At 63.2% G+C, this 56241-nt stretch carries 52 protein-coding genes and 1 other RNA gene (1 of these 53 only partly in view); 29 read left to right on the top strand and 24 right to left on the bottom strand.

Annotated elements, in window-relative coordinates; all coding sequences use genetic code 11:
• Positions 1-48: 48 nt before the first annotated feature.
• From yidC to rpmH, 3 genes are all read right to left on the bottom strand, one after another.
• Entirely contained in the window at positions 49-1731 is a 1683-nt protein-coding gene (gene yidC / locus BLR92_RS09620; protein WP_089727916.1) for a membrane protein insertase YidC, read from the bottom strand.
• A 113-nt stretch (positions 1732-1844) separates the two neighbouring features.
• A complete protein-coding gene (gene rnpA / locus BLR92_RS09625; protein WP_089727918.1) occupies positions 1845-2228 on the bottom strand; it encodes a ribonuclease P protein component in 384 nt (127 codons plus the stop codon).
• Between the two features lie 13 nt (positions 2229-2241).
• Entirely contained in the window at positions 2242-2376 is a 135-nt protein-coding gene (rpmH, locus tag BLR92_RS09630) for a 50S ribosomal protein L34 (RefSeq protein ID WP_089727919.1), read from the bottom strand.
• Positions 2377-2940: 564 nt separating this feature from the next.
• Here rpmH and dnaA point away from each other — a divergent pair.
• From dnaA to gyrB, 4 genes are all read left to right on the top strand, one after another.
• Positions 2941-4404, top strand: coding sequence for a chromosomal replication initiator protein DnaA (dnaA, locus tag BLR92_RS09635; RefSeq protein WP_089727921.1), 1464 nt, complete (start codon positions 2941-2943; stop codon positions 4402-4404).
• 65 nt (positions 4405-4469) lie between these two features.
• Positions 4470-5573, top strand: coding sequence for a DNA polymerase III subunit beta (gene dnaN / locus BLR92_RS09640; RefSeq protein WP_089727923.1), 1104 nt, complete (start codon positions 4470-4472; stop codon positions 5571-5573).
• A 54-nt stretch (positions 5574-5627) separates the two neighbouring features.
• Positions 5628-6719 carry a DNA replication/repair protein RecF gene (gene recF / locus BLR92_RS09645; protein ID WP_089727925.1) on the top strand — a complete coding sequence of 364 codons (1092 nt, stop codon included), beginning with the start codon at positions 5628-5630 and terminating at the stop codon, positions 6717-6719.
• A 19-nt stretch (positions 6720-6738) separates the two neighbouring features.
• A complete protein-coding gene (gene gyrB / locus BLR92_RS09650; protein ID WP_089727927.1) occupies positions 6739-9156 on the top strand; it encodes a DNA topoisomerase (ATP-hydrolyzing) subunit B in 2418 nt (805 codons plus the stop codon).
• A gap of 267 nt (positions 9157-9423) precedes the next feature.
• Here the strand turns inward: gyrB and gmhB are convergent, their stop codons facing one another.
• The 3 genes from gmhB to glyQ all read right to left on the bottom strand — a co-directional run bounded on the left by gmhB (position 9424) and on the right by glyQ (position 13178).
• Complete coding sequence (gmhB, locus tag BLR92_RS09655; protein WP_089728078.1) at positions 9424-9978, bottom strand: D-glycero-beta-D-manno-heptose 1,7-bisphosphate 7-phosphatase; 555 nt, start codon at positions 9976-9978, stop codon at positions 9424-9426.
• 168 nt (positions 9979-10146) lie between these two features.
• Positions 10147-12213 carry a glycine--tRNA ligase subunit beta gene (glyS, locus tag BLR92_RS09660; protein ID WP_089727929.1) on the bottom strand — a complete coding sequence of 689 codons (2067 nt, stop codon included), beginning with the start codon at positions 12211-12213 and terminating at the stop codon, positions 10147-10149.
• Positions 12214-12215: 2 nt separating this feature from the next.
• Positions 12216-13178 (bottom strand): glycine--tRNA ligase subunit alpha, encoded by a 963-nt coding sequence (glyQ, locus tag BLR92_RS09665; RefSeq protein WP_089727931.1) that lies wholly within the window; start codon positions 13176-13178, stop codon positions 12216-12218.
• 125 nt (positions 13179-13303) lie between these two features.
• On the opposite strand from glyQ, the gene rfaD reads away from it, so the two are divergent.
• From rfaD to BLR92_RS09680, 3 genes are all read left to right on the top strand, one after another.
• Positions 13304-14260: an ADP-glyceromanno-heptose 6-epimerase gene (rfaD, locus tag BLR92_RS09670; protein WP_089727933.1), complete on the top strand. Its 957-nt coding sequence runs from the start codon at positions 13304-13306 to the stop codon at positions 14258-14260.
• Complete coding sequence (gene waaF / locus BLR92_RS09675; protein WP_089727935.1) at positions 14253-15269, top strand: lipopolysaccharide heptosyltransferase II; 1017 nt, start codon at positions 14253-14255, stop codon at positions 15267-15269. The genes rfaD and waaF overlap by 8 nt, the downstream gene beginning before the upstream one ends.
• Before the next feature lie 110 nt (positions 15270-15379).
• Positions 15380-16348, top strand: coding sequence for a hypothetical protein (locus tag BLR92_RS09680; RefSeq protein ID WP_175488769.1), 969 nt, complete (start codon positions 15380-15382; stop codon positions 16346-16348).
• On the opposite strand, the gene BLR92_RS09685 is transcribed toward BLR92_RS09680, so the two are convergent.
• From BLR92_RS09685 to BLR92_RS09705, 5 genes are all read right to left on the bottom strand, one after another.
• Complete coding sequence (locus tag BLR92_RS09685) at positions 16287-17867, bottom strand: sulfatase-like hydrolase/transferase (protein WP_340148218.1); 1581 nt, start codon at positions 17865-17867, stop codon at positions 16287-16289. The two genes, BLR92_RS09680 and BLR92_RS09685, sit on opposite strands and share 62 nt — an antisense overlap.
• Before the next feature lie 69 nt (positions 17868-17936).
• Positions 17937-19019: a glycosyltransferase family 4 protein gene (locus BLR92_RS09690; RefSeq protein WP_245704163.1), complete on the bottom strand. Its 1083-nt coding sequence runs from the start codon at positions 19017-19019 to the stop codon at positions 17937-17939.
• Entirely contained in the window at positions 19019-19804 is a 786-nt protein-coding gene (locus BLR92_RS09695) for a glycosyltransferase family 2 protein (RefSeq protein ID WP_089727941.1), read from the bottom strand. The genes BLR92_RS09690 and BLR92_RS09695 overlap by 1 nt, the downstream gene beginning before the upstream one ends.
• 54 nt (positions 19805-19858) lie before the next feature.
• Entirely contained in the window at positions 19859-21715 is a 1857-nt protein-coding gene (locus tag BLR92_RS09700) for a DUF3413 domain-containing protein (protein ID WP_089727943.1), read from the bottom strand.
• Between the two features lie 7 nt (positions 21716-21722).
• Positions 21723-22490 (bottom strand): 3-deoxy-D-manno-octulosonic acid kinase, encoded by a 768-nt coding sequence (locus BLR92_RS09705; protein WP_089727945.1) that lies wholly within the window; start codon positions 22488-22490, stop codon positions 21723-21725.
• Between BLR92_RS09705 and BLR92_RS09710 the strand changes: the two genes are divergently transcribed.
• The 4 genes from BLR92_RS09710 (at position 22489) to BLR92_RS09725 (ending at position 27333) form a co-directional block, all read left to right on the top strand.
• The gene (locus BLR92_RS09710) at positions 22489-23583 is read left to right on the top strand and encodes a glycosyltransferase family 9 protein (protein ID WP_089727947.1); all 1095 of its coding nucleotides are present in this window, start codon (positions 22489-22491) and stop codon (positions 23581-23583) included. The two genes, BLR92_RS09705 and BLR92_RS09710, sit on opposite strands and share 2 nt — an antisense overlap.
• Positions 23580-25010 carry a bifunctional D-glycero-beta-D-manno-heptose-7-phosphate kinase/D-glycero-beta-D-manno-heptose 1-phosphate adenylyltransferase HldE gene (hldE, locus tag BLR92_RS09715; RefSeq protein ID WP_089727949.1) on the top strand — a complete coding sequence of 477 codons (1431 nt, stop codon included), beginning with the start codon at positions 23580-23582 and terminating at the stop codon, positions 25008-25010. The genes BLR92_RS09710 and hldE overlap by 4 nt, the downstream gene beginning before the upstream one ends.
• 10 nt (positions 25011-25020) lie before the next feature.
• Positions 25021-26319, top strand: coding sequence for a lipid IV(A) 3-deoxy-D-manno-octulosonic acid transferase (waaA, locus tag BLR92_RS09720; protein WP_089728080.1), 1299 nt, complete (start codon positions 25021-25023; stop codon positions 26317-26319).
• Between the two features lie 72 nt (positions 26320-26391).
• Complete coding sequence (locus BLR92_RS09725; RefSeq protein WP_089727951.1) at positions 26392-27333, top strand: glycosyl transferase family 90; 942 nt, start codon at positions 26392-26394, stop codon at positions 27331-27333.
• A gap of 72 nt (positions 27334-27405) precedes the next feature.
• On the opposite strand, the gene rpiA is transcribed toward BLR92_RS09725, so the two are convergent.
• Entirely contained in the window at positions 27406-28077 is a 672-nt protein-coding gene (gene rpiA / locus BLR92_RS09730; RefSeq protein WP_089727953.1) for a ribose-5-phosphate isomerase RpiA, read from the bottom strand.
• Positions 28078-28259: 182 nt separating this feature from the next.
• Here rpiA and ilvA point away from each other — a divergent pair, with 182 nt between their 5' ends.
• Positions 28260-29774 (top strand): threonine ammonia-lyase, biosynthetic, encoded by a 1515-nt coding sequence (gene ilvA, locus BLR92_RS09735; protein ID WP_089727955.1) that lies wholly within the window; start codon positions 28260-28262, stop codon positions 29772-29774.
• A 392-nt stretch (positions 29775-30166) separates the two neighbouring features.
• On the opposite strand, the gene BLR92_RS09740 is transcribed toward ilvA, so the two are convergent.
• The 3 genes from BLR92_RS09740 to BLR92_RS09750 form a co-directional block, all read right to left on the bottom strand.
• Entirely contained in the window at positions 30167-30796 is a 630-nt protein-coding gene (locus BLR92_RS09740; protein WP_089727957.1) for a 5-formyltetrahydrofolate cyclo-ligase, read from the bottom strand.
• Between the two features lie 30 nt (positions 30797-30826).
• Positions 30827-31011: non-coding RNA, 6S RNA (gene ssrS / locus BLR92_RS09745), on the bottom strand.
• 68 nt (positions 31012-31079) lie between these two features.
• The gene (locus BLR92_RS09750; protein ID WP_089727959.1) at positions 31080-31379 is read right to left on the bottom strand and encodes a cell division protein ZapA; all 300 of its coding nucleotides are present in this window, start codon (positions 31377-31379) and stop codon (positions 31080-31082) included.
• A 131-nt stretch (positions 31380-31510) separates the two neighbouring features.
• Here BLR92_RS09750 and BLR92_RS09755 point away from each other — a divergent pair, with 131 nt between their 5' ends.
• The 3 genes from BLR92_RS09755 (at position 31511) to ubiH (ending at position 34878) form a co-directional block, all read left to right on the top strand.
• On the top strand, positions 31511-32098 hold the full coding sequence (locus BLR92_RS09755) for a UPF0149 family protein (RefSeq protein ID WP_089727961.1): 588 nt from the start codon (positions 31511-31513) through the stop codon (positions 32096-32098).
• A 147-nt stretch (positions 32099-32245) separates the two neighbouring features.
• A complete protein-coding gene (gene pepP / locus BLR92_RS09760) occupies positions 32246-33586 on the top strand; it encodes a Xaa-Pro aminopeptidase (RefSeq protein WP_089727963.1) in 1341 nt (446 codons plus the stop codon).
• An 89-nt stretch (positions 33587-33675) separates the two neighbouring features.
• Entirely contained in the window at positions 33676-34878 is a 1203-nt protein-coding gene (ubiH, locus tag BLR92_RS09765; protein WP_089727964.1) for a 2-octaprenyl-6-methoxyphenyl hydroxylase, read from the top strand.
• A gap of 76 nt (positions 34879-34954) precedes the next feature.
• Here ubiH and BLR92_RS09770 read toward each other — a convergent pair whose 3' ends face one another.
• Positions 34955-36472, bottom strand: a complete 1518-nt coding sequence (locus tag BLR92_RS09770; RefSeq protein ID WP_089727966.1) for a nucleobase:cation symporter-2 family protein — start codon at positions 36470-36472, stop codon at positions 34955-34957.
• A gap of 196 nt (positions 36473-36668) precedes the next feature.
• Here BLR92_RS09770 and BLR92_RS09775 point away from each other — a divergent pair, with 196 nt between their 5' ends.
• A complete protein-coding gene (locus BLR92_RS09775) occupies positions 36669-37904 on the top strand; it encodes a UbiH/UbiF/VisC/COQ6 family ubiquinone biosynthesis hydroxylase (protein ID WP_089727968.1) in 1236 nt (411 codons plus the stop codon).
• On the opposite strand, the gene BLR92_RS09780 is transcribed toward BLR92_RS09775, so the two are convergent.
• The 3 genes from BLR92_RS09780 to gpmI form a co-directional block, all read right to left on the bottom strand.
• Positions 37891-39198, bottom strand: coding sequence for a S41 family peptidase (locus BLR92_RS09780; protein WP_089727970.1), 1308 nt, complete (start codon positions 39196-39198; stop codon positions 37891-37893). The genes BLR92_RS09775 and BLR92_RS09780 overlap by 14 nt on opposite strands.
• A gap of 66 nt (positions 39199-39264) precedes the next feature.
• Positions 39265-40437 carry a murein hydrolase activator EnvC family protein gene (locus tag BLR92_RS09785; RefSeq protein ID WP_245704164.1) on the bottom strand — a complete coding sequence of 391 codons (1173 nt, stop codon included), beginning with the start codon at positions 40435-40437 and terminating at the stop codon, positions 39265-39267.
• 11 nt (positions 40438-40448) lie between these two features.
• Positions 40449-42023: a 2,3-bisphosphoglycerate-independent phosphoglycerate mutase gene (gene gpmI / locus BLR92_RS09790; RefSeq protein WP_089727975.1), complete on the bottom strand. Its 1575-nt coding sequence runs from the start codon at positions 42021-42023 to the stop codon at positions 40449-40451.
• 165 nt (positions 42024-42188) lie between these two features.
• Between gpmI and BLR92_RS09795 the strand changes: the two genes are divergently transcribed.
• The 8 genes from BLR92_RS09795 (at position 42189) to ruvX (ending at position 48056) form a co-directional block, all read left to right on the top strand.
• The gene (locus tag BLR92_RS09795; protein WP_089727977.1) at positions 42189-42608 is read left to right on the top strand and encodes a rhodanese-like domain-containing protein; all 420 of its coding nucleotides are present in this window, start codon (positions 42189-42191) and stop codon (positions 42606-42608) included.
• 42 nt (positions 42609-42650) lie between these two features.
• The gene (gene secB / locus BLR92_RS09800) at positions 42651-43139 is read left to right on the top strand and encodes a protein-export chaperone SecB (RefSeq protein WP_089727978.1); all 489 of its coding nucleotides are present in this window, start codon (positions 42651-42653) and stop codon (positions 43137-43139) included.
• Positions 43140-43160: 21 nt separating this feature from the next.
• Positions 43161-43886 carry a 16S rRNA (uracil(1498)-N(3))-methyltransferase gene (locus BLR92_RS09805; protein ID WP_089728082.1) on the top strand — a complete coding sequence of 242 codons (726 nt, stop codon included), beginning with the start codon at positions 43161-43163 and terminating at the stop codon, positions 43884-43886.
• A 234-nt stretch (positions 43887-44120) separates the two neighbouring features.
• On the top strand, positions 44121-44852 hold the full coding sequence (locus tag BLR92_RS09810) for a CvfB family protein (protein ID WP_089727980.1): 732 nt from the start codon (positions 44121-44123) through the stop codon (positions 44850-44852).
• 96 nt (positions 44853-44948) lie between these two features.
• Positions 44949-45920, top strand: coding sequence for a glutathione synthase (gene gshB, locus BLR92_RS09815; protein WP_089727982.1), 972 nt, complete (start codon positions 44949-44951; stop codon positions 45918-45920).
• A gap of 10 nt (positions 45921-45930) precedes the next feature.
• Positions 45931-46863 (top strand): energy transducer TonB, encoded by a 933-nt coding sequence (locus tag BLR92_RS09820; RefSeq protein WP_089727984.1) that lies wholly within the window; start codon positions 45931-45933, stop codon positions 46861-46863.
• 30 nt (positions 46864-46893) lie between these two features.
• Positions 46894-47451, top strand: a complete 558-nt coding sequence (locus tag BLR92_RS09825; RefSeq protein WP_089727986.1) for a YqgE/AlgH family protein — start codon at positions 46894-46896, stop codon at positions 47449-47451.
• Between the two features lie 152 nt (positions 47452-47603).
• Entirely contained in the window at positions 47604-48056 is a 453-nt protein-coding gene (ruvX, locus tag BLR92_RS09830; protein ID WP_089727987.1) for a Holliday junction resolvase RuvX, read from the top strand.
• An 18-nt stretch (positions 48057-48074) separates the two neighbouring features.
• Here the strand turns inward: ruvX and BLR92_RS09835 are convergent, their stop codons facing one another.
• Positions 48075-48719, bottom strand: coding sequence for a hypothetical protein (locus BLR92_RS09835; protein WP_089727989.1), 645 nt, complete (start codon positions 48717-48719; stop codon positions 48075-48077).
• A gap of 121 nt (positions 48720-48840) precedes the next feature.
• Entirely contained in the window at positions 48841-49881 is a 1041-nt protein-coding gene (locus BLR92_RS09840; RefSeq protein ID WP_089727991.1) for an aspartate carbamoyltransferase, read from the bottom strand.
• 196 nt (positions 49882-50077) lie between these two features.
• On the opposite strand from BLR92_RS09840, the gene BLR92_RS09845 reads away from it, so the two are divergent.
• Positions 50078-50932, top strand: a complete 855-nt coding sequence (locus BLR92_RS09845) for an SDR family oxidoreductase (RefSeq protein WP_089727993.1) — start codon at positions 50078-50080, stop codon at positions 50930-50932.
• Positions 50933-50935: 3 nt separating this feature from the next.
• Here the strand turns inward: BLR92_RS09845 and pdxR are convergent, their stop codons facing one another.
• On the bottom strand, positions 50936-52432 hold the full coding sequence (gene pdxR, locus BLR92_RS09850; RefSeq protein WP_089727996.1) for a MocR-like pyridoxine biosynthesis transcription factor PdxR: 1497 nt from the start codon (positions 52430-52432) through the stop codon (positions 50936-50938).
• A gap of 69 nt (positions 52433-52501) precedes the next feature.
• Here pdxR and BLR92_RS09855 point away from each other — a divergent pair, with 69 nt between their 5' ends.
• The gene (locus BLR92_RS09855; protein WP_089727999.1) at positions 52502-53215 is read left to right on the top strand and encodes a GNAT family N-acetyltransferase; all 714 of its coding nucleotides are present in this window, start codon (positions 52502-52504) and stop codon (positions 53213-53215) included.
• A gap of 13 nt (positions 53216-53228) precedes the next feature.
• Positions 53229-53675, top strand: a complete 447-nt coding sequence (locus tag BLR92_RS09860; RefSeq protein ID WP_340148219.1) for a GNAT family N-acetyltransferase — start codon at positions 53229-53231, stop codon at positions 53673-53675.
• Between the two features lie 10 nt (positions 53676-53685).
• On the opposite strand, the gene BLR92_RS09865 is transcribed toward BLR92_RS09860, so the two are convergent.
• Positions 53686-54519, bottom strand: a complete 834-nt coding sequence (locus tag BLR92_RS09865; RefSeq protein WP_089728085.1) for an IclR family transcriptional regulator — start codon at positions 54517-54519, stop codon at positions 53686-53688.
• A gap of 124 nt (positions 54520-54643) precedes the next feature.
• Positions 54644-55171: a 2-oxo-4-hydroxy-4-carboxy-5-ureidoimidazoline decarboxylase gene (uraD, locus tag BLR92_RS09870; RefSeq protein WP_089728003.1), complete on the bottom strand. Its 528-nt coding sequence runs from the start codon at positions 55169-55171 to the stop codon at positions 54644-54646.
• A 202-nt stretch (positions 55172-55373) separates the two neighbouring features.
• On the opposite strand from uraD, the gene uraH reads away from it, so the two are divergent.
• Both uraH and BLR92_RS09880 read left to right on the top strand, forming a co-directional pair.
• Positions 55374-55727 (top strand): hydroxyisourate hydrolase, encoded by a 354-nt coding sequence (uraH, locus tag BLR92_RS09875; RefSeq protein WP_089728005.1) that lies wholly within the window; start codon positions 55374-55376, stop codon positions 55725-55727.
• Between the two features lie 52 nt (positions 55728-55779).
• Positions 55780-56241, top strand: the beginning of a protein-coding gene (locus tag BLR92_RS09880) for a urate hydroxylase PuuD (RefSeq protein ID WP_089728007.1). 759 nt of this gene lie beyond the right edge of the window; only the first 462 of its 1221 coding nucleotides appear in the window; the start codon lies at positions 55780-55782; its stop codon lies beyond the right edge, outside the window.

Here is a 56241-nt window from a genome sequence, read left to right on the forward strand (position 1 = left end):
CCGCCGTGGGCGGGGGTCTGGGTGACAGGATGGCGGGAGCTGGTTGGCTTACTTGGCCCGACTGCCCTTGCCGGTAGTGGGGTCGCTCTCGATCTTGCGGGTAATCACCCACTGCTGAAGAATCGAAATGACGTTGTTGACCACCCAGTAAATGACCAGGCCAGCCGGGAACCACAGGAAGAAGAAGGTGAAGATGATCGGCAGCATCTTCATGATCTTGGCCTGCATCGGGTCCGGCGGTGTCGGGTTGAGCAGTTGCTGAACGAACATCGAGGCGCCCATCAGGATTGGCAGCACGAAGTATGGATCCTTCATCGACAGGTCGTCGATCCACAGGATGAACGGCGCATGGCGCAGCTCAACCGATTCCAGCAGCATCCAGTACAGGGCGATGAAGACGGGCATCTGCACCAGAATCGGCAGGCAGCCGCCCAGAGGGTTGATCTTCTCCTTCTGGTAGAACTTCATCATCTCGGAGGACATTTTCTGGCGATCGCTGCCGTACTGCTCCTTGATGCGCTGCATCTCGGGACCCAGCTTGCGCATCTTGGCCATCGACTTGTAAGCGGTGGCCGATAGCGGGAACAGCACGATCTTGACGATCACCGTCAGCACCACGATCGCAAAACCCCAGTTGCCGATCACGCTATGGATCTTGTCGAGCAGCCAGAACAGCGGGTTGGCGATGAACCATAGCCAGCCGAAATCGATGGTCAGTTCCAGGTACGGCGCGACGTCCTCGAGACGATCCTGGACCTTGGGCCCGATATACAGCGTCGCGTTCAGCTCGGCCTGGCTCTCGGGGGCGATATTGTGAGTCGGACCGGCGAAGGCAGCGACATTGCGGCCTTGTGAGTCGGTGGTGGCGTAGTACAGGTTCTGCTGGTCCTGGGGTGGCGCCCAGGCCGAGGTGAAGTAGTGCTGGATCATCGCGACCCAGCCGCCTTGCACGTCCCGATTGTTGAACTGGCCTTCCTGGATATCCTCGAAGCCGATCTTCTCGTAATGGCTTTCCGGCGAGGAATAGGCCGCGCCCAGGTAGGAGTTCATGCCCATCGACACGCCGCTCGAGGGGTCGGGACTGTTATCGCGGGCCAACTGGCCGATAAAGCGCGCGGTGACAGGCTCTTCGCGATGGTTGACGACGTGATAGCTGACGTCCACCGCATAGCTGTCGCGTTCGAAGGCAAAGCGCTTGACCACCTCGACGCCGTTGACGTTGGCGGTGAGATCGACGGTCAGGCTGTCTTCACCCTCATCGAGGGTATAGCGGGTCCGCTCGGGATCGAAGGCAATGCGACCCTCGTGCCCTTCGAGTTGCAGGCCCGATTTGGCGACGTAGCTGCGGGCCTGGCTGTCAGAGAGCAACACGAAGGCATGTTCGCCCTCCAGGCTCATCTTATGCTCGGGCAGGGCGGCATACACGATGTCGCCACCTTGCGGGTCGATGCGCACGTTCAGGACATCGGTTTCGACCGCAACCAGGCTACGCCGGCTATCTGTCCGAGGGGCTTCTGGCATGGCATCGGCGGCTGGCGCCGAAGTGGCATTGGAAGGTGCCGCCAGCCCCTGGTCGCTGCGTGTTTCGTTATCGCCGTCGCTGGGCGCCGCGCTGAAGCCGGGAGCCTCGGGTTCAACGGTGACCTGGCCGTAATCCTGGTTCCACTGGATGACCAGCAGGTAGGCGAGCACCGCAAGCGGAATCACGAGAAGGAGTCGTTTTACGTCCATGGGGGTTCTGCCCGGTGGGGTAATGGATCATTCTGGCGGCTTGTCTTCCGACCGCTACTCGCCAGCGGCGAGGCGGATCGGTACGACCTTGCTAATACGAAGCGCGAATCGGGTCAGGAAGACGCCGCCACGGTCGACTGTTTGCGAACGTCTTTTTCCAGGCGCCGCCACATGCCGTAGAGCTGGCGGTGCAAGGTCGCGTTATCCAGTTCGTTAGCGCCGCGACGCGCCAGGACGATGATGTCCACGGCGGGCAGACGATGTTGCTGGAGACGAATGGACTCGCGGACGAGACGCTTCAGACGATTGCGATCGACGGCACGGCGAACGTTTTTCTTGCTGAAGACCAGACCGATCCGTGGGTGGCCCAACGCGTTGTCGCTGGCCAACGCCAGCAACCCCTTGCCATGGACCTTGAACGGGGCATGGTCGAAGACGCGTCGATATTCCCCGGCAGTCAAGAGACGCAACTGCCGTGGGAAGTTCTGACATGACATTCGCGGCTCGAGTTTAAGCGCTCAGACGCTTGCGACCCTTGGCGCGGCGGCGCGCCAGAACCTGGCGACCACCCTTGGTGGCCATGCGCGCACGAAAGCCATGTACACGCTTGCGCTTGAGAACGCTCGGTTGAAAAGTGCGTTTCATAACTGCTGATTCCCACGTGGTTAAATTTGGACTGATGACAAGCCGATGTGCCTTGATACCCGCCAGGAGCCGGGCGGATTTGGCTCAAGGTCGGGCATTTTAGTGAATTCGCCAGCCGCGTGCAATTTTTCCGCGGATTTATCCGCGCGGGGCCAAGATTTTTTTAGTATTTTGCCGTCGTTGGCCAGTAAGTGGCCGAATGTCTATCCCCAGGGTCGGTGCAGTGACCTGCCAAGGCAATACAAACATTATATTAACTATCGATACCAGATAATGCTGTTATTAACATTGGGAATCAATTTTGTGGACAAGCAGTAAAATAAATTATTTTTCAATAAGTTAACCGAATATTGCTTTTGTGGAAAAACTGCGCGAAACGTTTAGCGGCATTAGGAGCAGCGTTTGAACGGCGGGATTATATTTGGGGGTTGCCGAGTCCGACGCGATTCGATGGCGGGCTCATTCACCGGTTGTCCACAGTTTTTTCACGGCCCTAATCGTGTGGATAACTCGCCCCACGAACGATATACTGGCCGGTCATTCGCTAACAGGATGTGAGGTCGCGTGTCGGTCGCTCTCTGGCAACAATGTCTGGATTACCTGCAGGATGAGCTGAGTTCCCAGCAGTTCAATACCTGGATTCGTCCGTTGCAGGCGGAAGAGGGTGGAGTCGACGAGCTCAGCCTGTTGGCACCCAACCGCTTCGTGCGGGACTGGGTCAGCGATAAGTATCTAAAGCGTATCAATGAGCTGCTACGTGAACTGGCGCCTGCCAAGCCGCCCAAGGTGGCCCTGGCGGTGGGCAGTCGGCGTGCCACGCCCAGCCCACAGCCACGTGAATTGGGCAACCCGGTATCTGCCAGCCGCTTCAAACAGCCTGGGCCACCTTCGGTGCATACGCCACCACGCAACGATTACGCTGATGAGCACGAGATCGAGCAGTTACGCGAGAAGAGCGCTCGTCGTTCGGGAGATCGCCAGGTTCAGGTCGAGGGCAGCCTCAAGCACCAAAGTAGCCTCAACCCCAATTTCACCTTCGACACCTTCGTTGAGGGTAAATCCAACCAGTTGGCGCGCGCGGCCTCGCGCCAGGTATCGGAAAACCCCGGCGGCGCCTATAACCCGTTGTTTCTGTACGGTGGCGTGGGCCTGGGCAAGACGCACCTGATGCACGCCGTAGGCAATCAACTGGCATTGCGGCGTGAGAACGCCACCGTGGTTTACCTGCATTCCGAGCGCTTCGTCGCCGATATGGTCAAGGCGCTTCAGCTCAATGCCATCAACGATTTCAAGCGCTTCTATCGCAGTGTCGATGCCTTGCTGATCGATGACATCCAGTTCTTCGCCGGCAAGGAGCGCTCGCAGGAGGAGTTCTTTCATACCTTCAACGCCTTGCTTGAAGGTGGCCAGCAAATGATTCTCACTTCTGACAGATATCCCAAGGAAATCAGTGGTGTAGAGGAGCGTCTCAAGTCACGTTTCGGGTGGGGGCTGACGGTGGCGATCGAACCGCCGGAGCTCGAGACGCGGGTTGCGATCTTGATGAAGAAGGCCGATCAGGCCAAGGTCGACTTGCCCCACGATGCCGCTTTCTTCATTGCCCAGAAGATCCGCTCCAACGTGCGTGAGCTGGAAGGCGCCTTGAAGAAGGTCATCGCCGACTCCCACTTCATGGGTAAGTCGATCACCCAGGACTTCATCCGCGAATCACTCAAGGACCTGCTGGCACTGCAGGACAAGCAGGTCGGTGTCGACAACATTCAGCGTACCGTCGCGGAATATTACAAGATCAAGATTGCCGACCTGCTCTCCAAGCGGCGTTCTCGTTCGGTGGCGCGGCCGCGTCAGGTGGCGATGGCGCTGGCCAAGGAATTGACCAATCATAGCTTGCCGGAGATCGGCGACGCCTTTGGCGGGCGCGACCATACTACGGTGCTGCACGCCTGCCGCAAGGTTAAGGCGCTACAGGAAGAAAGCGCGGATATCCGCGAGGATTACAAGAACCTGCTGCGGTTACTGACTAGCTGAAGATGAGCCCACTAGCCATGTTGGCGCATCGTTTGCCTTGAAACCAGGAGAAGAGTGGAGCCCTCATGAAATTTTCCATCTCCCGCGAAGCCCTGCTGCGGCCGTTGACGCTGGTCGCCGGCGTGGTCGAGCGTCGCCAGACGCTGCCGGTGCTGTCCAATGTGCTGATCGAGGTGCAGGACACGCAACTTTCATTGACCGGTACCGACCTTGAAGTCGAGTTGATCGGCCGCGCCGAGCCGAGCCAGGTCGATGAGCCAGGCTCCGCGACGGTCCCCGCGCGCAAGCTGATGGATATCTGCAAGTCGTTGCCCGAGCAGTCCGAGATCACCTTCGCGTTGGAGGATGGGCGTGCGGTGTTGCGCGCCGGGCGCTCGCGCTTCACGCTGTCGACGCTGCCGGTAGCCGAGTTCCCGAACATCGAGGACGGTCAGGGCACCCAGGAGCTGAGCCTGCCGCGCGGTACGCTCAAGCACCTGATCGACGCCACCGCCTTCGCCATGGCCCAGCAGGACGTACGCTACTACCTTAACGGCATGCTGCTCGAACTGGGCCGCAACCTGGTGCGTACCGTCGCTACCGATGGCCATCGTCTGGCGGTATGCTCGCGTTCGGCGGATATCGATATCGAGCCGGCACAGAAGCTGATCGTGCCGCGTAAAGGCGTGCTCGAACTGGTGCGCCTGCTCGATGGTAGCGACGAGCTGGTCGGTTTGACGCTGGGGGCCAATCATTTGCGGGCTCGCACGGGCGAGTTCACGTTTACCTCCAAGCTTGTCGATGGCAAATTTCCCGATTATGAGCGTGTGGTGCCGAAGGGTGGCGATAAGGTGTTCATCGCCGAGCGCGCCGAGCTGCGCCAGGTATTGTCGCGCACCTCGATTCTCTCCAACGAAAAGTATCGCGGCGTGCGTCTCAATCTCGAGGAAGGCAACCTGCGGGTGATGGCCAATAACCCCGAGCAGGAAGAGGCCGAGGAAAACGTCTCGCTCGACTACAGCGGCGATACCCTGGAGATCGGCTTCAATGTCGGTTATTTGATCGACGTGCTGGGCGCGCTCGATGAGGATCGTGTGCAGATGACCCTGTCCGATTCCAACAGCAGCGCGATCATGGAGGAGCCCGGTGGCGGTGACGCCCTGTATGTCGTCATGCCCATGCGACTTTGATGCGTTCTTCCACTCAGGCGGCGCCATGCCAGCGCCGCCCTTAGGCGCTTGCCGATGCCGCTCGATAGACTGACGTTTCTCGGTTTGCGTAATCTGGCCGATCTGGATATGCGTCCCGAGCCGGGCGTCAATCTGATCGTTGGCGACAACGGCAGCGGCAAGACCAGCCTGCTCGAGGGCATTCATATCCTCGGCATGGGGCGTTCCTTCCGCACCCAGCACCTCAAGCACGCCATTACGCACGATCATGAAGCGTTGACGTTGCATGGCCGGCTGGCTGGCGATCCGCCGCTGGCGCTGGGTGTGCGGCGCCAGCGTGCATCGCCAGAGCTCGAGATGCGCATGGCCGGCGAGCGCGTGGCGCGCGTTGCGGACCTGGTCGAGGCATTGCCGCTACAGCTCATCAACCCCGATGCCTTTCGCCTACTCGAGGGCTCGCCGGCATCGCGACGCGAGTTTCTCGATTGGGGCGTGTTTCACGTGAAACACGAATTTCTCGATGGCTGGAAACGCGCGCGTCGCGCGTTGAAACATCGGAATGCCCTGCTTAGACATGGTAGAATTGACGTTCAGTCCATCGCCGTGTGGGAGCGCGAGCTGGTGCACTGGAGCGAGCGTATCGATCTCCTGCGCGATGAATACATGGCAGGATTTTTGCCGGTGTTCGAAGAGACTCTTGCCGAGCTGTTGCCGCTCCCCGGGCTTTCACTGCGTTACTACCGAGGCTGGGATCGCAAGCGCACGCTGGCCGATGTCCTCGAGCAGGGGCGCGATAGCGACCGGCAGATGGGATTTACCCAGCAAGGCCCTCAGCGTGCCGACCTGCGTATTCGTATCGATCGGCGGTCGGCGTTGGAGGTGCTGTCCCGCGGCCAGCAGAAACTGGTCGTCAGCGCCATGAAACTGGCCCAGGGGCGATTGTTGGAAGCGATGACCGGGCGTACCTGCATCTATCTGATCGACGATTTGCCGGCAGAGCTGGATGCAAACCATCGCCAAGTCTTCGGCCGCTGGCTGGAGCGCATGCAGTGCCAGGTTTTCATCACCAGCGTTGAGCGCGAAGCCATTGCGGATCTGTGGTGCCCCGAAACCGCGACCGCCATGTTTCACGTGAAACATGGACGACTTAGCACTCGGAACGAATGATTTCACGACGGAGTAGCCAATGAGCGAACAGGCTTACGACTCATCGAGCATCCAGGTTCTCAAGGGCCTGGATGCCGTACGCAAGCGTCCTGGCATGTACATCGGCGATACCGATGACGGGACCGGCCTGCATCACATGGTGTTCGAACTGGTGGATAACTCCATCGACGAGGCGCTAGCGGGCCATTGCAGCGAAATTCGCGTGATCATTCATCCCGATGAATCGGTGACGGTCAGCGATAATGGTCGTGGAATCCCGACCGACATCCATGCGGAAGGTGTATCGGCGGCCGAAGTCATCATGACGGTCTTGCATGCCGGCGGTAAGTTCGATGACAACTCCTATAAGGTATCCGGCGGGCTGCATGGCGTCGGCGTATCGGTGGTCAATGCGCTCTCGGAAGAGCTCAAACTGACCATCTGGCGCAGCGGCGACGTTTACGAGCAGATTTACCGTCACGGCGTGCCTGAGTCGGCGCTGGCGGTCGTGGGCAAGACGGAAAAAAGCGGCACGCGGGTGCATTTTCGCCCCTCGCAGGAGACCTTCACGCACATCGAGTTCCATTACGACATTCTCGCCAAGCGCCTGCGTGAGCTGTCGTTCCTGAATTCCGGGGTCGCTATCCGTCTGATGGACGAGCGCAGCGGCCGGGAGGAGCTGTTCCACTACGAGGGTGGTCTCCAGGCCTTCGTCGATCACCTGAACACCAATAAAAGCACGCTGAATCCGGTGTTTCATTTTGATATGCAGCGCGATGACGGCATCGGCGTTGAAGTGGCGATGCAGTGGAATGACACCTACGCCGAGAATATCTTCTGCTATACCAACAACATACCGCAGCGTGACGGTGGCACGCACCTGGCAGGCTTCCGGGCGGCGCTAACGCGCTCACTGAATAGCTATATCGAGGCCGAGGGCATATTCAAGAAGGCCAAGGTCAACACATCCGGCGACGACGCGCGAGAGGGGCTCACTGCGATCATCTCGGTCAAGGTACCGGATCCCAAGTTTTCTTCCCAGACCAAGGAAAAGCTGGTTTCTTCGGAAGTGAAGACCGCCGTTGAGCAGGAGCTCGGGCGCCAATTCGGCGATTATTTGATCGAGCGGCCCAACGAAGCCAAGGCAATCGTCAACAAGATGATCGACGCCGCGCGGGCCCGCGAGGCCGCGCGCAAGGCTCGCGAAATGACCCGTCGTAAAGGAGCCCTGGATATCGCCGGCCTGCCCGGCAAGCTAGCCGATTGCCAGGAAAAGGATCCAAGCCTCTCCGAGCTATACTTGGTCGAGGGTGATTCGGCGGGCGGCAGCGCCAAGCAGGGGCGTGACCGACGCACCCAGGCAATCCTGCCGCTTAAGGGCAAGATTCTCAACGTCGAGAAGGCACGTTTCGATAAGATGCTGTCTTCCGCCGAAGTCGGTACGCTGATCACGGCGCTGGGCTGTGGCATCGGCCGCGAGGAGTTCAATCCCGACAAGTTGCGTTACCATTCGATCATTATCATGACCGACGCCGACGTCGATGGCTCGCATATCCGCACCCTGCTGCTGACCTTTTTCTTCCGCCAGATGCCCGAAATTATCGAGCGCGGCCATGTGTTTATCGCCCAGCCACCACTCTACAAGATCAAGCGTGGCAAGCAGGAGCTGTATCTCAAGGATGAGCAGGCGCTTACCGATTACCTGACTACCACTGCGCTGGATGGCGCGCGACTGCATGTCAATGCCGATGCCCCGGGTATCGCCGGCCAGCAGATCGAATCGCTGGTCAGCCAGTATCGCGACGTGATGAAGCGCATCGATCGGCTTTCACGGGTTTACCCCAACGACGTACTGCGCAAGATTGTGCACGCAGCGACGTTGAACGGCGAGGAGAGCCTCAGGGACCGCGTTACCATGCAGAACTGGATCGAGCTCCTGCAGGGCGAAATGGACGCATTGATCGCTTACGAGGGCGGTCCTCGCCATGTTTTCCAACTGCAAGAAGACACCGAGCGCGGCATATTCTTGCCCAGTGTGTCGCTGACCGCTCATGGTGTCTCCACCGATTATGTATGGGGTGTGGATTTCTTCCGTAGCGCGGATTACCGTGCCATGGCGGCGCTCGGTGAAACCCTCGACGGCCTGCTCGAGCAAGGGGCTTACGTGGCCCGTGGCGAGCGCACCAAGCCGGTCGAGACGTTCTACCAGGCACTGGAATGGTTGATGGGCGAAGCCCAGCGTGGCTTTTCCATTCAGCGCTATAAAGGGTTGGGGGAGATGAACCCGGATCAGCTTTGGGAAACCACCATGGATCCCGATACCCGTCGCATGCTACGCGTGACGGTCGAGGATGCGGTTGCCGCCGACATGATGTTCAATACCCTGATGGGTGACGAGGTCGAGCCGCGGCGCTTCTTTATCGAGCAGAACGCGCTGGTCGCCAACCTCGACGTGTGATGTTTCACGTGAAACACACTATTGAAAGTTATCTAAGCGATTGAGCTAAAAGAGTTCTTTGATAGAATAAAGAAGCCCAGCAAATTAACTTGCTGGGCTTCTTTTTATTTCCAGGCAGAGAATGAGGAAAAACGCTTGCTTGGTAGAGGCGATGAAAGAATGGAAAATAAGCTTTCGGTGTTTCACGTGGAACATTGCGCACACAGCAGGGCGCTGAGTTCAGTGACGAAGCAGCTAATGGATTGGACCATGTAAGGCCTGGCTATATTAGGATTTGCCTTCGAGCCAATCAGCAAAGCCGGAAAGATCATCGAATACGAGGGCTTGACCGAATCCGCCCATGGCTTCTGTATTCCGCCCCTTGCCGGTGCGCACCAATACCGGCCGACATTTCATTGCCACGCCAGCCTGAAGATCGCGCAGGCTATCTCCGACAATCCAGGCTCCTTCGAGCGTCGTCATATCCAAAGCCTGGCGAATCTGCACAAGTAGACCGGTTTTTGGCTTGCGGCAATCGCAATGATCGTCGGGGCCGTGGGGGCAATAGGCGATGTGGGCGATGCTCCCGCCGGCGTCATGCACCAGTTCGATCATTCGCTGATGCATCTGCGCAAGAACGTCCTCATTGTAATAGCCCCGTGCAATCCCCGATTGGTTGGTAGCGACGGCGAGGGCCCAGCCGGCTTGCGATAGTCGAGCGATGGCGTCGATGGCCTGCGGGTAGGGTATCCATTCGTCGAGAGATTTGATGTAGGCATCGGAATCGTGGTTGATCACGCCGTCACGGTCGAGAATGATCAGGTTTTGCGGAGAAATTGGCATGAGGGCGTGAGACCAGTACAGCGCGAGAGTGATGCCAGTGTAGAGTGATGTTTCACGTGGAACAATCATTGCTCCGGGCTACGGCCCATGTTTCACGTGAAACATTAGCGAAACGAGAAGGGCCGGCACCCGTAGGAATGCCGGCCCTTTATTGCCATCCATCGGCGCTTATTGCTGCAGTTCGGCAATATCCGCGACTTCGAGGAACAATCCCTGGAGGTTGGCCAGCAGCGCCAGGCGGTTGCGGCGTACGGCCTCGTCGTCGGCCATGACCATCACTTCGTCGAAGAATGTATCCACCGGCGTGCGCAGCCCGGCAAGGGCGTCGAGAGCTTCGCTGTAGCGAGCCTCGGCGACCAGCGGCACCACCTCGCGCTGACGTGCTGCCAGCGCTTCTGCCAGGGCTTTCTCGGCACCTTCCAGGAGTAGTTCCTCGGAAACGTGCGTCGATACCTCGTCGTCTTGCTTGGCCAGGATATTGGCGACGCGCTTGTTGGCGGCAGCCAGCGCGGCGGCTTCCTCGCGCTGCGCGAAGGCATGCACGGCATGCACGCGTCGTGCGAAATCCAGCGGTCGCGTGACCGGACGAGAGCGCACGGCGAGATAAACCTCCACGGCGATGCCTTCGTCCTGAGTCCAGGCCCGGAAACGGTCGAGCATATAGTCGAGCACATCGTCGACAAGCCCGCTGGCCTTGGGCAGATCGCGATGCTGAGCGGCGGCTTGCTCGAGCAGTTCTCGCAGGTCGAGGTCGAGCTTGGCCTTGATCAGAATGTTCAGTACGCCAATAGCGGCGCGGCGCAGTGCGAACGGATCCTTGGCGCCGGTCGGGCGTTGGCCGATGCCGAAAATGCCGGTCAGGGTGTCGAGGCGGTCGGCCAGGGCCAGGGCCAGGCCGGTGCGGGTCCGGGGAATATCATCGCTGGCGAAGCGCGGCAGGTACTGCTCGTCCAGCGCCTGTGCGACATCCTCCGGCTCGCCATCGTGGCGCGCGTAGTAACAGCCCATGGTGCCCTGTAGTTCGGGAAATTCGAGCACCATCTCGGTGACCAGATCGCATTTGGCCAATTGCGCGGCACGCGCGGCATGCCCGACATCGCCTTCGATGCGCTCGGCAATGTAACGGGCCACGGCTTCGCTGCGCCGGGCCTTGTCGGCGAGGCTGCCGAGCTGCTGCTGAAAGACCACGCTGGCCAGCCCGTCGCGTCGCGAGGCCAGGCTGTGCTTGAGATCGGCCTCGAAGAAAAAGGCCGCATCGGCCAATCGCGGGCGGATGACCTTCTCGTTGCCGGCGATCACCTGTTGCGGGTCGTGGCTGTCGATGTTGGCAATGGTGATGAACGCCGGCTTGAGCTTGCCGGCGTCGTCGAGCAGGTGAAAGTATTTCTGATTGGCCTTCATCGACGAGATCAGGCACTCGGCGGGTACCTCGAGGAAGCGCTCATCGAAGCTACCGGTCAGTGCCACCGGCCATTCGACCAGACCGCTGACTTCCTCGAGCAGGCTCTCATCGATGACCGCCGTGGCTTCCTGAACCTCGGCTTCGGACAACACCTGCTCGCGGATGCGTTCGCGGCGCCGCTGCCGATCGGCCAGCACATAGGCGTCTTCCAGCGCGTCGAGGTAGTCATCGGCATGGGCCAACGGGATGGCTGCAGGGGCGTGGAAGCGGTGGCCCCGCGTTTCGCGCCCGGCATCCAGGCCGAGTATCGATGCCGCGACGATATCGCCGCCATACAGCATCATCAGCCAATGCACCGGCCGCGAGAACTCGATGCGTGACGCACCCCAGCGCATGTTCCTGGGTACCGGCAAGTCGGCGATCGCCTTGGCGACGATGCCGGGAAGCAGCGTCGTCACGGATTCGCCGGGCTGCTCGAAGCGATAACCCAGCCAGGTACCCTTGTCGGTCTCGAGCTGGATCAGTTCGTCGACGCCGACGCAGCAGGAACTGGCGAAGCCCTGGGCGGCCCGGGTCGGCTCGCCGTTCTTGTAGGCGGCGGCCAGTGCTGGGCCTCGGCGTTCGATCCGGCGGTCGGGCTGCTTGCCGTCGAGTTCGCGGATTCGCACCGCCAGACGGCGTGGCGTGGCGAAGGCCTGCACCTCGCCGAAGGCGACCTCGGCTTCGCGCAGGCCAGCGGCGATTGCCTCGGCGAAGGCGTCGGATAACGTGTCGATGGCACTCGGCGGCAGCTCTTCGACGCCCAGTTCGATCAATAGGGTGTTGGCGGCCATGCTCAGGCGTCTCCCTGTTCGGCTAGCGGCTCTTTGGCCAGTAATTCACGGCGCACAGCCTCTGGCGCCATGGGGAAGCCGGCAGCCTTGCGCGATTGGTAATAGGCATTGGCGACATCGCGGGCCATGGTGCGCACGCGCAGGATATAGCGCTGACGCTCGGTCACCGAAATGGCATGTCGGGCGTCGAGCAGGTTGAAGGTATGCGAGGCCTTGAGCACCATTTCATAAGCGGGCAACGGTAGGTCGGCTTCGAGCAGCTTGCTGCATTCGCCTTCGAGGTGATCGAAAGCGGCGAACAGCGCCGGTACGTCGGCGTGCTCGAAATTGTAGGCGGACTGTTCGCGCTCGTTCTGCAGATAGACGTCGCCATAGCTGACCCGGCTGCCATCGGGGGCGACGGTCCAGGTCAGGTCGTAGACGCTATCGACGTCCTGCAGATACATGGCGATGCGTTCCAGGCCATAGGTCAGCTCGCCGGTGACCGGGAAACATTCGATGCCGCCGGCCTGCTGGAAATAGGTAAACTGCGTGACTTCCATGCCGTTGAGCCAGATTTCCCAGCCCAGCCCCCAGGCACCCAGGGTCGGCGACTCCCAGTTGTCCTCGACGAAGCGGATATCATGGACCAGCGGGTCGAGGCCAAGGCGCTCGAGGGAGCCCAGATAGAGCTGCTGAAAGTCGGCGGGCGAGGGTTTCATCACGACCTGGAACTGGTAGTAATGCTGCAGGCGGTTGGGGTTCTCGCCATAGCGGCCGTCGGTGGGGCGGCGCGAGGGCTGCACGTAGGCGGCATTCCAGGTTTCCGGGCCGATGGAGCGCAGGAACGTGGCCGGGTGGAAGGTGCCGGCACCGACTTCCATATCCAGCGGCTGCATGATCACGCAGCCCTTTTCGGCCCAGTACTGCTGCAGGGCGAGAATCAGGCCCTGAAAGGTTTTCACGTCTGGCGTCGACTGTGTCATTGGGTGAAGCACCGTTGGCCCATGAATTCACGAACCGCTAAGTATACAATTACCCGTTAATCGGTTATAGGCCGAACCCGACATGACGGCCGCCCACGACATTGGACGGCCACGGAGGATCAAACATGATCGTAGTGACAGGCGGCGCGGGTTTCATCGGCGCCAATCTGGTCAAGGCGCTCAATGCGCGCGGCCATAACGATGTGCTGGTGGTCGACGATCTGACCGATGGCACCAAGTTCGTCAATCTGGCCGACTGCACGCTCGGTGACTATCTGGACAAGGACGACTTTCGGTCCCGGGTGCGCGCCGAGCTGCGCGGTGAAAATGGCCGACTGCCGTCGATCGAGGCCATCTTCCACGAAGGCGCCTGCTCGGACACCACCGAATGGGATGGCAAGTTCATGCTCGACAACAACTTCGAGTACTCCAAGGACCTGCTGCACTTCTGTCAGAAGAAGGGCATTCCCTTCCTCTATGCGTCGTCGGCGGCGACCTACGGCGGTAGCGAAATCTTCCGCGAAGCGCCTGAATTCGAGAAGCCGCTGAATGTCTACGGCTACTCCAAGCTGCTGTTCGACCAGTACGTGCGCAGCCATTGGGAGAGCTTTACCAGCCAGGTGGTGGGGTTTCGTTACTTCAACGTCTATGGCCCGCGCGAGCAGCACAAGGGCAAGATGGCCAGCGTCGCCTACCATCACCACACGCAGGTCAGTCAGGGCCAGAACCCGCGCCTGTTCGGTGCCTGGGACGGCTATGAGGCCGGCATGCAGAGCCGCGATTTCATCTATGTCGGCGACGTGGTGGACGTCAACCTGTGGTTTCTCGATCACCCCGAGCGTGGTGGCATCTTCAACCTGGGCACGGGGCGTGCCGAGCCCTTCAAGGCCATCGCCGACAGCGTGATCGCTTTCCACGGCAAGGGCGATATCGACTTCATCGACTTTCCCGACGAACTCAAGGGCCGCTATCAGAGCTATACGCGCGCCGATATTTCGCGGCTGCGCGAGGCAGGTTACGACGCCGAGTTCAGGACCGTGGCCGAGGGTGTGCGTGCCTATCTGGAATGGCTTAATGGCTGAGACGAACGCAGAGCGCATCCTGGTCGTCGGCCCGTCCTGGGTCGGCGACATGGTCATGGCGCAGAGCCTGTTCCAGACGCTCAAGGCGCGTCAGCCCGATTGCACGATCGCGGTGCTGGCGCCGGCCTGGTCGCAGCCGATTCTGGCACGCATGGCCGAGGTCGACGAGGCCATCGCCCTGGATGTCGGGCATGGCGAGTTCGGTTGGCGGGCACGGCGTCGCGTAGCGCGTACGCTCAAGGGGCGCTTCGAGCGCGCCATCGTGCTGCCGCGCTCGTGGAAATCGGCGCTGGTGCCGTTCCTGGCCGGGATACAGCAGCGGGTCGGGTTCACCGGCGAGCAACGCCTGATACTGCTCACCGAGCGCCGCAAGCTGGACAGGAGCATGCTCGATCAGACGGTAAAGCGCTTCGTTTCGCTGGGGTTGAGCGCCGATGAGGCGCGTCGAGGCGATTTCGCATGTCCCCATCCACGACTGACACTCGATGCCGACAACCTGGCCGCACTCAAGGCCGAGCATGGGCTGGGCCAGCGCCCGGCGATCGGCATGATGCCCGGCGCCGAATATGGCCCGGCCAAGCAGTGGCCATTGGCGCATTTTCGCAGCCTGACGGAACGCCTGATCGCCGCAGGCTACGAGGTGCGGGTGTTGGGTGGCCCCAAGGATGTCGAGGCCGGCGAGTGGATCGCTGCCGGCCTGAGTCACGCGCACAACCTGTGCGGCAAGACGCGGCTGGCCGATGCCGTCGACCTACTCGCCGACTGTCGCCAGGTGGTAACCAACGACTCGGGGCTGATGCACGTCGCCGCCGCGGTGGGTACCCGGGTGCAGGCCATTTACGGGTCGTCGTCGCCGCTCTACACGCCGCCGCTGACTAGCCGCGCCGACATTCATACCCTGGCACTGACCTGCTCGCCATGCTTCGAGCGCACCTGCCCGCTGGGACACACCAACTGCCTTAACCAACTCGACCCCGAGCGCTTGATGCTGGCGCTGCAGGATCGTTGAGCGTTGTCCTGGCACTTTCTTTATGTTAGCATGCTAATTAAATTTTCCATGAAACGCCTTGGCGTCTAGCGTCAAATAACAGCAGATCGTTAGTAACGAAGGGGGATCGATTGGCAATCATACGCGCTCCGGCCGGTGAAGAGGCCTTCTACGAGCTGTACAGCCCCGCCTTGAAATGGACGGTTCGCCGCGCTCGCCTTCAGCATGCCATTCGCGAATCCTTTCAGCGCTATGTCGGCGTTCCAATCGAGGAGTTATGGTTCCAGCTGTGGTGGACCGGCGGCGCGGGAGCGCAGACCCTCGAGCGCCTGGGGCTGCCACGTCGCTCCATCGAGTCGTGTCTGGGCGATGCCTTGACGCTGATGGTCGATCCCCGGCGTTTGCTTTACTCCGCGAGGTTGCCGCGTGGCGCGGGTGGCTCGGCGTTTTCCTCGAGCACCTTCATCTGGGATGGCGATTGGGACCTGCGCAGAGGCGATCTGCGTGCCGGCTCGCGCTACCGCTTTATCTCCGAATTGGATGAGCGGCGCGACGACCTGCGCGCCACCGAGCGCTTCCGGACCTTAAAAGCACGCCTTGACGAAGGCCGGCCCTGGTCTTCCCACCAGCAGGGTATCCTGCTCGATAGCGAGCAGAAGATCCTGGCGTACCTGAGGCTTTACCTCGGCTTTCTCGATGGCATGGCGCAGATGGGCTTCAATGCGCAGCTCGGCAAGGACCGGCCTGGCGTAGCGATCTCTCGAACGGGGAAAATACTGAAGATAAACCGCGGCTTACATCGACTGGCCATGGCGCAACGCCTCGGTATACCGCAGATTCCCGTCCAGGTAAGGGCCGTGCATCGCCAATGGTGGAACGACGTCACGGGCGATGCGGTGGGCCATGCCGCGCTGGCGAAACTGCTGGCGGCGTTACCCGACTGCGAACCCGAGCTCGAAGCGGGCCCTCTCGTTCACGTACTGCCCGGGACGTTGACGAATCAGCCGTGGCCCGAACCGCGAGTGTCGCAGCATCTGCTCACTCGAGATTGTCCCACAGGCGTGCCTGTAGGGCGCTCTCCTCGCGTAGACGCGCATTGATGTACTCCAGGCCGTGGCGCTCGATCAGCGTTTGCGCCGGCGACAGCAACGAGGCGCCCAGGCCGGCGCGATGCGCGGGCACCGTGAAGCCCAGCGCTTCGAGCACGGTGGGCAGTACATCGACCATCGACGCTTCACGACGGATCACCCGGCCCGGCGTCAGCCCATTGCCAAACATCATCAGGGTGTTCTCGCGCGGCCCGGCGATCAACCGCTGCCAAGCCGAGTTCTTCATCGACAGATGATCGCTTGAGATCACTACCAGCGTATTGTCGAGCAGCCCCTCGGCGTCCAGGCCCTCGATGAAGCGGCGCACCAGCCAGGCCGTGCACTCCACCGAATAGAGAATGCTCACCCCATCGAATTCACCCTGGCGCGCGCGGCAATCCCGCGCGGGGTAGCCGTAAGGGGGATGCGCGGACAGTGTCAGGCCAACGAACACATAAGGCGTCGCTGGGTCGCTGGCCAAGCGGCGGATGCGCTCGTGGGCCATGGCCAACAGGGAGTCGTCATAGAGTCCCCAGTCGTTGAGATAGCTCGGATCATCGAGTCGCGGGCTCAGTTGCTCGCGGCCCAACACCGCATCGAAGCCATGATTCTTGTAGAAGATGCCCTTGCCGGCGAAATCGATGCTGGCGCCGCCCATGTAGACCTGCCGATAACCGCGCTTGTCGAGCAGGTCGCCAAGGCACTCGACGCCGGGCAAGACGTATTCCAGCGGCTCGAATTGGCCGTCCTCGAATATCCCGACCGGCATCAGTGGCGTGCCGCACTGGCTGGCGATCATGCCGGCGGTGGTCCAGCCGGTGTTCTCGATCTGGCGCACGCCATGGAACACCACGCCGCGCTCGCCAAGCGCCTCGAGATCGTCGTAGACGTTGCCGAAGCGTGCCTCGTCGGTATAGGTGCCTTCGGTGCTCTCCATGTAGATAACGATCAGGTTGGGCAATACCGCGGGCACGGCCTCGATGCCGGGTGGCACGTAGCGGCGATCCAGCCAGGCGCCATCCTCGGTGACGATGGCGGCGCCTTGCTGGGTGATCCCGAACAACAGCGGGTTGAAGGCCAGCAGAAAGAGCACCAGCACGCGTTCATGCAGGCGCCAGCGATGATCGGCGCGCACCAGCCAAGTGAAGGCCGCCAGCATCGCCAGTGCCGCCAGCGTGTAGAGAATCGCGGCAAGAATGCGCTGGGTGCCGCCATGATCCTCGATGCCGGCCTGCAGGTGGAAGATCACCGCGCCCATGTCGATCTTGCCGTAACTGTCGGCCAGAAACAGGTAGAGCCACCACAACGCCAGCGGCAGCAGCGACCAGGGCCAGGCACGGCGGCGCGCGCGCCGCTGCGTGGCATCGCCCCAGCGCAGGCTCCAGGCAAGCAACAGCCACAGCGCGAGGATCGGCACTGTCCAGATGTGGCGCAGCGAGAACACCGTGGTAACGGCAAAGCCGACACACAGGCCCAGATGACCCAGTGCCCACCAGCGAAGATGGGGTAGACGGATCGACATTCGCTTCATGAATCCTTTCGTTGGAACTGCAAGACTATCGCGAACGCCTCCGACGGTCACGCCGCTGTCATGCTGCTGTCATCGGTCGTGCTGCCGCGCTGCGCGGGCACGCAGCGAAGACAGCAGGCGGCGATACAGCGCCAGGTAGGCGTTAGCCATGGCGGCCGGCGTGAAATCGCCCAGGCGCTGCTTGGCACCGGCGGTCAAGCGCTCGCGGCGCGCAGGGTCGTCGAGCAGCGCGGCGATGGCGGCTGCCAGGGCGGCCGCGTCGCCCGGTTCGACCAGCACGCCGCTTGCATCGTCGATCACGATGTCGGGTATGCCATCGACATTGGCGGCGACGATCGGCACGCCATGATCCATGGCATCGAGCAGGATCGAGCCGAGCCCCTCATTGCGCGATGGGAAGGCGAACAGGTCCATGACCTCGAGGTAGTCGCCGACGTTGTCCTTGAAGCCCTCCCAGACGAGATTGTCAAGATCGGCGCTCTCCTGCTTGAGCCGCGCCTCGTCCTCGCCTTGGCCGAGGCACACGAACAACAATTCCGGGTGACTCTCGCGCAGGCTTCTCGCCGCTGCGATCAATAGCCGCTGTCCCTTGTGACGGTCGACCAGCGCGCCGATATGGCCAACGATCCGACGCCCGCTGAAACGCGCGCGCAGCGCCGCGACCCGCTGCGGATCGCTTGGCAGGTGAGCCAGCGTGCTGGGGATGCGCGCCACGGGGCACCAGGCGCGCCGGCGCAGTTGCTGCTCGATCACCGAGGAGATCGCCACGGCGCTGGCGGCAGCGCCGTAGGTCAGGCGATTGGCCAGCTTGGTCTTGACCGGCTGGGGAACCCGCCGGGTGAGCAGATACGGCGTATTGCGCAGCCAGCGGTGCAGATAGGCCCAATGCACGGCCTTGGCCTCGTGGGCATGCACCAGGTCGGCACGATCGCCGGTGAAATGCCCGCCGAGCTGATGATCGGCGGGAATGATGACGATATCGACGCCATCGAGCTCGCCCGGCATGGGTGAATCGCGACGACAGACCAGGCTCTGCGCGACGCCGAGCCTGGCGAGCGCGCGAATCAGCAGTACGGTCTGGCGTTCGCCGCCCCTAAAGCCCCGCGCCAGATTGACGTGGCGCACATGCAAGGGGGACGTCGGCTGCGCCATTACCATATTCGCTCGAAGTCCTCGGCCTTGCGCACCTGCGCGTCGCGCTGAAATTCCAGCAATTTCGCATACTTGAGATAGGCATTGACGGCCGCCGAGAGCGCCACGGAAACGCCGTCGATACCCGACATGAAACCGCGCTGAAAGAGATACTTGCGCACGAAGGCATTGCTGCCATGGATGAACGGCGACCAGGAATTGGCGCGCTTGCCTTTCAAATACATGATCTTGGCGGCGCGATTGGAAAAGCGCCCACTGGCCTTGCTGAACAGCTCGCCCAGATTGGCGAACGAATAATGCTCGAGGTCGGCATCGAGCCGGCGTGGCTGGGTCGCCTGGACCGAGGCATGCTGGCGAGAGTTGGAAAACGCGGTGCGCTCGCGGTCGAAGAGTCGGATGCAATAATCGGGATACCAGCCGCAGGTTTTTATCCAGCGCGAGCCGATGAAATTGCGCCGCCGGAAGGCGAATCCATCGTGCCCGGTGTTCGCCAGGTCGAGTGCCTGGATGGTGGCGATGGCCGCATCGGTCAGGCGTTCGTCGGCATCGATCGATAGGATCCAGCGGTGCGTCGCCTGCGCGGGGCCGACATTCTTTTGCGGGCCGTCACCCAGGTAGGGTTGTTCGATCACCCGCGCCCCGGCGGCCTCGGCCAGGCGGCAGGTGGCATCCGTCGAGCCCGAGTCGACGACGATGAGCTCATCGCAAACCGCGCTCATCGACGCCAGGCAGGTCTCGATGCACTCGGCTTCGTTGAGCGTGATGACTACGCCGGAAATCTTCACTCAGCCCCCTGTCAGGTCTGCCGTGCCGGATCGAGTGCGGCCACCCGTGTCACGTCAGGGCTTATAAAATTGTCTGAGCGCGTCCATCGCTTCGAATACGGCCGGCGAAAACGTCGGTTCGAGCGTATTCAATTGCGGATCGACGACCTTCCAGCTACCTGTGCCGTCGATCACCGTGATGCGCTCGTCCTCGATGATGCCATAGTCCACATAGCTGCTCGATACGACCCAGTCGCGATCCAGCGTGGGGTCGAGCATGTCATGGCCCTGACTGTAGTCGTCGAGCGGATTGGTGCAGCCCAGCACATGGCGCATCAGCGTTGGCACCACGTCCAGATGACTGGTCGTGCCGCCGTGCTCGCCTGGGGCAATCCCGGGCCCGCTGAGAATCATCGGTACCTGGGTCTGCGGCGCGGCGAAGTGACTGTTGTGCCCCCAGTAGTTCTTGCCGAAATCGTTGAAGGATTGGCCGTGATCGCTGGTTACGACCAGTACGGTGTCCTGCCACTCGCCCTGTGCTTTCAGGTTCTCGATGACGCGCCCGATCAGCTTATCGTCGTAATGCACGGCGTTGCGGTGCAGGTTGCGATACGGCGTCGGGTCGGTGTCCGGGCCGAGTTCGAGATAGTCCATCGATTCGGCGGCGGGCTGAAACGGCGACTGCGCCTGCGGGGGGACGCTGTAGCCGTGTGGCGCGTCATAGAACAACAGGCTGAACCAGGGTTCGTCCGGCGACTGCTGGCGTTGCTTGGCTTGCCAGGCCAGCCAGTCCTCGGTCATGTCGCGGTCGCGCTCGGCCGGGGTGTCGCCCTCGGAAGTCAGGCGCAGGTCGGGTACCGAGGCGAAGATCGTACGATCGAAGCCGACGCTATCCAGGCTGGCGGCGGAGAAGATACCCATGGCGTAGCTCTGCTGCTGCAATTCGCTGATCAGCAACGACGGTGTCTGGGTGTTATTGAGCAAGTGGTAGTAGTTGCCGGTCAGGCCGTAGAACAGGCTCATCATCCCGGTGCGGGTGCTGTTGCCGCCACTGTAATGATCGCGGTAGATCCGGCCGCGTTCGGCGAGTGCGGCATGCATCTGCGGCGTGACTCGTGGGCCGTACTCGTCCTGGCGCCAGGAATCGATGACGATGAACAGCACATTGGGCGGGTTGTCGCCCGGCGTGCAGCTAAGCGGCGCCTTCGGCCAATTGAGGCTGTCGGCCTCACCGCTGGCGATGCCAACGCGTTCGGCGCGCGCCGCGCGTGGGTCGAGCCAGTCGTGTTCTTTCATGAAATCCTTGGCCGTGGCCGGGAACAGCAGCGGAAAGATCCCGACCTGCTGGGTGACGCTGGTCCGGTAGCGGGCATCGGCAACCACATGGATGGCGTGGCTGGCGACCATCGCCAGCAACACTAGCGTGGCCATGCGCCATAGCGGTAGCCGCCGGGCCCGGCGCGATGCGAACAGGCGCCTGGCCAGCCAGGCTTCGAACAGCAATAGCCCCAGTGCGATACCCGCCACGCTAAGCCAGGTGGACAGGCTGAAATTGAAAATCTCGCCGTTCTTGTCATTCAAGAACAGCGATACCATGAAGTGATTGATATGAAAGCGGTATTGGGCATAAACGCCGGTATCCAGCAGCAATATCCACAACGCCGAGGTGGCCAGCAAGGCGGCCGGAATCCAGAGTATCCGGCGCGGCAACAGCAGCGCCAACAACCCCAGCGGAAGCCAGGCGAGCAGCACCAGCAAGCCAAAATGACCGACCCAGGTCAGGATCAGGTAGCTGATGCCCAGCGGATCGCTGGGCGTCTCCAGATAGGGCACGTAGCGCAGGGCGATGGCCCACACCAGCAACAGGTTGGCCAAGGCGAAAACCAGGCTGGCGCGCAGGCGCCGTCTGCGCCGGGAAGTGAAGTCGTCCATGAGTGAATTACGTAACCGTAGTGGGTGAATGATAACCGTGGAGCACCCGGTTCAATAGGTTCTTTCCCTGGTCGGGGGCAAAGCGCTCCAGCGAGCGTTCGAGGCGCCGCAGGTTGGCCTCGCGCCAGCGGCCGGGCTGGCGCAACCGGCAGCGGTCGAGGTCGATCAGCCAGACGCGCTCGTCCGGCGTGACGAGCAGGTTGCGCGCGTTCAGATCGACATGATCGAGGCCGGCATCGTGAAAGCACCGGATCGTCGCGCCGACCCGCTCGAGCAGCGCCGTATCGGCCCGTGGCAAGGACTCGGCCAGGGCCCGGGCGCCGGGCAGGCGCACGGTGAGCAGCGCCGCCGCGTAGCTAAGGCCATGGCGGCGTACATGGGCCGCTACCGGTGCCGGCACCGGCAGGCCACGCGCATGCAACTCGGCGGTCAGGCGCAATTCGCGAAAGCCGCGGGTGCGCGCAAGGCCGGTCCATACATAGCGCGATTCGCTCAGGCGCGCCGCCATGCCGCCGCGCCGGTAAGGCCGCAGCACCCACTGCTGGCCACCGATACCCAGCAGGCTAGGGTCGACGAACAGGCTGGCGCCGCGCCCTGGCGCCTCGCCGGTCACCGCATCGTGGTCGCGCCAGAATGCCGGCGTGAACCAGGCCGGAATCGGGCTGACAGGATGCTGCCCGGCAGGTGCCATTTGTGGCGTGCCCACCGGGCCACGTAGAATGCCATCATCGGTTAGAATGAAATCCTTTCCCATCTGGAATGTTGCCAACCGCATGAAGCATCCTCTGCCTGTCCGTCCCGCGCACCTATGTGTGCTGCGACTCTCCGCGCTGGGTGATGTCTGCAATCTGGTCCCCACCGTGCGCGCCTTGCAACGCCAGTGGCCACAAGCCCGTATCACCTGGATTATCGGCAAGGCCGAGCATAGTCTACTTTCCGGCTTGTCCGGGGTCGAGTTCGTGGTCTACGACAAGGCCAGCGGCCTGGCCGGCATGCGTGAGATATGGCGACGCCTGGCCGATACTCGCTTCGATGCGCTGCTGCATATGCAGCAGGCGCTGCGCGCCAGCGCCCTCTCGCTGGGCCTCAAGGCCAACGTGCGCGTGGGCTTCGACAAGGCCCGCGCCAAGGATTGGCAGCATTGGTTCACCCATCGCCAACTCGCGCCACACTCGCGCGCGCACGTACTCGAATCGTTCATGGATTTTGCACGCTTGCTGGGCGTCGATGACACCACCCTCGAATGGAACCTGCCGGTGCCGGATAGCGCCCATGGCGAGGCCAGGCGGCTGGCCGGCGACGCGCCCTATGCGCTGATCAGCCCCTGCGCCAATCCGCGCCTGCGCAACTTCCGCAATTGGTCGGCCGAAGGCTATGCCACGCTGATCGAGCACCTGTGGAACCAGCATGGGCTGAAGACGTTGCTCAGCGGCGGTGGCAGCATCCAGGAGCGCGAGATGGGCGAGCGCATTCGCGCCCTGGCCGCGCCGGAAGCGGTGATCGATGCTATCGGCGCGAGCTCGCTCAAGGGCTTGCTGGCGCTGATCGCGCGGGCCCGCGTGGTGATCGCCCCGGACTCGGGGCCGGTGCATATGGCCAATGCGCTGGGCACGCCGACGGTGGGCCTCTACGCCACCACCAACCCCGACCGCGCGGCGCCCTACTGCTGGCGCGAACATGTCGTCAATCGCTACCCCGATGCGGTGCGCGCCTACCTGCACAAGGGCCTCGACGAGGTTCCCTGGGGCCAGCGGGTGCGCCACCCCGACGCCATGACACTGATTCGCGCGGATGACGTCATCGAGCGAATCGACGCCGTGCTGGCCCTTCCTCCCCGTGACCGCGTGATACCGGAGCCGCGCCAATGAAGCTCGATTTTACCGCCCTGGAACAGGCCCGCCTGCTGGTGGTGGGCGATGTCATGCTCGACCGCTACTGGCATGGCGGCACCTGGCGCATCTCGCCGGAGGCGCCGGTACCGGTGGTACGCGTCGGTGAAACCGAGGATCGCCCCGGCGGCGCCGCCAACGTGGCGCTGAACATCGCCTCGCTGGGCGGCCATGTGGCATTGGCCGGCGTGGTCGGCGGCGACACCAACGCCGACCTGCTCAAGACCCGCCTCGAGCATTCCGATGTAAGCACTCACTTTCAGTGCAGCGGCGAAATTCCGACGATTACCAAGCTAAGAGTGATGAGCCGTAACCAGCAGTTGATCCGCCTCGATTTCGAGGAAGGCCTCGGCGGGATCGACACCCGGGAGCTGCTCGACCGGGTCGCGGCCGCGCTGCCGGAGACCGATCTGGTGATTCTCTCGGACTACGGCAAGGGCACGCTCAACCGGATCGAGGAACTGATCGCCCGCATTCGCGCCGCGGGCAAGCGCGTGCTGGTCGATCCCAAGGGCAGTGATTTCAGCCGCTATCGTGGCGCCAGCGTGATCACGCCCAACTTCGGCGAATTCGAGACGGTGGTCGGGCCATGCCGCGATGACGCCGAACTCGCCGAAAAGGGCCAGCGCCTGCGTGCTGAGCTGGAACTCGAGGCGCTGCTGATCACCCGCAGCGAGAAAGGCATGACGCTGATTCGCGAGGGCCATGAGCCGCTGCATTTGCCGACCCATGCCCGCGAGGTGTTCGATGTCACCGGCGCCGGCGACACCGTGATCGGTGTGCTTGGGTTGGCGCTGGCCGCCGGCCACGGCTTCCCCGAGGCGATGACCCTGGCCAACCTCGCCGCCGGCCTGGTGGTCGCCAAGCCCGGCACCGCGACACTCTCGATCGCCGAGCTTTACACCGCGCTGCATGGCGACAAGCTCGCCGAGTTCGGGATGACCAGTGAAGCGCGGCTGATCGACGCCGTGCGTGCCGCCCAGGCGCGTGGCGAGCGAGTGGTCATGACCAACGGCTGCTTCGATATACTGCACGCGGGGCATGTCGCCTATCTCGAACAGGCCCGGCGGCTCGGCGACCGCTTGATCGTGGCGGTCAACGACGATGCCTCGATCGCCCGCCTGAAGGGGCCAAGCCGGCCGATCAACCCATTGCTGCGACGGATGCAGGTGCTCGCCGGGCTGGGCGCAGTGGACTGGGTGGTGCCGTTCGCTGAGGATACCCCGGCGCGGCTGATCGAGGCGGTGTTGCCCGATGTGCTGGTCAAGGGTGGCGACTATCAGCCCGAGCAAATCGCCGGTGGCGAAGCGGTGCTTGCCAATGGCGGCGAGGTCAAGGTATTGGGTTTCGAGGATGGCGTCTCGACCACAGCGATGATTGCCACCATTCTCGACCGCGAGCGCTAGCGTGCCCCGGCTGATTGGCAGCAGGCGCTGGCCCCGCTGGCTGTATAACGCGGCGCTCTGCGCGCTGGCGCCGTTGATCTGGCGGCGCGTATGGCGCGAGAGTTCGCCCGGGCATCCGCGCCGCGAAAGGCTGGGCCTGATCGAGACGACTCCCCCCGAGCTGGCGGTGATCTGGCTGCATGCCGCCTCGGTCGGCGAGGTACTGGCCGCCCGTCCGCTGATCGAAGCATTGCAGGGTCGCTATCCCGATCACCGTCTGGTCGTTACCACGATGACCGCAACCGGCGCCGAGCGCGTCGCGGCGTTGGCGAGAACCGCTGAAAATTCAGGCCCTTTAGGCGAAGTGAGTCATTACTTCGTGCCGTTGGATTTTCCCGGCGCCGCAAACCGCTTCGTGACCCGCTTGCGCCCGACGCTGGCGATCTTCTTCGAGACCGAGCTGTGGCCGAACCTGCTGCATGCCTGCCACCGGCACGCTGTGCCGGTGGCGGTGGTCAACGGGCGGCTGTCCGCCAAGGCCATGCGCGGTTATCGGCGTATCGGCGCGCTGATGGCGACCGCGCTATGCCATGTCGATTGGCTGGCCGCCAAGTCGACAGCGGATGCCGAGCGCTTTCGGCGACTCGGCATGGCCGGCGAGCGCATTACCACGGTCGGCTCACTGAAGTTCGATATCGGCCTCAACCATGATGTTTGCGCTGATAGTGAGCGCTTACGTACATCGTTGGGAGAGCGACCGATATGGATCGCCGGATCGACCCATCCCGGTGAAGACGAACAGGTACTGGCGGCCCACGCCCTGCTGCGCCAGCACCACCCCACTGCCCTGCTGATACTGGTGCCAAGACACCCGCGGCGCTTCGATGACGTTGCCAGGCTATGTGAAAGCCAGGGCGAACGCCTGGCGCGGCGCTCGCAGGGCGAGAGTGTCGAGGCCGACACTACGGTCTACCTGGGCGATAGCATGGGCGAGCTCTCGATGCTGTATGGCGCCGCGGATATCGCCTTCGTCGGTGGCAGCCTGGTGCCGATCGGCGGCCACAACCTGCTCGAACCCGCCGCGCTGGGCGTGCCGGTGCTGAGCGGCCCCGAGCTTGCCAATTTCGGCGATGTGGCCGAGGTGCTGCACGCTGCCGATGCGCTGACCGAGGTGGCCGATGCCACTGAGCTCGGCGAGGCGCTGATCGCCCTGCTCGATGACCCCAGCGAACGCCAGCGCCGGGCCGCCGCCGGTCGTGCGGCGATCGAGGCCAATCGCGGCGCACTAACGCGAACGCTGGCGGGGCTGGCGAAACTTCTGCGTCAATAATCGGTCACAATCGCCGGCTACGATACTTCTAGTCCTTCATATATCGTTGAAACAGAAATGCCGCGGTGAGTTATGCACGCACTTCAGAAAAGTAGAAAGCTATGCTTTTACTCCGCAGGTCTGGCACAACTCCTGGCACCGGATCGCCTTTTCCGCAGTCGGTTGGACCGTCTTCTCGACACACTTGACGCAAGTGAGGTCGATTATGTCTTCGATAGGGTCAATTTTTACAACAAAGTCTCCAGTTGGTTCGATGTCGATAATCACGCTACCCGCGTGTCGGATTTCAAATATGAAAAGCGGGGTGCCTATTATCTCGACACCAAGCGAGTGGTGAGGTATTTCGATCCCGATCTCAGGTTTTCCTATCTGTTCGGTGATATCACGGAGGTGCCGGAATCACCGAAAATCGTCAAGAGCCGGCCTATTTCCGGTGGGAATGCCAATTCGGTACTTCTCAAACTGAATAAAATACGCCACTTCAATTTCGTCAGCGACGATCAGCAATTCACGGATAAGCGCGACCGGATCGTCTGGCGCGGAAAATGCTTCAAGGCCTCGAGAGAAGCAATCGTCAAGCGCCTGCATGACCGGCCAGGCCACGACATTGGTCAGGTCGATGAGAGCAAGAAACATCAACCGGACTATCGGCCCTTCCTGTCCATCAGGGAGCAGTTGAGGAACAAGTTCGTGCTGAGCCTCGAGGGCAAGGACGTCGCGACCAATCTCAAGTGGATCATGTCGTCGAACTCGCTGTGCTTCATGCCCAAGCCAAGGTTTGAAACCTGGTTCATGGAAGGCCAGCTCATGCCATCGAAGCATTACGTGCCGTTAAAGGAAGACTGCTCGGATATCGAAGAGAAAATGGACTATTACTCGGCAAATACCGATGAGGCGCTTGAAATAATAAAGAACGCCAATCGGCACGTCGAGCAGTTCAAGAACAAGCGCCGCGAGCGGCTTATCTCGCTATTGGTGCTCAGGAAATACTTCGAGCGCTCGGGACAGATATAGCCGCATGGCCTGCGACAAGGTCTTCCTGCATGAGGGCTCGATGGCCCTCATGCCTTGCAAGGCGTCGGCCAATCAGCGGGTGATACGCTCGACGCCGTGTTCGCCGCCGAGTAGCAACACATCGGCGCAACGCGCGGCGAACAGACCGTTGGTGACCACGCCGACGATGTTGTTGAGCTCGGCCTCGATGCGCCTGGGTTCCTCGATCAGCAAGTCGTAACAGTCGAGAATCTGGTTGCCGTTGTCGGTGATCACGCCCTCGCGGTAGGCCGGCGTAATGCCTCGCTTGACCAGCTCGCGGGCGACGTAGGAGCGAGCCATGGGGATCACCTCGATGGGTAGCGGGAAGCCGCCCAGTACCTCGACGCGCTTGCTTGCGTCGGCAATGCACACGAAACGCTCGGCGCAGGCGGCAACGACCTTCTCGCGGGTCAATGCCGCGCCGCCACCCTTGATCATTTCCAGGCGCGGGTTGATCTCGTCGGCCCCATCGACGTAGACCGGCACCGTGCCGACGTGATTGAGCTCGAAGACATCGATGCCGTGGCCCTTCAGGCGCTCGGCGGTGGCCTGGGAGCTGGCCACCGCGCCGCGAAAGTCATGGCGCAGGTCGGCTAGCAGGTCGATGAAATGATTGGCGGTGGAGCCGGTACCCACGCCGATTACGCTGTCGCTGGCGAGCAGGGGCCGGATTTCGTCGATGGCCGCGGCGGCGACAGCGCGCTTGAGCTGATCCTGATTCATGAGAAGACTCGTTGAAAGGTGGCGAAAGATGCCATTATAGGCGACCCGCCACCGCTATGGGTGAGACTGGACGCCAACATCATGGCTCTGATATCAATAAGGGTTGCCCTACCCAGGTATCCCGCCCTCGCCCGCGCGATTTTCAGGACATAGGTTTCAAGACATAGGTTTCAGGACATCCGATGCTCGAAGATATCGTCAAGAAGATTCTCCAGGCCCGCGTCTACGAAGCGGCGCTGGAGACCCCCATCTCCCCGGCCCCTTTCCTTTCCCGGCGCCTCGACAACCAGATCCTGATCAAGCGCGAAGACCTGCAGCCGGTCTATTCCTTCAAGATTCGCGGCGCCTACAACAAGCTGGCGCAGCTTAGCCAGGCGCAGAGGGACAAGGGCGTGATCGCCGCCTCGGCGGGCAACCATGCTCAGGGCCTGGCGATGGCGGCCAAGCAGTTGGGTGTCAGGGCGGTGATCGTGATGCCGCGCATTACCCCGGATATCAAGGTCCAGGCGGTGCGCGCGCGCGGCGCGCGGGTGGTGCTGCGCGGCGATGCCTTCAGCGAAGCGCAGACCCACGCCCTCGAACTGATCGAGGAATACGGCTATACCTACATTCCGCCGTTCGATGACATCGACGTGGTCGCCGGCCAGGGCACCGTGGGCATGGAGATCCTGCGTCAGCATACCGGGCGCCTCGACGCCATCTTCGTGCCGGTGGGCGGCGGCGGGCTGATCGCCGGCGTGGCCGCTTATGTCAAGTATCTGCGCCCCGAGATCAAGGTGATCGGCGTCGAGGCCGAAGACAGCGCCTGCCTCAAGGCCGCACTCGAAGCCGGCGAACGCGTGACCCTCGACCAGGTCGGGGTGTTCGCCGAGGGCGTGGCGGTGGCGCAGATCGGCGAGGCGCCCTTCGCGATCATGCGCGACCTGGTCGATGGCGTGATTACTGTCAATACCGACGAGATGTGCGCGGCGGTCAAGGATACCTTCGAGGATACCCGCGCGGTGGCCGAAACCTCCGGGGCGCTGGCGCTGGCCGGGCTCAAGAAATATGTTCAGCAAACGGGCGCCGAGGGCGAGACGCTGCTGTGCATCAACTCCGGCGCCAATACCAACTTCGATCGCTTGCAGCATATCGCCGAGCGTACCGAGCTCGGTGAGCAGCGCGAGGCGATCCTGGCGGTGACGATCCCCGAACGTCCGGGCAGCTTCAAGAAGTTCTGCAAGACCGTAGGCAAGCGCATGGTCACCGAATTCAACTATCGTTATGCCGATCACGAGAACGCGCATATCTTCGTCGGCGTGCAGGTCAAGCCCGGTGGCGAGGACCGTATCGAAGTGATCCGCAAGCTACGCGAGGCCGGTTACCCGGTCGAGGACCTTACCGACAACGAATTGGCCAAGTTGCATATCCGCCACCTGGGCGGCGGACGCCCCCAGCAGCATTTCGACGAAGAGGTCTATCGTTTCGAGTTTCCCGAACGCCCCGGAGCGCTGATGAATTTCCTCACCCACCTGCCGGCGAACTGGAACATTTCACTGTTTCATTACCGTAACCATGGCGCGGCTTATGGCCGGGTACTGGTCGGCATGCAGGTACCCAACGGCGACCGTTTTCACGTCGAGGAACATTTCGAGGAGATTGGCTATCGGTTCTGGAAGGAAACCGATAACGCGGCGTATCGGCTGTTTATGGCCTGATATGTCAGCAGAAAGTAACATAACGTTAAGTTTGTGTTCGCTAACGCCTCGGGCGCCAGCTGGTGCGGGTTGGCGTTGAATCGTTTACGAAGTGAACTATTGTCATTACTTTTCCGTAGGCCTATAGTCGGGGCGTCGTCTGGGGTGGGCGACAAAACGCTTTTTCTACGGAGTTGGTAATGAAACGTAAGCCCGATCTGGTCATGGCTCTGGTGCTTATTTTCGGCATCGGCGTGGTCGCAACCGGCTACGCGCAGACGCTGGTCGGCACTTGAGGCGCTGCCTCGCAGTTTAGTGGGCAGGCTTGTACGTCACGCTCCCGCATTCCGGTCGAACCGGCAGATGGCTTTTCGCTGTCTGCCGGTTTTTTCGTTAACGGGCCGGGTTATCAGCTATTGGCTGCGTGACGGGCGAATGATGCGGGCATCGCTGACGATGGCGTCGAGCGGTACATCCCAGGAGGCGATCGGCAGGCGCTCGACGCGCTGGCAATCGTGAGCCACGCCGATCAGTCGCGGCCGCGGGCCGCTATTGGCGCGGGAAAAGGCGAAGCTGCGATCGTAGAAGCCGCCACCCATACCCATGCGATTGCCCTGCTCGTCGAAGCCGACCAGTGGCAGCAGCACCAGATCCAGCGCCCAGGGCGGCAGGCGCCGGGCACGGTGCGCGCCGTGGCGCGTCTGTGGCTCCTGAATGCCGAAACGATTGGCGATCATCGGCGTGGCGTCGTGGTAATGCACGAACCACAGGCGATTGTCGGAAAGTGGCCGCAACACCGGCAGATAGGCCCTGGCGCCACGCCGGCGCAACCAGGCGAGCAGCGGCGTAACGTCGATCTCTCCGTCGTTGGGCAAATACAGCGCCACCCGTCGTGCGCGCCGCACTTCCGGTAGGCCGCGCAGTCGACGGCACAACGCCCGGTCGGCATGCCGCCGCGCGTGCGGGGTCAGCGCACGGCGCCGGCGGCGCAGCTCGCGACGCAGAGCCTTTCGCTGATCGTGAAGAAACAGGGAATCGGACAAGGCAGTAACATCATGCGGCGGGATAAATTGAGGTTCCCCAGAATGCCGCTGTCGTTCTGGCCCTTGAACCCACTGGTTCAAGGTGGGTGGCCGCAGACAGACCGTCAGGCTTTCCGTCGCACGGACATGCACACGGGTCTGTCTAGCAAATGGCCCCCTGGGTACTGCTCATAGGCTCGAGGGACGTCAACGACTGGCGTACACCCCAGGGAACGAGTTCATCCTAACAGAGCCGGTGGCGGGTCCAAAGGGCTGTTTTCGACGAATGTCGTTACAAGTGCCGCTAGCGTCGGGGTGCGTCATTGAGCGCCTGCTCGAGCCTCTCGCTGAGCCGCACCAGGCTTTCGTCGCCCTCGCGGCGTTCGTCCAGCGCGTTGAGTAGCTCATGGGTGATGTTGAGCGCGGCCATGATGGCGATCTTCTCGGCGCCGAGCACCTTGCCACGCGAATGGATACCGTGCATGGCGCGGTCCAGATAGCGTGCGGCGCGGTTGAGCTCGGCCTGCTCGTCCGGTGGGCAGGCGATGACATAAGCGCGTCCCAACAGAGTGATCTCGGTGGTCGGACGGGTGTCATCCGTCATGTCTGGCTCCTGGGTGGGCCAAGGCAGGGCCCGATGCGGTAAGATGTAAACAGCTTTCGAGCCACTATAGAGAGGCGCCTACAGCCGGTCAACGCGGCGTCTCGCCTCTCGCCAACCGTTATGGATAGTCTATGTCAATCATCAACGACCAGCTCGATTTCTCCAGCGTCGCCGACGTCTTCCTCGCCCATGGCAGCCTGCAATCGCCGACGTTTCTGGATGGCCGGCTGAGTGCCGGCCTAGCGCTGCATGACCTGTCGGCCGAGCAGTGGCTGGCTGAGGTGTGCGCCGCGTTGGGCGTCGAGCAGCCGCGCGAGCGCGACGACGCCGAGGTGCTGCTGGGTTGGCGGCGCCAGTCGCTGGAAGCGCTGTCCGCCGCGGACCTCAACTACGAGCCGCTGCTGCCCGACGAGCTGTTCTCGCTGGCCGAGCGCGCCCGCGGGCTCCGCGAGTGGACACTGGGCTTTCTCGAAGTCATCGGCGAGGTCGGCCCGGATGCCCGCGCGGCCTGGTCGGCCAACCTGAGCGAAGCGATAGAGGATCTGGAGGTGTTGGCCGGCATCGACGAGATGTCTCTCGATGACAACGCCGACAACGAAAACGACCTGTTCGCGCTGACCGAACATGCGCGGATGGCCGCCATGCTGCTGTACACCGAGCAGCACCCGGGCCTGCCGCAGGTCGAACGGATCGACGACGACAAGGGAATCGCTGAATAAATTGACGAACGGAATGAAGCGCCAGGAGTCCGGAGCACAGAAGAAAAGACATAACATACAGTTAGGCTTTTCTTCGAGCACCGCGTGACACAGCGATTCGTCCGTGCAGGCATTTATGCAGTGGTTCCCAAGCAATAAGGAGTATGCATGGCGCATGACATTCTGCCGCGACCCGCGGCGATCGGCCTCGACGAGTACCGCGCCCGGCGTGAAGCCTTGATGGCGGCGCTGGCATCGGCGGATAGCGCCGTGCTGCTGCCCGCGGGGCAGCTCGTCACGCGCAGCAACGATAGCGATTATGACTTCCGCCAGAACAGCGACTTTCACTACCTGAGCGGTTTCCCCGAACCCGATGCGCTGCTGGTGCTGCTGCCCGGTCGCGAGGCCGGCGAAACCGTGCTGTTCTGTCAGGACAAGGACCCGGCCAAGGAAGCCTGGACCGGCATGCGTATCGGCGCCGCCGGCGCGGTCGAGCACTATGGCATCGACCAGGCCTTCGAGAACGCCGAGCGTGACGAACGGCTCGGCGAATTGCTCGATGGGCGTGAAACGCTCTATCTGCCGCTGGACAGCGACGCCGCCCTCGCCATTGCCGAGGCCGTGCGCGGCAAGCTCGGTGCGCGCGTGCGCCAGGGCGCCCGGCCGCCGCAGGCCTTCGCCGATGTCGCCCGGCTGGTCCATGAACAGCGACTGATCAAGAGCGATGCCGAGTTGGCGCTGCTGCGCCACGCCGCCGAGATATCGGCGCGTGGCCATGTGCGCGCCATGCGCACCGCCCGCCCCGGCTTGTTCGAGTATCACCTGCAGGCCGAACTCGAGCATGAATTTCTCTGGCAAGGCGCCGCGGCGCCCGCCTACAGCACCATCGTCGGTGGTGGCGCGAACGCCTGCGTGCTGCACTACATCGAGAATGACTCACCGCTCGCCGCTGGCGATCTGGTGCTGATCGATGCGGGTGCCGAGTTCGATCTGTATGCCGGCGACATCACCCGCACTTTCCCGGTCAATGGGCACTTCAGCGAGGCCCAACGCGCCGTCTACGAAATCGTGCTGGCCGCTCAGGAGCGTGCCGTGGCGGCGGTGGCGCCCGGCGTCACGCTGACCGATATTCACCAGGGCGTGGTTCGCGACCTGACCCATGGGTTGATCGAACTGGGACTGTTGGATGGCGAGCTCGAGGCGCGCATCGAGGACGAAAGCTATCGGCGTTTCTACCTGCACTCCACCTCGCACTGGCTGGGGCTCGACGTGCATGATGTCGGTGGCTACCGTCATAAGGGCGAGCCACGCCGGCTCTTGCCGGGCATGGTGCTGACCGTGGAGCCGGGGCTGTATATCCCCGACGCCGAGAATATTCCCGCGCCGCTGCGTGGCATCGGCATCCGCATCGAAGACGATGTCGCGGTGACGCTCGATGGCCACGAGGTGCTGAGTGCCGCGGTGCCCAAGCGAATCGCTGAAATCGAGGCGTTGATGACCTCGCGCTGAGGTCTCACCATAGCAGTTTTTATCGCATACGTAATTTACGTAATAAATGAGAGGCCCTTTATGCAAAGAATCGTGCAAGGGAGTGTGCGATGACGGCCAGGCATGTGGATATCGCCATCATCGGTGGCGGCCTGGTGGGGGCCAGCCTGGGCTGCGCCCTGGCGCCGCTGATCCGGCGTAGCGGGCTGAACGTGGCGGTGATCGAGGCGGCGGCGCTGCCAAGCGGTGGTATCGAAGGCTACCAGCCGAGTTTCGATGCGCGTGCCAGCGCCATCGCTCAGGGTTCGCGGGTGCATTTTCAGACGCTGGGCGTATGGCCGGCGTTGGCCCGCGAGGCGCAACCGATCGCCACCATCCATGTCAGCGAGCGTGGGCGCCTGGGCGCGACGCGGCTAAACGCCGCCGAGTTGGGCGTCGAGGCGTTGGGTTACGTAATGCCCAATGCGTGGATGGGCCGGGTGTTGCATGCGCGCCTGGCCGAGATCGATCTCGCTTGGCACTGCCCGGCGCGGGTCGAAAGTATCGCCCCGCAGGCGGGCGGGCACCGCCTGGCGCTTTCCGATGGCCATGAACTGCAGGCGGGATTGACCGTGCTCGCCGATGGCGGCCGCTCGGGGCTCAAGGAACGCCTGGGCATCGCCAGTCGCGAGTCGGCTTATCGGCAGACCGCGCTGATCGCCAACCTCGAAGTCAGTCGGCCCCATCATGGCACGGCGTTTGAGCGCTTCACCGCCGATGGGCCTTTGGCGCTGCTGCCATTGACCGGTAACCGCATGGAACTAGTGTGGACCCACGTCGCCGGAGCCGAGCACGAGACGCTGGCGCTGAGCGATGGCGATTTCCTGGCCCGGCTGCAAGGCATGTTCGGCGAGCGTGTCGGACGCTTCAAGCGCGTCGGCCAGCGCCACGTCTATCCGTTATCGCTGGTTACCGCCGAGGAGCCGGTGCGCCCCGGCCTAGCCGTGCTGGGCAATGCCGCCCATGCGTTGCACCCGGTAGCCGGCCAGGGCTTCAACCTGGCGCTGCGTGGCGTGATGGACCTGATCGCTGCGCTGGAACAGGGCCTGGCCGAGGGGCGTGCGGCGGGCGACATGGCGGTCTTGAGTGCTTTCGAGGCGCGCCGCGCACACGATCGCCACAACGTGATCCGCTTCAGCGATGGCTTGATTCGGCTGTTCGGCGTGTCGCACCCGCTGCTCTCGCATGCCCGCGCGGCAGGGCTGGTGGGGCTGAACCTGGCCGGGCCGCTGCGCCGTGCGCTGGCCCGACGGGCGATGGGCCTGGAGCGCTGACGCGACGAGCCGGCGCCCAACAGGCGCCGGCTCGTCGGTCCAGCATTGTCTGAGGCTATTCGTCGGCTACCGATACTTAAGTGTCAGACGTCGCCAACTTGCTGGGCTCGGTCGAATCCCCGGAGACGATAGGTACTTCCACGCCGTCGGCATCAAACAACTTGCCATCGACGAAATGATCGCCATCGTTGAGGGGCGCGACATCCTCGCGATACAGGATTCGTTCGGCGCCGGCGGCGAAAACTGACGGCTGCTCCGAGTTGCCGGCGGTGACATGATTGAATATCAGGTTGAGCAGGATCGCCATGACCGCCGCCGAGCTGATTCCGGAATGGAAGATCGTCGCGAACCAGTCCGGGAACTGGTCGTAGAACGTTGGCGCGGCGATCGGGATCATGCCGAAACCGATCGAGGTCGCCACGATGATCAGGTTCATATTGTTCTTGTACTCGACCTTGGCCAGGGTGCGAATGCCGCTGGCAGCCACGGTGCCAAACAGCACGATACCCGCTCCACCGAGTACCGCGGTGGGTACGGCTGAAATTACCCGGCCCATGACCGGCAACAGTCCCAATAGCATCAGGATCACGCCGGCGCCAGCAACGGCGAAGCGGCTCTTGATACCGGTGACGGCCACCAGGCCGACGTTCTGGGCGAAGGCGCTCTGGGAAAAAGAGCCGAAGAGCGGCGCCACCATGCTTGACAGCATGTCGGCGCGTAGCCCGTTGCCGAGCCGTCGGGAATCGACCTTGGTGTCGATGATGTCGCCGACGGCGAGAATGTCCGCCGAGGTTTCGACGAGGATCACCAGGATCACGATGGTCATCGACACGATCGCGGCGATTTCGAAGGTCGGCATGCCGAAATGGAACAGTGAGGGAAGAGCCGCGATGGGCCCATCGTCGACCTGGGAAAAGTCCGCCATGCCCAGGGACATGGCGATGAAGGTGCCGACGATGATGGCCAGCAGAATCGAAAGACGTGAGACGGTGGCGTTACCCAGCTTGCTGAGCAGCAGCACGATGACCAGAGTGAGAGCCGCCAGGCCGATATTGGCCATGCTGCCGAAGTCGGGTGCGCTGGCGTTGCCGCCCATCGCCCAGAAAGCCGCGACCGGCATTAGCGTCAGGCCGATGGTGGTGATGACGATACCGGTCACCAGGGGCGGAAAGAATTTGGTGATCTTGGAGAAGAACGGCGTGATCAGCAACCCAAGCAGTGCAGAGGTGATGACGGCCCCGAACACCGCCGTGATACCGCCCCCGGTGGTGACGATGGCGACCATGGTAGCGACACTGGCGAAGGACACGCCCTGAACCAGCGGCAATTGCGAGCCGAAGAACGGAATACCGATGGTCTGCAGCAGTGTCGCCAGGCCGCCCATGAACAGGCAGGCGGTAATTAGCAAGCCGATCTCCGCGGGCGGCAGCCCTGCGGCCTGACCGACAATCAGCGGCACGGCGATGATGCCGCCATACATGGTCAGCACATGCTGGAAGCCATAGACTATGTTGGCCCCGAGACCGAGATACTCGTCCTCGGGGCGGTCGACGCTAGCGCGCGTCGGGATGTGGGAGCTCTGCTCTGTATTCATGGTCGTGGTCTCTCGCTGTTGTTTTTGTATGCCCGATGCGCAAGGCATTGGATACTTTTTTATTTTTCTTTGTACACACAAGCTAGCTTTTACTGGAAACAATTTCCAGAAAAAATATGTTGCCTATGATGTTGCGATCAGCCGGTGGCGGCAGGCGTAGCAGTGCCAAACGATCAAGCGGCAAGAGTGGAATGCGATGAAGGAAGCGGATTGTCAGGCTGAAGTGATCGTCGTCGGTGGCGGTCTGGTCGGCGCCACGCTGGCCGCTTTGCTGGGCGAGGCTGGCGTGGCGGTGACGGTACTCGACGCGCGCCCGGGGCCGCTGGTGGACACCGGTATCGGCCAGGGCCAGCCGGCGCGGCGGGTCAGCGCGCTGACCCCGGTCAGCCAGCGTCTGTTCGAGCATCTCGGCGTATGGCCGGCGATGGTGGCGCGTCGGGTCACGCCCTATCGCGGCATGCAGGTCTGGGACGGCGAAGGCAGTGGCGAGATCGCCTTCGATGCCGATCAGGCGGGAACGCCGGTGCTCGGCCATATCGTCGAGAATGACGTGATGCTCGCCGCGCTCGAGGCGCGCCTGGCCGATCTACCCAGCGTGACCCAGGTGTTCGACGCACGCCTGAGCGCCCTGCAGACCACGGCGCTGGGGCGCCGATTGATCCTCGCCGACGGGCGGCGCTTCATCGCGCCGCTGGTGGTGGGTGCCGATGGCGCGCGCTCGCAACTGCGCGAGTTGGCCGAGATCGCCGCGCATTCCCGCGATACCGGCCAGGCCGCGCTGGTGACCACGGTGCGCACCGAGCGGCCGCACGCCGGCGTGGCGCGCCAGGTATTCCTGGCCAGCGGACCGTTGGCGTTTCTGCCATTGAGTGTCGAGGGCGACGACCGCTACTGCTCGATCGTCTGGTCGACGCAGCCGGCCGAGGCCGAGCGCCTGTGCGGTGTGTCACGCGCGGCGCTGGGCGATACGCTGGCGCAGGCCTTCGAGCGGCGCCTGGGCGATGTGGCGGTGCTCGATGACGCGCTCGTGGTGCCGCTGACGCAGCGCCACGCCGAGCGCTACACCGAGTCCGGGCTGGCGTTGATCGGCGATGCCGCGCACAGCATCCACCCGTTGGCCGGCCAGGGCGTGAACCTGGGTTTCATGGATGCCGCGGTGCTCGCCGAGGAGCTGATCGAGGCGCGCCGACGCGGCGCCTCGCTGGGCGATACGCGCATTCTCTCGCGTTACTCGCGGCGCCGGCGCACCGACAACACCGCCATGTTGGCATTGATGGATGGCTTCCGGCTGCTGTTCGGCGCTAAGCACCCGGCTGTGCGTGTGGCGCGCAACCTGGGGTTGTCCGGCGTCGACCGTTTGTTGCCACTCAAGCGACTGCTGATGCGCCAGGCGATCGGCGAACGCGGGCGCTTGCCGGCTAGCTGTCGTTAGCCGGGGCCGATGTACCGACTCCCGCCCCGGCCGGCAGGCGCTCGAGCACATTGAGCGCCTTGAGCAGATTGAGCGCCTCGCCGAGCTGGTAATCCTGCAAGGGGTCGCTCGACACGCGCGGTTCCTGCGTGCCGTTGGGATTGGCCAGACGCCCCGCGAGATCCGATTCGCGCAGACCGAAATCGTTGCCCTCGGCGACTTCCAGTCGCCCGCGGACCACGCGCACGTCGGGGGTGATGCCTTGGGCCTGGATCGAGCGACCGCTGGGCGTGTAGTAAAGCGCGGTGGTCAGTTTCAGGCCATCGCCGTTGGCCAGCGGCAGAACCTGCTGCACCGAGCCCTTGCCGAAACTCGGCGTGCCCATGATCACCGCGCGGCGTTGATCCTGTAGCGCGCCGGCGACGATTTCCGCCGCCGAGGCACTGCCGCCGTTGATCAATACCACCATCGGCACCTCGGCGGATATGCCGGTGCCGGGGGTGGCGGCGAAGCGCAGGTCGCTGTCATCGAGGCGCCCCTCGGTGTAGACGATCAGGCCGCTATCGAGGAAGGCATCGGCAACCTCGACGGCACCGTTGAGCACACCGCCGGGGTTGTTGCGCAGGTCGACGATCAGCCCCTTGAGTGGCGCCTGCTCGGTGAACTTGGCCAACGCATCGCGAACCTGCTGTCCGGTGCGGCTCTGGAATTGGCTGATGCGCAGGTAGCCATAGCCGGGTTCGAGCAGCTCGCTCTTGACGCTGTCGCTGTGGATGATTTCGCGAGTCAGGGTGTAGGTGCGTGGCGCGCTTTCGTCGCTACGCAGGATGGTCAGTTGAATATCCTCGCCGGGCTCGCCGCGCATCAAGGTGACGGCTTCCTGCAGCGACATTCGCTCGGTGGGCGTATCGTCGATGCGTAGGATGACGTCGCGAGCCTGCAAGCCGGCCTCGGCGGCCGGGGTGCCGTCGATCGGCGCGATGATCGTCAACTGGCCGTCCTGCATGCCCACTTCGATGCCGATACCGCCGAACTCGCCTTCGGTGGATTCACGCAGTGCCTCGAAGTCTTCGCTGGACAGATAGGCCGAGTGCGGATCCAGCTCGCTGAGCATGCCGCGCATGGCGTTGCGCAGCAGCGTGGCGTCGTCGACCTCCTCGACATAGGCGCGCTTGATGCGCTCGAAAACCTCGGCGAAGGTGCGCACATCGGTAACCGGCAGTGCGCTCTCGGTTTCTTCCGGGGCGGCGATCGCGGGGTTGCACAAGCCGAGCAGCAGGGCCGGCAATAGCCAGGTCAAACGGAAAACGCGCATGCTTTCTCCAGATCGCGAGGGGGCGAAAACCTCAGCATAGCGTTACGCCCGGGACGAGTTCTACATTTAGCGTTGGCCGATCCATTGTGCCGGATCGATCGGCTCGCCACCGCGACGCACTTCGAAGTACAGCGCCGGGCGCGAACGGCCCCCGGTCATGCCCACCGCGGCGATGATCTCGTCGCGTTTCACGCGCTCGCCGACCGCGACATTGAAGTGTTGCACGTGAGCGTAAAGCGACATGATGTCATCGCCGTGATCGATGATCAGCAGGTTGCCGAAGCCGCGCATCCAATTGGCGAACACCACCCGGCCGGGGTGAATGGCGCGCACCGCGCTGCCTTCGTCAGCCGCGATCACCAGGCCGTTGCGATTGATGCCCTCGCCATTGCCGAAACTCGATACGACGTCGCCCTGCACCGGCCATGGCAGCTCGCCCTGGGTCTCGGCGATGGCGGTGGACGGCGGTGGTTGCTCGAGGCGAGCAAGCTGCTCGCGAATCTGGTCGAGTACCTGTTCGGCGTGGGCACGGTTCCGGTTGAGCTGTTCCAGGCGCGCTTGTTCGTCACTGTAGCGATCGTCGAGTTTGGCGACTAGCGCGGCGCGTTCGCGCATGCGCTCGGCGAGCGCCACGCTCTGTGCGTTGAGCTCACCGGCCAGGCTAACGAGGCGTTTGCGTCGCGCGTCGAGTTCGGCGCGGTTCTCGGCCAGTCGCGCGTCGAGCCGGGCGAGTGCCTCGAGCCGCTCGTTGCGCGCCCGCGCAAGATAATTGAGGTAGCTCTGCATGCGATCGAGGCGTGCCGGGTCGTCCTGGTTGAGCAGCAGTTTGAGCTGCGGCGCGGCGCCCAGGCGATAGAGGGCGTCGAGCTGCACGCGCAGGGCTTCGATCTGCTCGGCCTGTTGGGCTTCCAGCTCGGCGCGGCGCTCTTCCAGCGTAGCGATCTCGTCGTCGAGCCGGCGGCGCTCGGCGTGCAGGGCATCGAGGCGCTGGTGAGTCTCGCCCAACGCGATCTCGACCTCCTCGAGCGCGCGGCTGGCGTCGCTGCGCGCCTCGCCGGTTTCCTCCAGGCGCGCGGCGAGCGCCTGGATATCGGCGCTGAGCGCGTTGACCCTGGCTTCGGCGTCGCTTGCGCTGGGCGTGTCTTGCGACTGGGCATGAGCCTGAGCCAGCGGCGCGCATAGCGTCAGCAGCGCGGTCAGTACCAAGGCGCTGCCGCGCTGGCGACTCTCACGCAACATGGCGCTGCCGATCAGTGGTAGTCGACCAGCACGTTGCCGGTCATCTCGTCGGGGATCGTTTCGCCCATCATGGTTAGCAGCGTCGGCGCGATATCGCATAGCCGCCCATCGTCGCGCAGGCGCGCGTCGCGCTGGGTAACGTAGATCAGCGGCACCTCACAGGTGGTGTGCGCGGTCTGCGGCGCGCCGGTATCGGGATTGACCATCTGTTCGGCGTTGCCGTGATCGGCGGTGATCAGGCATTCGCCGCCGGCGCGCTCGATGGCCTCGACCACGCGACCGACGCATTCGTCGAGCGCTTCGACGGCCTTGACCGCCGCGTCGAACTTGCCGGTATGACCGACCATGTCGCCGTTGGCGTAGTTGCACACGATCAGATCGAAGGAGCCTGCGTCGATCGCCGCGACCAGCTTGTCGGTGACTTCGGCTGCGCTCATCTCGGGCTTCTCGTCGTAGGTCCTGACGTCCTGCGGCGAGGGAATCAGCTCGCGAGTCTCGCCCTGGTATTCTGCCTCGCGCCCGCCGGAGAAGAAGAACGTCACGTGGGCGTATTTCTCGGTCTCGGCGATGCGTAGCTGAGTCAGGCCACGCTTGGAAACCACTTCACCCAGGGTGTTGTGCAGATCGGAGGGCGGGAAGGCGCAGGTCGCGGGAATATCGGCGGCATATTGAGTGAGCGTCACCAGGCCATCGCCGGCGAGTCTGGGCTGCGTCTGGCGAGTGAAACCCGTGAAGCCGCTATCGACGAAGGCGCGCGTCAGTTCGCGGGCGCGGTCGGCGCGGAAGTTCATGAAGATGGCGGCATCGCCGTCGGCCATGGCGATGGCCTCGCCTTGGGGGCGAATACTCGTCGCGGCGACGAATTCGTCGCTTTCCTCGCGCTCGTAGGCAGCGGCCAGAGCGGCGCTGGCGGACTCGGCGGCATGCTCGCCGGTGCCTTCGGTGATCAGCCGATAAGCCTTCTCGACGCGCTCCCAGCGGTTGTCGCGATCCATGGCGAAATAGCGCCCGACGATGGAGGCGATAAAGCCGTTATCCCTGCCGACCAGCTCGGCGAGCCTGGCATCGAGGCGCTCGATCGATGCCAGGGCGCTTTTCGGTGGCGTGTCGCGACCATCGAGGAAGGCATGCACGTAGATGCGCGTGGCGCCGCGTGCGGCGGCCAGCTCGGCCATGGCCAGGATGTGATCCTCGTGGCTATGCACGCCGCCCGGCGACAACAGGCCGAGCAGGTGCACGGCCTTGCCGGCCCGGGCCGCGGCGTCGAGCGGCGCGGTCAAGGCACTGATCGACGCCAGTTCGCCGTCGTCGATGGCCTTGGTGATACGCGTGAAATCCTGATAGACGATACGCCCGGCGCCGAGGTTCATGTGACCGACCTCGGAATTGCCCATCTGGCCTGCGGGCAGGCCGACGTACTGGCCGTCGGTATGGATCAGGCCGTTGGGATAACGTTGCTTCAGGCGGTCCATCACCGGCGTTCTGGCGGCGTGGATGGCATTGTGCTCGGTAATCTCGCTATGACCGTAGCCATCGAGAATCAGCAGCGCCACCGGCCGGGGGCGCAACGTGCTGCTATCTGACATGAACTGGCCTCGCTATGCGTTTTCACGACTCACGGCTTTGACATCATAACGCAGCCGGTAGCCGGGCGTCACAGCCGCGCTCGATGACGGACGCGCGGCAAAGGCTTGTGTATACTGGGCTGCGCCCATTAACGGGGCTGACTTCAACAAGAGTTATCCGGACCCATGATCGATCAGTTTTTCGAATTCGCGCAGAACCACCCGCTGCTGGTGGGTGCCTTCCTGATAGTGCTCGTGGCCTGGCTTGGCTACGAGTTCATGCGTGGCAATCACGGTGTCGACTGCAGCGAGGCGACCACCTTGGTCAACCGCGAGGATGGCGTTATCGTCGACATTCGCGACGCCAAGGACTTCAAGGAAGGGCATATCGCCGGGGCGCGCAACATTCCCCAGAGCCGGCTCGACGAGCGCCTCGCCGAACTCGACAAGTTCAAGGACAAGCCGATCGTGGTGGTCTGCAAGCATGGCCAGTCATCGGGCATCGCCGTGGCCAAGCTGACCAAGGCCGGCTTCGCCCGGGCCGCCAAGCTCAAGGGTGGCATGGCGCAGTGGCAGGCGGACAGTCTGCCCGTGGTCAGAAAGTAAACGTAACTGAAAAGCGTAACGTCTCATTAAGGGAAGCGAAACATGGCGGAAGACAACAATCAGGCCGCACAGGGCCAGGACCAGAAGCAACTGCAATTCTCCCTGCAGCGCATCTACGTCAAGGACATCTCCTTCGAGTCGCCGAATGCACCGGCAGTGTTCCAGCAGCCGTTCAAGCCCAAGGTCAGCCTCGATCTGAACAGCACCAGCGAACAGGTCGGCGAGGATCTCTATGAAGTGGTGGTCAAGGTCACCGCGCAGGTGGCGCATGCCGAGAGTGGCACGACCTCGTTTCTGGTCGAGGTCGAGCAGGGCGGGCTGTTCCGCATCGCCGGGCTGCAGGGCGACCAGCTCGATCACACCCTCGGTGCGTTCTGCCCCAATGTGCTGTTCCCCTATGCCCGCGAGTGCATCGACAATCTGGTCAACCGGGGCAGCTTCCCTCCGCTGATGCTGGCGCCGGTCAACTTCGAGGCGATGTATGCGCAGAAGAAGCAGCGCCAGGCTGAAGGCAGCGAAACCACTCAGTAAATGCCGGCCCATGGCCAGTTCATGAAAGCTCCGCGTATTCATGTCGATGCCGCGCTCGCACCCGGCGTCGATTTGATCCTGCCCGAGGCGGCGGCGCGCCATGTCGCGGCTGTGTTGCGACTGCGCGAGGGCGCGCCGCTGACGTTGTTCGATGGCCGTGGCCAGGAGGCCACGGCCGAGCTTGTTGAAGTCACCCGCAAGCGCGTGGTGGTGCGCATCGCTACGCTAGCCGACGGGCGAGGCGAGTCGCCGCTGGCGGTGCATCTCGGTCAGGCGATCTCCAAGGGCGAGCGCATGGATTACGCGATCCAGAAGGCCGCCGAACTGGGCGTGGCGGCGATTACCCCGCTTTACACCGAGCATGGCGACGTGCGCCTCAAGGGCGAGCGCGCGGCCAAGAAGCTCGCCCATTGGCAGGGCGTGGTGGCCAGCGCCTGCGAGCAGTGCGGTCGCGCCACGCTGCCCAAGGTGCATGCGCCGCGTCCGTTGAGCGAGTGGCTGGCCGATCGCGATGAAGCGCTTCGTCTGGTGCTGCATCCGGCGACCGAATCGGCCTGGCGCAACGCGCAGGGCGTCACCAGCGCCGCCTTGCTGATCGGCTCCGAAGGCGGGCTATCCGCCGCCGAAGTGGCCCGCGCCAGCGACGCCGGCTTCACACCGCTGACGCTTGGCCCGCGCATCCTGCGCACCGAGACCGCGCCGGTCGTGGCGCTGACGCTGTTGCAGCATCATTTCGGCGATCTGTGAGAGGGTGTTTACAAATTGCTGTGCTCGGCCATGCGGCGTTGAAAACTGCCTCAAAATGCTCATTTACGCCATGTAAACTGCGCTTTTTCGGCTGATTTCGTCTTGCTTGACCGTCGCTCGCGACTTTTGTAAACCCCCTCTGATGCGCCCGTTTTCACTCGACCGCGCCAGCGGCTTTGTCAGTGTGGCTGCCTCGGCCGCATAATGCTCGGACAGCCTTGCAGGAACTCCACCATGCCCCGATCGTTCAAGGATCATCCCGTCACGCGTCCTGGCGCGTCTTCGCGTGAAAGAGCGCCGCACGGCGAGCCCCGGCCCCTGGCGCGCCTGGGCGAGGTGGCCTTTCTCAAGGTGGTGACGGTCAATGACACCGGCGCCTTCCTGGATTGGGGGCTGCCCAAGGACCTGCTGTTGCCCTACGGCGAGCAGCGCTCCAGGCCCGGCGTCGGCAAGCGGGTACTGGTGATGGTGCACGAGGATGCCCGGGGCCGACCGTTGGCCTCGATGCGCCTGGACAAGTTCATCGCCGATGAAGCCAGCGGGTTGTCGCAGGGCGACAAGGTCGAGTTGACCATCGCCGAAGCTACCGACCTGGGCGTCAAGGCGGTGGTCGACCACCGCTTCTGGGGACTGATTTATCACGATGATATGCCCCAGCCGCTGCGCCGTGGACAGCGCCTTGACGGCTATGTGCGCCGCATACGCGACGACGGGCGCCTGGATCTGGCGCTGGTGCCACCGGGGCCGGCCAGGCTGGATGTGGTGGGCGACCAGATCCTGGCTGCCCTGGGCCGCAACCAGGGCTATCTGACACTGAGCGACAAGAGTCCGGCGGACGAGATCAAGACGCGCCTGGGCATGAGCAAGAGTGCCTTCAAGCAGGCGATAGGCCGCTTGTACAAGCGGCGTTTGATCGCTATCGAGGAGCGCGGTATCCGCTTGCTGCCCGACACCGAGAATCCGTAGCCGCCGAGCGATGTCCCGTCCTGGTCTAGCCTTGGTCTAGCTCAGGGGCTACGGCATACTGCGACGCATCGTTCCCTGCCGTGGAAGACCGTATTCATGAGCCAACGCACTCTCAAGATCGGCGTGGTGATGGACCCCATCGACGCCATCGCCTACCAGAAAGACACCACCATGGCCATGCTGTGGGCCGCCTGTGATCGCGGTTGGTCGCTGCATTACATGGAGCAGCGGGATCTCTACCTCGAGAATGGCCGGGCCATGGCGCGGCTGCGCGATCTCAGCGTGTATCGCGATCCGAGCCACTGGTACGACATTGGCAAACCCCAGGCCACGCCGCTCGCCGAGCTCGACGTGATCCTGATGCGCAAGGACCCGCCGGTCGATAGCCATTTTCTGAATGCCGTCTACCTGCTGGGCTTCGCCGAGCGCGAGGGCGTGCTGGTGGTCAACCCGACCCGCGCGCTGCTCGAATGCAACGAGAAGCTCTTCGCCCAGCAGTTTCCGCAGTGTGGCGCGCCCTGCGTGGTATCGTGCAACGACAAGGTGCTGCGGGCCTTCCACGCCGAACACGGCGATGTGATCTTCAAGCCGCTGGATGGCATGGGTGGCAGTGGTATCTTCCATATTGGCCCCGACGGTCGCAATCTCGGCGCGGTGATCGAGCAGCTCACCGAGCGCGGGCGGCGCCAGATCATGGCTCAGCGCTACATTCCCGAGATCAGGGATGGCGATACCCGTATCCTGCTGATCGACGGCGAGCCGGTGCCCTATGGGCTGGCGCGGGTGCCCATGGCCGGCGAGACGCGCGGCAATCTGGCCGCCGGCGGGCGTGGCGTCAGCCGCGAGCTGACCGAGCGCGACCTGTGGCTGGTCGAGCAGGTCAAGCCGACCATTCTCGACAAGGGGCTGATGTTCGTCGGCCTCGACGTGATCGGCGATTACATCACCGAGATCAATGTCACCAGCCCGACCTGCGTGCGCGAGATCGACGACCAGCGCGGTACCGATATCGCCGGGCTGCTGTGGGATGCGATCCTACGTCGTCTGGGCCGGGTCGAGTCGAAATAGCGAGACGCGCATGGCCGCACCGATTCACGAGATAGCGACAGGCAGGGCCTCGGTCAGTCGGGCCTACCGGCAGCGGCTGTCCTGGGTGGCGGCGATCCTGCTGCATGTCGTTGCGCTGGGCGTGATGGGCGGCTGGCGGCTGGCGCCCGAAGCCACACCGCCGGTGCCGGTAAGCCTGGACGTGGTGCTGGCCCGCGTACCGTCGGTCGAAGCGCAAGCGGCGCTGGCGATCGCCGAGGCCAATCAGCGGGCATCCGGCCCCGAATCGACGGGGCGCGACGCCGCACCCGTCCCGCCCGAGCCGCAGCAACCTTCGCCACCGCCCGAACCCTTGCCGAAACCCGCGCCGCAAGCGCCTAGCGAGCCCACGCCAGCGCCACAACCTGAAACGCCACCCGCGTCGGAGGCCCCCGAACCCGCGGCGCAACCCGATCCTGCCCCGGTGCCCGAGCCGGCTCCACCGCCTGAACCGGCACCCGAGCCGGCGCCGCCACCTTCGCCTCCCCAGGCGGCCGAGGCACCCAGCGGTCGGGCGCTGCTGGCCCAGGCTACTGCCAGCGTAAGCCAGCAGGGCTTCGATGCCTCGCTGGCCGGCGGCGGCATGGGCGAGGCCAGTCAATCGGCCGCGCAACGCGCCGCCGAGACGCGTTATATCGAGGCCTGGACGCAGCGCGTCGAGGCCTATGGCAACTTGCACTACCCGGCACCCGATGCGCTGGATGGCCAGTTACGAATTCGCGTAATCATCGGCCGCGACGGTCAGTTACGCCTCGCGGAGGTGATACAATCTTCAGGACATCCCGAACTCGACCGAGCCGCCCTCAAGACCGTGCGCGGCGCGGCGCCCTACCGGCCCTTCGACAGCGGCATGGGGGCGCGCGACAGCCTGGCCATCACGCGGGTCTGGCGCTTCGGGGAAGGCAATAATTTTGGCGTGCAATAGGGGCGATGAACCCCGCCGCCGGGGAGGCTCATGCAAAGCTTGCGAAATCACTTCCTGCTGGCGATGCCTCATCTCGAGGATCCCAATTTCGCCGGCAGCCTCAGTTATCTGTGCGACCATGATGACAATGGCACCATGGGGGTGATCGTCAATCGCCCACTGGATCTGACCCTGGACGCACTTCTCGAACAGCTCGAACTCGACGCCGATGAGTGCCCGACGCGCGACGCGCCAGTGTATTACGGTGGCCCGGTGCACCGCGACCGCGGTTTCATCCTGCATCGTGGCGACAGCCAACCCTGGGACTCCAGCCTCCAGGTCGCGCATAACGTTGCCCTGACCACCTCGATGGATATGCTTCAGGCGATCGCCGCCGGCAAGGGGCCGGCGAATTTCCTGGTCTGCCTGGGCTGTTGCGGCTGGGAGGCCGGCCAGCTCGAGACGGAGCTCAAGGACAACACCTGGCTGACCGTCGAAGCCCAGGCCGGCATTCTGTTCGATCTGCCAGCGGAGCAGCGCCTGCACGGCGCCGCCGGCATTCTCGGCGTGGACCTGAACCTGCTTTCCAGCCAGGCCGGCCATAGTTGAATTCATGCTAAAACGGCCTATGCTCGGCCATATTGCGTTGTTCCGGGACAAGAAATGCTCATTTACCAATTTGTAAACTTCGCTTCCTTGCCCCGGAACGCCTTATCTGGCCAGCGCTCGCCACGTTTTATCGATGAATTAATGGTGGGCGGATGAAAAGCAACGAGGCTGGCCAGCGCCTGGTGCTGGCATTCGATTTCGGCAGCCGGCGTATCGGCGTGGCGGTAGGCAACGAGATGCTGGGTAGCGCCAGCGAGCTGGCGGCGTTACCGGCGCGCGACGGCATCCCCGATTGGAGCGTGGTATCGCGGCTGGTCGAGGAGTGGCGCCCGGACCTGTTCGTGGTCGGCCTGCCGCTCAATATGGATGGCAGCGAATCGGCGATGAGTACCCGCGCGCGCAAGTTCGGCAAGCGCCTCTATGGGCGCTATGGCAAGCCCTGCGAGATGGTCGACGAGCGCGGCTCGACCGTGGCGGCCAAGGCCATCGCCCGCGAGACGGGTCATCGTGGCAACTACCGCGACGAGGGCGTCGACGGCCTGGCCGCACGGTTGATTCTGGAGGGCTACTTCGCGCGTCGGGTAGGCCCGCCGTCACACCCATGACACATGAAACCCCGTGCGCTAGTGCGCCAGGGTCGTGTCGCCGGCGTATTTCCTGGCGAAGTCGCCCACCGAAATACAGGTGTATCGCTCGATGAAGAAGGCCAGCGTCGAGGGCCGGGTAAAACGCTCTTCGAAGCGCTCCTGGGTCTCCACGCCTCTGACCACGCTGGCAAGATAGTGGTGATCGACCCGTGAAACATTGACGATCGCCTGCCGGTTGGCCTGTTGTTTCTCGACGACGAGTTCCTGGTGCTGCGCGAGCAATTCGCTGAGCACCTTGCCACCCTCGATCTCGTCGGGTGAATTCCAGATATCCTGATCGCGGTCGCCATACTGGTACAGAATCGTGACCAGTAACGCGGAGTAGACGATGCCGATCAGCAGATACGTGATCTGGGCGGAGGACGGATGCGTGGTGAACAGGGCGACGGCCTGGAGCACGGCGGCGGCGGCCAGAAAATAGGAGAGCGGACGCCAGACACGTGGGCTCATGAAGCCCCGCTTGAGGATATACCCCCACAGGCCGACTACCGCCATGGCGCCCACGGCGAGCTGGATCACCACCATCATCGAGCCGCCACCCAACACCAGCGCGACAAGGCCCAACAGGAGAAGCAGGCTGTACAAAACCCCCAGCATGACAAACGCTCGATTCTGGTTCATTGGCGCTATGCCTCCTCAATGGTCGCCGTGCTCGGCAACATTTCTTGTTCTATATCACATTGAACCTTCTCACAATCCCCGCTGGCTAGCAGCCCATGCGATGGTCTATTGCCGCTGACACTCAGCTCCCTTGGTACGGCGCGTCGTCCACGCCGATGGTCTTCGGCACGAACCAGCGCACGTCGCGCAGATCGCGCTCGATCAGTTCATCGACCTCGAGCAGCGTGGCGAAGATCGCCATGCGCAGCGGGATGCCGTTATCGGTCTGGCGGAAGATCGCCAGGCGCGAATCGCCGTTCAGGTCGACGCTGAGATCGTTAGCGCCCGGCCGGCTGTCGCGTGGCAACGGGTGCATGACCATGGTGGTCGGCGTGCAGTGCCGGTCGAGAAAGGCCCGGTTGACCGTGAATTCCTGGGATACCCCGGCGAAGCTCTCCGACATCTCGTCGGTGAAGCGCTCCTTCTGGATGCGCGTGGCGTAGACCACGTCGAGATCGCCGAAATCGCCGAGCAGGCTGTCGCGTTGCTCGACACGGTGCCCACGCGACTCCACCAGGTCGATCAACGCGCTGGGCATTTCCAGCCCCGGCGGCGAAACCAGGCTGATACGCAGCGGCGCGTAGAGCGACAGCAGCTTGATCAGCGAGTGCACGGTGCGGCCATACTTGAGATCGCCGGTCAGCAGCAGGTGCGCGCCGGCCAGCGACTTGCCGAGCCGCGTGAATTCCTTGTCGATGGTGTAGAGATCGAGCAGCGCCTGGCTGGGGTGTTCGCCGGGGCCGTCGCCGCCGTTGATCACCGGCACGTGAGTGGCCTCGGCGAACTGCGCGACCGAGCCCTGTTCCGGGTGGCGCATGACGATGGCATCGACGTAGCCGCTGACCACGCGGCTGGTGTCGTACAGCGACTCGCCCTTGGCCATCGAGGAAAAGGTGAAGCCGGTGGTGTCACAGACGCTGCCACCCAGCCGACAGAAGGCAGCATTGAAGCTGATGCGCGTGCGTGTGCTGGCTTCGAAGAACAGGTTGCCGAGCACCGCGCCTTCCAGCACGCGCGTCACCTTGCGGCGGCTGGCGATCGGCTCCATGCGGCTGGCGACCCGCAGCAGGTGGTCGACATAGTCCCGGGATAGCGAATCGACGGATAGCAGGTGGGAACTCATGGAAAGGCCTCGCGCAGTGAGCATGCGCAATAGTGTACTCATCAACGCCGGGCGCTTCATGCGTTTATGGCGTCGCGTTTCATGAAGTCGCTACGCTTGTTGGTCGGGCTGGGCCTGCCTATCTTCTAAGAGCTTCCGGCGCCTACCGGAGAGCGGTGCCGTTCTTCACCCAGTGCAACCACAGGAGTGACCGCACATGGCCGATCAGAAGCAACCCCCTCAGGAGCAGAGCAAGCAACCCGGCGACGAGCATGCCATGCGTCCGGAACCGGAATTCATCCGCGACGGCTATCGCGGCACCGGCAAGCTCGCGGACAAGGTGGCGATCATCACCGGCGGCGACAGCGGCATCGGCCGCGCCATAGCGCTGCATTACGCCCGCGAAGGCGCGGACAGCGTGCTCGTCTATCTCGACGAGAAACGCGACGCCGAGGATACCCGCGCGCTGGTCGAGGCCGAAGGCCGGCGCTGCCTGTTGCTCGAGGGCGATGTCGGCGAGCCGGCGTTCTGCCGCGAGGTCGTCGACAGGACGCTGGAAGCCTTCGGCAAGCTCAACATCCTGGTCAACAATGCTGCCGAGCAGCACGACTGGGACGACGTCACGCAGATTCCCGACGACCAGCTCCTGCGCACCTTTCAAGTCAATATCTTCAGCCATTTCTATATGGCCAAGGCGGCGTTGCCGCACATGAACGCGGGCGACACCATCATTGCCACCTCGTCGATCAACGCCTTCAAGGGCAACAAGACACTGATCGACTACACCGCAACGAAAGGCGCCATCCAGGGCCTGGTGCGCTCGCTGGCGGTGTCGCTGGTCGGCCGCGGCATTCGCGTCAACGCCGTGGCTCCCGGGCCGGTGTGGACGCCGCTGATCCCGGCCAGCTTCTCCGAGGAGAAGGTCGAGTCGTTCGGCAGCCAGGTGCCCATGGACCGCGCCGGTCAGCCCAGCGAGATGGGCCCGGCCTACGTCTACCTGGCCAGTGAGGAGTCCTCCTACATGACCGGCCAGACGCTGCATCTCAATGGCGGCGTGGTGCTCAACACCTGATAGTCAGGCATCGAACAACGGCAGCAACCACCCGCGCAGCAGCGCGCCGGCACGCCGGATCTCGTCATCCGTGGCGCCGGCATAGCCCAGTACCAGCCCCGCCGTAGCGGGCTCGCCAAGATAATGACGACTCAACGGTCGCAGCGTCATGCCGTGCTGCGCCCCTTTTTTCATCAGCGCCTGCTCGTCGATGCCCGGCGGCAAGCGGGCGAGCAGGTGCATGCCCGACTCCCCCGGCGAGAGCGCGAGCCCACGCGCCACCGCCGGGGCCAGCGTTTCGCGCAGCAAGGCCTGACGGCGGCGGTAGACTTCGCGCATGCGCTTGACGTGACGCGCGAAGTGTCCCGTGGCGATGAACTCCGCCAACGCCGCTTGAATGGGATAGTGGCCCTCGCGGTAGAGGCGCGCCTGAACGCGGCGGAATGGCTCGACCAGCGAGTTCGGCAGGATCAGGTAGCCAAGACGCAGCCCCGGATACAGCGACTTGCTGAAGGTGCCGACATACAGCACGCGCTGGCTGTCGGCGAGGCCCTGTAGCGAGGCGATCGGCTGGGCCCGGTAACGAAACTCGCTGTCGTAGTCGTCCTCGATGATCCAGGCCGCATGGCGCTCCGCCAGGGCCAGCAGCTCCAGGCGCCGCTCCAGGCTCAGCGTTACGCCGCAGGGGTATTGATGCGATGGGGTCACGTAGATCAGACGCGGCGCACGGTCGCGGGGTGCGCGTGACGGATCGAGGCCCTGAGCGTCGACCGGCACCGGCGCCACGTCCAGCTCGGCAGCCGCCAGCGCGGCCTGGGCGCCGACGTAGCCAGGCTCTTCCATCCAGGCGCGGTCGCCGCTGTCGGCTAGCAGTCGAGCAATCGATTCGAAGGCCTGTTGGGCGCCATTGACCACCAGTACTTGCCTTGGCGAGCAGTCGACCGAGCGCGACAGCCTGACGTAATGGCAGATGGCTTCGCGCAGTTCCTCGACGCCGCCTTGTGCCTGGTAGTCGAGCCATTCCATGGGCGCCTCGCGCAGATGACGCTGAATCAGGCGTCGCCAGGCCACGCGAGGGAATAGCTCGAGCGCCGGCACACCCGGCGCGAAGGCTCCCGACGCGCTGTCGGGCAGGCGGCAGCTCGCGAGCGTGCGCTCGCCACGCGATGACAGCACCGCCGGCTGAGTGGGCAAGGTCTCGCTCAGGCTGGCGAGGTGCGCGAGTTCGGCGACGAAGGTGCCGGCGCCGTGGCGAGTCTCGAGAAATCCTTCGGCGACCAGCCGGTCGATGGCGCCGAGTACGGTGTTGCGGCCCAGCCCGAGCTGGCGCGCTAGCCATCGCGAGGAAGGCAGGCGGCTACCGCCCGGCAGCCGGCCCTGCTGTACCCAGCGGCGCAGCGCGGCGTAAAGCCGACGTTGCAGGGTGCCGGCGGCCGGGGTCGCCAGTTCGATGGCCAGCGCCTCGCCGATCCAGTCGGGTTGCGGGTGCTGGTCGACGAGTGGTTCTTTCAAATTGCGCATGATTGGCTCTAACCATGGGGCCAGTGTTGTTCTAGCCTACTCGTGAAACGTCCATCATGGGAGCCGGTCATGACGACATCACGAGTCCTTGAATTTCCCGCGCCAGTTGGTGCCGCCGTGCCGGATTGGCAAGGCGCCGAACTGCCCGAGCGGCGTGTGCTCGAAGGGCGGCTGTGTCGTGTCGAGCCGCTGTCAGCCGAGCGCCATGGCGACGACTTATGGGCGGCCATGAACCTAGCCGACGCCGAACACAACTGGACCTATCTATCGTATGGGCCATTCGCTGACGCATCAGCGTATCGGGCCTGGCTGGCGGAGATGGCGTCACGCGAGGATCCGCTATTTTTCGCGATCGTCGATAGGACAACGGCGCGTGCGGTCGGCGTGGCGAGTTTTCTGCGCATCGACGCTGGCGCCGGCACCATCGAGGTCGGCCACATCAACTTCTCGCCGTTGTTGCAGCGCCGCTCCGCCGCCAGCGAGGCGATGTTTTTGATGATGCGCTATGCCTTCGCGCTGGGCTATCGGCGCTACGAGTGGAAGTGCGATGCGCTCAACCAACCATCGCGCCGGGCCGCAGCACGGCTGGGGTTCACCTTCGAGGGCATGTTTCGCCAGGCCACGGTGGTCAAGGGGCGCAACCGCGACACTGCCTGGTTTTCGATCATCGATAGCGAATGGCCGGCGCTGGAAAAGGCTTTCGAGATCTGGTTGGCGGCCGATAACTTCGACGCCGAAGGCCATCAATACGTGACTCTGGGATCGCTGACATCCCCTGCCTGACCGGGAGCTTATGATGCATATCCGACACGCAACAACGGACGATCTGGACGCCTTGGTGTCGCTACTCGAAGGCTATCGCCAGTTCTATCGTCAGCCGCGCGACGCCGAGCGGGCGCGCGCATTCCTCGAAGCACGCTTCGCGCGGGAGGATTCACTGATTCTGCTGGCGGTCGACGAACGCGACCGGCCGTTCGGCTTCACGCAACTGTTCCCGACATTGAATACGGTTCGGCTGACGTCGCGCTGGGTGCTCAACGATCTGTTCGTCGACCCCGAAGCGCGCCGCCAGGGGGCGGGCAAGGCACTGCTCGAAGCCGCTCGCGCGCACTGCGAGGCAGTCGGCGTCGGCGAGATGCGACTCGCTACCCAAGTGGATAACCGCGCCGCCAAGACGCTCTACGAATCGCTTGGCTGGCAGCGGGTCGCTGGCTTCGATCACTACACGCTGGTATTGACGTAGCGGGGTTCGTTCAGCGCTCGTCGCTCGATGGCAGGCGGCCACCGATCTGGGTGGTGATCTCGCGCGCGGCGCGACCGACCAGGCCACCGAGTTCGGCCAAACGCGATTCGGGAATACGCGCCACCGGACCGGACACCGAGATCGCTCCCAGCGGGTTGCCATGCTGGTCGTGAATCGAGGCGGCCACGCAGTTGAGGCCGATGGCGTGCTCCTCGCGATCGCAGGCATAGCCCTGGCGGCGAATCTCGGCCATGCTTTCACGCAGTCGTGCCGGCGTGTCGATGGTATTTTCGGTGACCCGGTTCAGGCCCCGCGCCTGGAGAATGCGCTCGACCTCCCTGTCCGGCAGCCACGCCAGCAGGGCCTTGCCCACCCCCGAGGCATGCAGCGGCGCGCGCGACCCCAGGCGGGTGATCATGCGCATCATCTGCGGCGATTCGCTCTGTGCCAGGAATACCGCCATGCCGTCGTCGCGAATACCGAGATTGGCGGTTTCTCCACTCTCCAGCGTCAACTGACGCAGGAAGGGCCGCGCGGTGGCGACGAAATCGCGCGCCTCCAGAAAGGTATTGCCGATCTGGAAGGTCTTGACGCCGATCTTCCATAGGCCGAGATCGGCATCCTGGGTGATGAAGCCCTGCTTGTGCAGCGCCTGCAGCAGCCGGTGAGTGGTCGATGGCGCCAGACCGACGATCTGGGCGATATCCGACAGGCCAAGGCCGGTCGGCGTCGCCGCCAGACCTTCGAGAATATTCAGCCCACGCACCAACGATTGGCTGTGGCCGCCGTTGCTCTTGCCGGAGCCCGCCGGGCGGCCGACCGGCTTGCGTTTGGTTTCTGCCACGCCCATTTCTCCACTCACGCGAGTTCCCCCATTGATTTAACCAACAGCATACACACCTGCCCGCCATCACGGAATCGGCTTCCATTTTAATTGCGCGCTGGCGGTATGTCAGGCTGGACGGCGGCTAGGGAGCGATGCGAGATTGCAATCTGAATCTGGCGATTCGATTGATCTGTTCGATGGCGGTGCGTCGCTCTTCATCGAGTGAGTGGTTCAGGCGAGTCTCGAAGGCGGCCAGTATCTTGTAGCGATCGCTGCCCTTGACAGCCATCACGAAGGGAAAGCCGAAGCGGGCCTTATAGGCATCGTTATAACGATGAAAGCGCTCGAGCTCTTCCTGGGAACATTGATCGAGCCCGGCGCCGGCCTGCTCCCGGGTTGAGTCGGCGGTCAGCTCGCCAGAGGCGGCGGCTTTTCCAGCCAGGTCCGGGTGGGCGCGGATCACTTCGAGCTGACGCTCTGCCGAGGCAGCGGCGAGTATCTCGCTCATGGTGTCGGCGAGACCGTCGGGCGTGTCCTGGGCAGGGCCGAGGCCGGTGTCCCAGCTCAGTTCGGCGACCCACGGCGAATGTTCATAGATATCGCCATAGCGGCTGACGAAGTCGTCGCGGTCGAGCGTGCTGGGTCGAGGGTCGAGCGTGGTTGCGGGCATGGCGTCGTTTCTCCGGGTTGGTCAGAAGCGGTTTCAGTACGGTCTGCAGTCACGTGTATGACAAGGTAGCACTAAAATGTATACAAAAAAATTTTGAATTGTACTTCATTTAGCGCTAAAACTGTCTCCATAGCCTGGCGGTTCGTGGCGAGCCACGACCAGACAATCGCTAGCCGAACAAATCGATCGAGGAGCACGACCTATGGGACGCCTGACGACTCACGTACTCGATACCAGCCGGGGCCGCCCGGGCAGCGAACTGCGTATCGAAATATTCCGCCTGGATGGCGAAGCCCGCACCCGCCTGGGCGAAGTGACCACCAATGACGATGGCCGCTGCGATGCGCCGATCCTCGAGGGTGAGGCGTTTACGACCGGTGAGTATGAACTGTTGTTCCATGCCGGCGAGTATCTCGACAGACAGGACGCGCCAAGCGACAGGCCGCGATTCCTCGATCGCATTCCACTGCGCTTCGGTGTCGCCGATGCCGACCAGCATTATCACGTACCGCTGCTGCTGTCGGCATTCGCGTATTCCACGTATCGCGGTAGCTGAGACTGCCTCGACCCTCTCAGACGACAATAACCGCACAAGACGAGACTAGCTTATGCAAGCGTATCTACTGGATTTTGCCAACATGCTGCTGCGATGGCTGCATGTCATCGCCGCCATTGCCTGGATTGGCGAGTCGATCTATTTCGTCATGCTCGACAATGGATTGCGTGCGCCCAAGGCGGCCGAAGACAAGGAAAAAGGCGTATTCGGCGAAATGTGGGCCGTTCATGGCGGTGGTTTTTACCATAACCAGAAGTACACCAGCGCCCCGGCGAAACTCCCTGGTGACCTGCACTGGTCGTTCTGGAAGGCTTATACCACCTGGCTATCGGGTTTCGGCCTGTTCATCATGCTGTACATGGCCAACCCGAGCTTTTACCTGATCGACACATCCAGCGATTGGGCATGGGCCGCCAACATGACCGGCTGGCAGGCCAATATCGTTGCGCTGCTGTTTTTGTTGGCGGGTTGGGTCGTCTATAACGAACTGTGCAAGCGTATCAGCCCCAACATG

Source organism: Modicisalibacter muralis (assembly GCF_900102945.1).
Classification (GTDB): Bacteria; Pseudomonadota; Gammaproteobacteria; order Pseudomonadales; family Halomonadaceae; genus Modicisalibacter; species Modicisalibacter muralis.

Coding starts and splice junctions, on each gene's coding strand:
- BLR92_RS09770 (WP_089727966.1), bottom strand. CDS start 36,472: ATGAATACAGAGCAGAGCTCCCACATCCCGACGCGCGCTAGCGTCGAC.
- BLR92_RS09820 (WP_089727984.1), top strand. CDS start 45,931: ATGGCCGCACCGATTCACGAGATAGCGACAGGCAGGGCCTCGGTCAGT.
- dnaN (WP_089727923.1), top strand. CDS start 4,470: ATGAAATTTTCCATCTCCCGCGAAGCCCTGCTGCGGCCGTTGACGCTG.
- uraD (WP_089728003.1), bottom strand. CDS start 55,171: ATGCCCGCAACCACGCTCGACCCTCGACCCAGCACGCTCGACCGCGAC.
- pdxR (WP_089727996.1), bottom strand. CDS start 52,432: ATGCGCAATTTGAAAGAACCACTCGTCGACCAGCACCCGCAACCCGAC.
- BLR92_RS09775 (WP_089727968.1), top strand. CDS start 36,669: ATGAAGGAAGCGGATTGTCAGGCTGAAGTGATCGTCGTCGGTGGCGGT.
- rfaD (WP_089727933.1), top strand. CDS start 13,304: ATGATCGTAGTGACAGGCGGCGCGGGTTTCATCGGCGCCAATCTGGTC.
- glyQ (WP_089727931.1), bottom strand. CDS start 13,178: ATGACACAGTCGACGCCAGACGTGAAAACCTTTCAGGGCCTGATTCTC.
- BLR92_RS09700 (WP_089727943.1), bottom strand. CDS start 21,715: ATGGACGACTTCACTTCCCGGCGCAGACGGCGCCTGCGCGCCAGCCTG.
- gshB (WP_089727982.1), top strand. CDS start 44,949: ATGAGCCAACGCACTCTCAAGATCGGCGTGGTGATGGACCCCATCGAC.
- BLR92_RS09685 (WP_340148218.1), bottom strand. CDS start 17,867: ATGAAGCGAATGTCGATCCGTCTACCCCATCTTCGCTGGTGGGCACTG.
- gpmI (WP_089727975.1), bottom strand. CDS start 42,023: ATGTCAGATAGCAGCACGTTGCGCCCCCGGCCGGTGGCGCTGCTGATT.
- BLR92_RS09805 (WP_089728082.1), top strand. CDS start 43,161: ATGAAAGCTCCGCGTATTCATGTCGATGCCGCGCTCGCACCCGGCGTC.
- gyrB (WP_089727927.1), top strand. CDS start 6,739: ATGAGCGAACAGGCTTACGACTCATCGAGCATCCAGGTTCTCAAGGGC.
- BLR92_RS09725 (WP_089727951.1), top strand. CDS start 26,392: ATGCACGCACTTCAGAAAAGTAGAAAGCTATGCTTTTACTCCGCAGGT.
- BLR92_RS09750 (WP_089727959.1), bottom strand. CDS start 31,379: ATGACGGATGACACCCGTCCGACCACCGAGATCACTCTGTTGGGACGC.
- glyS (WP_089727929.1), bottom strand. CDS start 12,213: ATGGCCGCCAACACCCTATTGATCGAACTGGGCGTCGAAGAGCTGCCG.
- hldE (WP_089727949.1), top strand. CDS start 23,580: ATGAAGCTCGATTTTACCGCCCTGGAACAGGCCCGCCTGCTGGTGGTG.
- BLR92_RS09710 (WP_089727947.1), top strand. CDS start 22,489: ATGAAGCATCCTCTGCCTGTCCGTCCCGCGCACCTATGTGTGCTGCGA.
- uraH (WP_089728005.1), top strand. CDS start 55,374: ATGGGACGCCTGACGACTCACGTACTCGATACCAGCCGGGGCCGCCCG.
- BLR92_RS09840 (WP_089727991.1), bottom strand. CDS start 49,881: ATGAGTTCCCACCTGCTATCCGTCGATTCGCTATCCCGGGACTATGTC.
- ilvA (WP_089727955.1), top strand. CDS start 28,260: ATGCTCGAAGATATCGTCAAGAAGATTCTCCAGGCCCGCGTCTACGAA.
- BLR92_RS09795 (WP_089727977.1), top strand. CDS start 42,189: ATGATCGATCAGTTTTTCGAATTCGCGCAGAACCACCCGCTGCTGGTG.
- BLR92_RS09690 (WP_245704163.1), bottom strand. CDS start 19,019: ATGGCGCAGCCGACGTCCCCCTTGCATGTGCGCCACGTCAATCTGGCG.
- BLR92_RS09780 (WP_089727970.1), bottom strand. CDS start 39,198: ATGCGCGTTTTCCGTTTGACCTGGCTATTGCCGGCCCTGCTGCTCGGC.
- secB (WP_089727978.1), top strand. CDS start 42,651: ATGGCGGAAGACAACAATCAGGCCGCACAGGGCCAGGACCAGAAGCAA.
- pepP (WP_089727963.1), top strand. CDS start 32,246: ATGGCGCATGACATTCTGCCGCGACCCGCGGCGATCGGCCTCGACGAG.
- BLR92_RS09785 (WP_245704164.1), bottom strand. CDS start 40,437: ATGTTGCGTGAGAGTCGCCAGCGCGGCAGCGCCTTGGTACTGACCGCG.
- BLR92_RS09755 (WP_089727961.1), top strand. CDS start 31,511: ATGTCAATCATCAACGACCAGCTCGATTTCTCCAGCGTCGCCGACGTC.
- gmhB (WP_089728078.1), bottom strand. CDS start 9,978: ATGCCAATTTCTCCGCAAAACCTGATCATTCTCGACCGTGACGGCGTG.
- yidC (WP_089727916.1), bottom strand. CDS start 1,731: ATGGACGTAAAACGACTCCTTCTCGTGATTCCGCTTGCGGTGCTCGCC.
- BLR92_RS09810 (WP_089727980.1), top strand. CDS start 44,121: ATGCCCCGATCGTTCAAGGATCATCCCGTCACGCGTCCTGGCGCGTCT.
- rpmH (WP_089727919.1), bottom strand. CDS start 2,376: ATGAAACGCACTTTTCAACCGAGCGTTCTCAAGCGCAAGCGTGTACAT.
- recF (WP_089727925.1), top strand. CDS start 5,628: ATGCCGCTCGATAGACTGACGTTTCTCGGTTTGCGTAATCTGGCCGAT.
- waaF (WP_089727935.1), top strand. CDS start 14,253: ATGGCTGAGACGAACGCAGAGCGCATCCTGGTCGTCGGCCCGTCCTGG.
- BLR92_RS09855 (WP_089727999.1), top strand. CDS start 52,502: ATGACGACATCACGAGTCCTTGAATTTCCCGCGCCAGTTGGTGCCGCC.
- BLR92_RS09705 (WP_089727945.1), bottom strand. CDS start 22,490: ATGCGGTTGGCAACATTCCAGATGGGAAAGGATTTCATTCTAACCGAT.
- rnpA (WP_089727918.1), bottom strand. CDS start 2,228: ATGTCATGTCAGAACTTCCCACGGCAGTTGCGTCTCTTGACTGCCGGG.
- ubiH (WP_089727964.1), top strand. CDS start 33,676: ATGACGGCCAGGCATGTGGATATCGCCATCATCGGTGGCGGCCTGGTG.
- BLR92_RS09835 (WP_089727989.1), bottom strand. CDS start 48,719: ATGAACCAGAATCGAGCGTTTGTCATGCTGGGGGTTTTGTACAGCCTG.
- BLR92_RS09825 (WP_089727986.1), top strand. CDS start 46,894: ATGCAAAGCTTGCGAAATCACTTCCTGCTGGCGATGCCTCATCTCGAG.
- ruvX (WP_089727987.1), top strand. CDS start 47,604: ATGAAAAGCAACGAGGCTGGCCAGCGCCTGGTGCTGGCATTCGATTTC.
- rpiA (WP_089727953.1), bottom strand. CDS start 28,077: ATGAATCAGGATCAGCTCAAGCGCGCTGTCGCCGCCGCGGCCATCGAC.
- BLR92_RS09845 (WP_089727993.1), top strand. CDS start 50,078: ATGGCCGATCAGAAGCAACCCCCTCAGGAGCAGAGCAAGCAACCCGGC.
- BLR92_RS09860 (WP_340148219.1), top strand. CDS start 53,229: ATGCATATCCGACACGCAACAACGGACGATCTGGACGCCTTGGTGTCG.